The 56,762-nt window shown below is 66.9% G+C and carries 54 protein-coding genes and 5 pseudogenes (2 of these 59 cut by a window edge); 46 read left to right on the forward strand and 13 right to left on the reverse strand.

From position 1 onward, the window contains the following. The 3 genes in view from ACOOGH_RS14260 to ACOOGH_RS14270 are tightly spaced (each overlapping or abutting the next) and all read left to right on the forward strand, a layout consistent with a single transcriptional unit that may run on beyond the window. Window positions 1-1,354 carry the 3' portion of an amidohydrolase family protein gene (locus tag ACOOGH_RS14260; protein ID WP_420449551.1) on the forward strand. Its footprint begins 776 nt before the window's first position, so only the last 1,354 of its 2,130 coding nucleotides appear in the window; its start codon lies beyond the left edge, outside the window; the stop codon is at window positions 1,352-1,354. Beyond that, window positions 1,351-2,130: a cytochrome c biogenesis protein CcdA gene (locus ACOOGH_RS14265; RefSeq protein WP_420449552.1), complete on the forward strand. Its 780-nt coding sequence runs from the start codon at window positions 1,351-1,353 to the stop codon at window positions 2,128-2,130. Before ACOOGH_RS14260 ends, ACOOGH_RS14265 begins: the two co-directional genes overlap by 4 nt. Further along, entirely contained in the window at window positions 2,127-2,699 is a 573-nt protein-coding gene (locus tag ACOOGH_RS14270) for a TlpA family protein disulfide reductase (protein ID WP_420449553.1), read from the forward strand. The genes ACOOGH_RS14265 and ACOOGH_RS14270 overlap by 4 nt, the downstream gene beginning before the upstream one ends. 3 nt (window positions 2,700-2,702) lie before the next feature. On the opposite strand, the gene ACOOGH_RS14275 is transcribed toward ACOOGH_RS14270, so the two are convergent. Beyond that, the gene (locus ACOOGH_RS14275; protein ID WP_420449554.1) at window positions 2,703-3,047 is read right to left on the reverse strand and encodes a peroxiredoxin family protein; all 345 of its coding nucleotides are present in this window, start codon (window positions 3,045-3,047) and stop codon (window positions 2,703-2,705) included. Between the two features lie 9 nt (window positions 3,048-3,056). Further along, on the reverse strand, window positions 3,057-3,299 hold the full coding sequence (locus ACOOGH_RS14280; RefSeq protein ID WP_420449555.1) for a hypothetical protein: 243 nt from the start codon (window positions 3,297-3,299) through the stop codon (window positions 3,057-3,059). 115 nt (window positions 3,300-3,414) lie between these two features. Here ACOOGH_RS14280 and ACOOGH_RS14285 point away from each other — a divergent pair, with 115 nt between their 5' ends. The 3 genes from ACOOGH_RS14285 to ACOOGH_RS14295 are packed head-to-tail and all read left to right on the forward strand — an operon-like array spanning window position 3,415 to window position 6,704. Beyond that, window positions 3,415-4,890 (forward strand): serine hydrolase domain-containing protein, encoded by a 1,476-nt coding sequence (locus ACOOGH_RS14285; protein ID WP_420449556.1) that lies wholly within the window; start codon window positions 3,415-3,417, stop codon window positions 4,888-4,890. A gap of 18 nt (window positions 4,891-4,908) precedes the next feature. Then, window positions 4,909-6,156: a pyridoxal phosphate-dependent aminotransferase gene (locus tag ACOOGH_RS14290; RefSeq protein WP_420449557.1), complete on the forward strand. Its 1,248-nt coding sequence runs from the start codon at window positions 4,909-4,911 to the stop codon at window positions 6,154-6,156. Between the two features lie 23 nt (window positions 6,157-6,179). Then, on the forward strand, window positions 6,180-6,704 hold the full coding sequence (locus ACOOGH_RS14295; protein ID WP_420449558.1) for a rhodanese-like domain-containing protein: 525 nt from the start codon (window positions 6,180-6,182) through the stop codon (window positions 6,702-6,704). 36 nt (window positions 6,705-6,740) lie between these two features. Here the strand turns inward: ACOOGH_RS14295 and ACOOGH_RS14300 are convergent, their stop codons facing one another. Both ACOOGH_RS14300 and ACOOGH_RS14305 read right to left on the reverse strand, forming a co-directional pair. Then, complete coding sequence (locus ACOOGH_RS14300; protein ID WP_420449559.1) at window positions 6,741-8,276, reverse strand: S10 family peptidase; 1,536 nt, start codon at window positions 8,274-8,276, stop codon at window positions 6,741-6,743. A 49-nt stretch (window positions 8,277-8,325) separates the two neighbouring features. Continuing rightward, a complete protein-coding gene (locus ACOOGH_RS14305) occupies window positions 8,326-9,054 on the reverse strand; it encodes an aldolase/citrate lyase family protein (RefSeq protein WP_420449560.1) in 729 nt (242 codons plus the stop codon). Window positions 9,055-9,284: 230 nt separating this feature from the next. On the opposite strand from ACOOGH_RS14305, the gene ACOOGH_RS14310 reads away from it, so the two are divergent. Then, window positions 9,285-9,878, forward strand: a complete 594-nt coding sequence (locus ACOOGH_RS14310; RefSeq protein ID WP_420449561.1) for a hypothetical protein — start codon at window positions 9,285-9,287, stop codon at window positions 9,876-9,878. Window positions 9,879-9,942: 64 nt separating this feature from the next. Here ACOOGH_RS14310 and ACOOGH_RS14315 read toward each other — a convergent pair whose 3' ends face one another. Then, window positions 9,943-11,106, reverse strand: a complete 1,164-nt coding sequence (locus ACOOGH_RS14315) for a tyrosine-type recombinase/integrase (RefSeq protein WP_420449562.1) — start codon at window positions 11,104-11,106, stop codon at window positions 9,943-9,945. Window positions 11,107-11,402: 296 nt separating this feature from the next. On the opposite strand from ACOOGH_RS14315, the gene ACOOGH_RS14320 reads away from it, so the two are divergent. The 7 genes and pseudogenes from ACOOGH_RS14320 (at window position 11,403) to ACOOGH_RS14350 (ending at window position 16,249) form a co-directional block, all read left to right on the forward strand. Beyond that, window positions 11,403-11,696 carry a plasmid mobilization protein gene (locus ACOOGH_RS14320; RefSeq protein WP_420449563.1) on the forward strand — a complete coding sequence of 98 codons (294 nt, stop codon included), beginning with the start codon at window positions 11,403-11,405 and terminating at the stop codon, window positions 11,694-11,696. Beyond that, window positions 11,693-12,172, forward strand: a complete 480-nt coding sequence (locus ACOOGH_RS14325) for a relaxase/mobilization nuclease domain-containing protein (RefSeq protein ID WP_420449564.1) — start codon at window positions 11,693-11,695, stop codon at window positions 12,170-12,172. The genes ACOOGH_RS14320 and ACOOGH_RS14325 overlap by 4 nt, the downstream gene beginning before the upstream one ends. Before the next feature lie 267 nt (window positions 12,173-12,439). Then, window positions 12,440-13,555 carry an AAA family ATPase gene (locus tag ACOOGH_RS14330; RefSeq protein ID WP_420450138.1) on the forward strand — a complete coding sequence of 372 codons (1,116 nt, stop codon included), beginning with the start codon at window positions 12,440-12,442 and terminating at the stop codon, window positions 13,553-13,555. Window position 13,556: 1 nt separating this feature from the next. Then, window positions 13,557-14,195 (forward strand): DUF3226 domain-containing protein, encoded by a 639-nt coding sequence (locus tag ACOOGH_RS14335; RefSeq protein WP_420449565.1) that lies wholly within the window; start codon window positions 13,557-13,559, stop codon window positions 14,193-14,195. Between the two features lie 241 nt (window positions 14,196-14,436). Continuing rightward, complete coding sequence (locus ACOOGH_RS14340) at window positions 14,437-15,426, forward strand: trypsin-like peptidase domain-containing protein (protein ID WP_420449566.1); 990 nt, start codon at window positions 14,437-14,439, stop codon at window positions 15,424-15,426. A gap of 392 nt (window positions 15,427-15,818) precedes the next feature. Next, window positions 15,819-15,947 (forward strand): annotated as a pseudogene (locus tag ACOOGH_RS14345) (transposase); the annotation flags it as partial. A 122-nt stretch (window positions 15,948-16,069) separates the two neighbouring features. After that, entirely contained in the window at window positions 16,070-16,249 is a 180-nt protein-coding gene (locus tag ACOOGH_RS14350) for a transposase (RefSeq protein WP_420449567.1), read from the forward strand. Between the two features lie 1,168 nt (window positions 16,250-17,417). Here ACOOGH_RS14350 and ACOOGH_RS14355 read toward each other — a convergent pair. Both ACOOGH_RS14355 and ACOOGH_RS14360 read right to left on the reverse strand, forming a co-directional pair. After that, window positions 17,418-18,041: a hypothetical protein gene (locus ACOOGH_RS14355; protein ID WP_420449568.1), complete on the reverse strand. Its 624-nt coding sequence runs from the start codon at window positions 18,039-18,041 to the stop codon at window positions 17,418-17,420. Between the two features lie 762 nt (window positions 18,042-18,803). Then, window positions 18,804-19,328: a hypothetical protein gene (locus ACOOGH_RS14360; RefSeq protein WP_420449569.1), complete on the reverse strand. Its 525-nt coding sequence runs from the start codon at window positions 19,326-19,328 to the stop codon at window positions 18,804-18,806. Between the two features lie 284 nt (window positions 19,329-19,612). Between ACOOGH_RS14360 and ACOOGH_RS14365 the strand changes: the two are divergent. The 8 genes and pseudogenes from ACOOGH_RS14365 to ACOOGH_RS14400 form a co-directional block, all read left to right on the forward strand. Then, window positions 19,613-20,364 (forward strand): annotated as a pseudogene (locus ACOOGH_RS14365) (IS256 family transposase); the annotation flags it as partial. A gap of 644 nt (window positions 20,365-21,008) precedes the next feature. Further along, window positions 21,009-22,064, forward strand: coding sequence for an AAA family ATPase (locus ACOOGH_RS14370; protein ID WP_420450139.1), 1,056 nt, complete (start codon window positions 21,009-21,011; stop codon window positions 22,062-22,064). A gap of 324 nt (window positions 22,065-22,388) precedes the next feature. After that, window positions 22,389-22,628 carry a hypothetical protein gene (locus ACOOGH_RS14375; protein WP_420449570.1) on the forward strand — a complete coding sequence of 80 codons (240 nt, stop codon included), beginning with the start codon at window positions 22,389-22,391 and terminating at the stop codon, window positions 22,626-22,628. Between the two features lie 470 nt (window positions 22,629-23,098). Next, a complete protein-coding gene (locus ACOOGH_RS14380; RefSeq protein ID WP_420449571.1) occupies window positions 23,099-23,602 on the forward strand; it encodes a hypothetical protein in 504 nt (167 codons plus the stop codon). Window positions 23,603-23,621: 19 nt separating this feature from the next. Next, complete coding sequence (locus ACOOGH_RS14385) at window positions 23,622-23,777, forward strand: hypothetical protein (RefSeq protein WP_420449572.1); 156 nt, start codon at window positions 23,622-23,624, stop codon at window positions 23,775-23,777. Beyond that, on the forward strand, window positions 23,770-24,141 hold the full coding sequence (locus ACOOGH_RS14390; protein ID WP_420449573.1) for a hypothetical protein: 372 nt from the start codon (window positions 23,770-23,772) through the stop codon (window positions 24,139-24,141). Before ACOOGH_RS14385 ends, ACOOGH_RS14390 begins: the two co-directional genes overlap by 8 nt. A 103-nt stretch (window positions 24,142-24,244) precedes the next feature. Further along, a pseudogene (locus tag ACOOGH_RS14395) lies at window positions 24,245-24,451 on the forward strand (transposase); the annotation flags it as partial. A 120-nt stretch (window positions 24,452-24,571) separates the two neighbouring features. Beyond that, window positions 24,572-25,803, forward strand: a pseudogene (locus ACOOGH_RS14400) (IS256 family transposase). Window positions 25,804-25,840: 37 nt separating this feature from the next. Here the strand turns inward: ACOOGH_RS14400 and ACOOGH_RS14405 are convergent. After that, window positions 25,841-26,905: an IS481 family transposase gene (locus tag ACOOGH_RS14405; RefSeq protein WP_420449574.1), complete on the reverse strand. Its 1,065-nt coding sequence runs from the start codon at window positions 26,903-26,905 to the stop codon at window positions 25,841-25,843. A 153-nt stretch (window positions 26,906-27,058) separates the two neighbouring features. Between ACOOGH_RS14405 and ACOOGH_RS14410 the strand changes: the two genes are divergently transcribed. Both ACOOGH_RS14410 and ACOOGH_RS14415 read left to right on the forward strand, forming a co-directional pair. Further along, window positions 27,059-27,364 (forward strand): hypothetical protein, encoded by a 306-nt coding sequence (locus ACOOGH_RS14410; protein WP_420449575.1) that lies wholly within the window; start codon window positions 27,059-27,061, stop codon window positions 27,362-27,364. A gap of 330 nt (window positions 27,365-27,694) precedes the next feature. Further along, window positions 27,695-28,216: pseudogene (locus ACOOGH_RS14415) on the forward strand (histone deacetylase); the annotation flags it as partial. 21 nt (window positions 28,217-28,237) lie between these two features. On the opposite strand, the gene ACOOGH_RS14420 reads toward ACOOGH_RS14415, so the two are convergent. Further along, window positions 28,238-29,278 (reverse strand): DUF933 domain-containing protein, encoded by a 1,041-nt coding sequence (locus ACOOGH_RS14420; RefSeq protein ID WP_420449576.1) that lies wholly within the window; start codon window positions 29,276-29,278, stop codon window positions 28,238-28,240. A gap of 29 nt (window positions 29,279-29,307) precedes the next feature. Here ACOOGH_RS14420 and ACOOGH_RS14425 point away from each other — a divergent pair, with 29 nt between their 5' ends. Beyond that, window positions 29,308-29,727 carry a DUF6165 family protein gene (locus ACOOGH_RS14425; RefSeq protein WP_420449577.1) on the forward strand — a complete coding sequence of 140 codons (420 nt, stop codon included), beginning with the start codon at window positions 29,308-29,310 and terminating at the stop codon, window positions 29,725-29,727. Window positions 29,728-29,778: 51 nt separating this feature from the next. On the opposite strand, the gene ACOOGH_RS14430 is transcribed toward ACOOGH_RS14425, so the two are convergent. Then, a complete protein-coding gene (locus ACOOGH_RS14430) occupies window positions 29,779-31,554 on the reverse strand; it encodes a serine hydrolase (protein ID WP_420449578.1) in 1,776 nt (591 codons plus the stop codon). 86 nt (window positions 31,555-31,640) lie between these two features. Here ACOOGH_RS14430 and ACOOGH_RS14435 point away from each other — a divergent pair, with 86 nt between their 5' ends. From ACOOGH_RS14435 to ACOOGH_RS14515, 17 genes are all read left to right on the forward strand, one after another. Next, on the forward strand, window positions 31,641-32,921 hold the full coding sequence (locus tag ACOOGH_RS14435) for a branched-chain amino acid ABC transporter substrate-binding protein (RefSeq protein ID WP_420449579.1): 1,281 nt from the start codon (window positions 31,641-31,643) through the stop codon (window positions 32,919-32,921). 62 nt (window positions 32,922-32,983) lie between these two features. Then, window positions 32,984-34,162 carry a cytochrome P450 gene (locus tag ACOOGH_RS14440; protein WP_420449580.1) on the forward strand — a complete coding sequence of 393 codons (1,179 nt, stop codon included), beginning with the start codon at window positions 32,984-32,986 and terminating at the stop codon, window positions 34,160-34,162. 21 nt (window positions 34,163-34,183) lie between these two features. After that, window positions 34,184-34,420, forward strand: coding sequence for a ferredoxin (locus ACOOGH_RS14445; RefSeq protein WP_420449581.1), 237 nt, complete (start codon window positions 34,184-34,186; stop codon window positions 34,418-34,420). Window positions 34,421-34,435: 15 nt separating this feature from the next. Then, window positions 34,436-35,302, forward strand: a complete 867-nt coding sequence (gene panB / locus ACOOGH_RS14450; protein ID WP_420449582.1) for a 3-methyl-2-oxobutanoate hydroxymethyltransferase — start codon at window positions 34,436-34,438, stop codon at window positions 35,300-35,302. 5 nt (window positions 35,303-35,307) lie between these two features. Further along, entirely contained in the window at window positions 35,308-36,117 is an 810-nt protein-coding gene (locus tag ACOOGH_RS14455; RefSeq protein ID WP_420449583.1) for an SDR family oxidoreductase, read from the forward strand. Window positions 36,118-36,133: 16 nt separating this feature from the next. After that, window positions 36,134-37,117 carry an NADPH:quinone reductase gene (locus ACOOGH_RS14460; RefSeq protein ID WP_420449584.1) on the forward strand — a complete coding sequence of 328 codons (984 nt, stop codon included), beginning with the start codon at window positions 36,134-36,136 and terminating at the stop codon, window positions 37,115-37,117. A 49-nt stretch (window positions 37,118-37,166) separates the two neighbouring features. Next, window positions 37,167-38,399 (forward strand): hypothetical protein, encoded by a 1,233-nt coding sequence (locus ACOOGH_RS14465; protein WP_420449585.1) that lies wholly within the window; start codon window positions 37,167-37,169, stop codon window positions 38,397-38,399. Between the two features lie 149 nt (window positions 38,400-38,548). Further along, window positions 38,549-38,890 (forward strand): PadR family transcriptional regulator, encoded by a 342-nt coding sequence (locus ACOOGH_RS14470; RefSeq protein WP_420449586.1) that lies wholly within the window; start codon window positions 38,549-38,551, stop codon window positions 38,888-38,890. Continuing rightward, window positions 38,883-39,521, forward strand: a complete 639-nt coding sequence (locus ACOOGH_RS14475) for a hypothetical protein (RefSeq protein ID WP_420449587.1) — start codon at window positions 38,883-38,885, stop codon at window positions 39,519-39,521. Before ACOOGH_RS14470 ends, ACOOGH_RS14475 begins: the two co-directional genes overlap by 8 nt. A gap of 33 nt (window positions 39,522-39,554) precedes the next feature. Continuing rightward, window positions 39,555-40,253, forward strand: coding sequence for a hypothetical protein (locus ACOOGH_RS14480; RefSeq protein ID WP_420449588.1), 699 nt, complete (start codon window positions 39,555-39,557; stop codon window positions 40,251-40,253). 114 nt (window positions 40,254-40,367) lie between these two features. Beyond that, entirely contained in the window at window positions 40,368-42,872 is a 2,505-nt protein-coding gene (locus tag ACOOGH_RS14485; protein WP_420449589.1) for a DUF1592 domain-containing protein, read from the forward strand. After that, window positions 42,872-44,263, forward strand: coding sequence for a DUF1552 domain-containing protein (locus ACOOGH_RS14490; protein WP_420449590.1), 1,392 nt, complete (start codon window positions 42,872-42,874; stop codon window positions 44,261-44,263). Before ACOOGH_RS14485 ends, ACOOGH_RS14490 begins: the two co-directional genes overlap by 1 nt. Further along, window positions 44,263-46,044: an ankyrin repeat domain-containing protein gene (locus ACOOGH_RS14495; RefSeq protein ID WP_420449591.1), complete on the forward strand. Its 1,782-nt coding sequence runs from the start codon at window positions 44,263-44,265 to the stop codon at window positions 46,042-46,044. The genes ACOOGH_RS14490 and ACOOGH_RS14495 overlap by 1 nt, the downstream gene beginning before the upstream one ends. 72 nt (window positions 46,045-46,116) lie before the next feature. Then, window positions 46,117-47,670, forward strand: a complete 1,554-nt coding sequence (locus ACOOGH_RS14500; RefSeq protein WP_420449592.1) for an acyl--CoA ligase — start codon at window positions 46,117-46,119, stop codon at window positions 47,668-47,670. Between the two features lie 16 nt (window positions 47,671-47,686). Beyond that, window positions 47,687-48,667, forward strand: a complete 981-nt coding sequence (locus tag ACOOGH_RS14505; protein WP_420450140.1) for a 2-dehydropantoate 2-reductase — start codon at window positions 47,687-47,689, stop codon at window positions 48,665-48,667. Window positions 48,668-48,705: 38 nt separating this feature from the next. Then, window positions 48,706-49,140 carry a VOC family protein gene (locus ACOOGH_RS14510; RefSeq protein WP_420449593.1) on the forward strand — a complete coding sequence of 145 codons (435 nt, stop codon included), beginning with the start codon at window positions 48,706-48,708 and terminating at the stop codon, window positions 49,138-49,140. A gap of 237 nt (window positions 49,141-49,377) precedes the next feature. Further along, window positions 49,378-50,409, forward strand: a complete 1,032-nt coding sequence (locus ACOOGH_RS14515) for a hypothetical protein (protein WP_420449594.1) — start codon at window positions 49,378-49,380, stop codon at window positions 50,407-50,409. A gap of 90 nt (window positions 50,410-50,499) precedes the next feature. On the opposite strand, the gene ACOOGH_RS14520 is transcribed toward ACOOGH_RS14515, so the two are convergent. Further along, window positions 50,500-51,999, reverse strand: coding sequence for an Nramp family divalent metal transporter (locus ACOOGH_RS14520; protein ID WP_420449595.1), 1,500 nt, complete (start codon window positions 51,997-51,999; stop codon window positions 50,500-50,502). A 255-nt stretch (window positions 52,000-52,254) separates the two neighbouring features. Here ACOOGH_RS14520 and ACOOGH_RS14525 point away from each other — a divergent pair, with 255 nt between their 5' ends. The 4 genes from ACOOGH_RS14525 (at window position 52,255) to ACOOGH_RS14540 (ending at window position 55,363) form a co-directional block, all read left to right on the forward strand. Continuing rightward, window positions 52,255-52,782: a lipocalin-like domain-containing protein gene (locus ACOOGH_RS14525; protein ID WP_420449596.1), complete on the forward strand. Its 528-nt coding sequence runs from the start codon at window positions 52,255-52,257 to the stop codon at window positions 52,780-52,782. A 192-nt stretch (window positions 52,783-52,974) separates the two neighbouring features. Next, the gene (locus ACOOGH_RS14530; RefSeq protein ID WP_420449597.1) at window positions 52,975-54,606 is read left to right on the forward strand and encodes an amidohydrolase; all 1,632 of its coding nucleotides are present in this window, start codon (window positions 52,975-52,977) and stop codon (window positions 54,604-54,606) included. A 118-nt stretch (window positions 54,607-54,724) separates the two neighbouring features. Next, window positions 54,725-54,934 carry a type II toxin-antitoxin system VapB family antitoxin gene (locus ACOOGH_RS14535; protein WP_420449598.1) on the forward strand — a complete coding sequence of 70 codons (210 nt, stop codon included), beginning with the start codon at window positions 54,725-54,727 and terminating at the stop codon, window positions 54,932-54,934. Between the two features lie 21 nt (window positions 54,935-54,955). Beyond that, the gene (locus ACOOGH_RS14540) at window positions 54,956-55,363 is read left to right on the forward strand and encodes a PIN domain-containing protein (protein WP_420449599.1); all 408 of its coding nucleotides are present in this window, start codon (window positions 54,956-54,958) and stop codon (window positions 55,361-55,363) included. 45 nt (window positions 55,364-55,408) lie between these two features. On the opposite strand, the gene ACOOGH_RS14545 is transcribed toward ACOOGH_RS14540, so the two are convergent. Further along, entirely contained in the window at window positions 55,409-55,855 is a 447-nt protein-coding gene (locus ACOOGH_RS14545; RefSeq protein WP_420449600.1) for a thiol-disulfide oxidoreductase DCC family protein, read from the reverse strand. Next, on the reverse strand, window positions 55,852-56,762 hold the end of the coding sequence (locus tag ACOOGH_RS14550; RefSeq protein WP_420449601.1) for a choice-of-anchor B family protein. Its footprint extends 1,438 nt past the window's final position; only the last 911 of its 2,349 coding nucleotides appear in the window; the start codon falls outside the window, past its right edge — the gene reads right to left on this strand; its stop codon occupies window positions 55,852-55,854. The genes ACOOGH_RS14545 and ACOOGH_RS14550 overlap by 4 nt, the downstream gene beginning before the upstream one ends.

The raw sequence follows: 56,762 nt of genomic DNA on the forward strand, positions 1-56,762 counted from the left end.
CGACCAGAAGCAACTCGCGTTCCACCCCTCCGGCGAGTGGCTGCTCGTTCTCGGCGGCCGGCGGATGCAGCGGCTGGATCTGGAAAGCTGGGAGTTCACGGCGATCCCCTTCGAGGCTCGCTTCGAGATCGCCGAGGACCCCGCCAACGATCTGCTGATCACGAATGTTCGCCTGTTCGACGGCACGGGGGACGGGGCGGTCCCCGCGGCGGCGGTGCTGGTCCGGGACGGGAGGATCGCCGAGGTACGGACCGGGGAAGACGCGGGGGTTCCCGATGTCGGGGCCGGAACGCCGGTCATCGACGGGGGCGGTCGCATGCTGCTCCCGGGCCTGATGGACAACCACTACCACTACTGGCAGCCCCTCGCCGGCGCCGACCTCCTGGCCGCCGGCGTCACCGCGATCCGCGACCCCGGCTCGGCGATCCAGGACGCCATGGACTTCAAGGACGCGGTGCGGTTGGGCGTGCTGGCCGGCCCCGATGTGTACACGGCCGGTCCGCTGATCGATGGCTCCGCCGGCTACCACCCCATGGTCGACGTGAGCATCGACGATCCCGCCGCCGCCCCGGCGCTCGTCCGCGCGCTCAAGGAACAGGGCGTCGACCTGCTCAAGGCGTACTTCCTCCTCGACCCCGACGTCCTTGCCGCCGTTGTGGCGGAGGCGCGCGTGCAGGGGCTCCCGGTCACGGGCCACATCGGCGTCCGCACGAGCTGGCGGCAGGCGATCGAGGCCGGGACCAGCGGGTTCAACCACATCAGGGTGTGGCGCGACTTCCTGCCGCCCGAGATCCAGGCCGACGGCCGCGACATGTCGCTCGACGGCGGGCGGAACCCCGTCGGACGCATGCAGGCCGACTGGCGGGAGATCGATCCGGCGAGTCCCGAGGTCATGTCGCTCCTCGAACTCATGGCCGAGACGGAGACGGCACTCGATCCGACCCTCTTCATCCAGGAGATCGATGACGGCGACCGCACGCGCTTCTCGCTCGAGGAGTTCCACAACGGACAGCAGGCGTACGAGCGCATGGGCGAGTTCGTCCGGCGAGCGGTGGAGGTCGGCGTTCCGCTCCTCGCGGGCACGGACAACGTCGGGCTGTTCAACGAACTCGAGGCGTACGCGAAGGCTGGTGTGCCGAACGCCGCCATCCTGCGGGCCGCGACCGCGAACGGCGCGCGCTGGCTCGGGAAGGAGGACGACTTCGGGACCGTGCAGCCGGGCCGCCGCGCGCACCTGATCCTCGTGGACGGCGACCCGCTCGAAGACATCGCCGATCTGCGCAACATCGATCTGGTGGTGAAGGACGGCGTGGTTGTCTTCGGCGGTCCCCCGGCTGAGCCGCTGGTCCCGTGATCACCTCGCTCGTGGCGGGCGCCTTTGGGACGGGCGCCGTCGAAACCGTCGTCCTCGCGGCGGCGCAGGTGGAGCCTGCGGGCGGGCTCCTGCCGGCGCTCTCCGACAACCCGTTACTGGCTCTCGGCGCCCTCTTCGGAGCGGGCGTCCTCACGAGCACGAACCCCTGCATCTGGCCGATGATCCCCATCACGTTCTCGGTCATCTCGGGCACGGCGGGCGAGGATCAGCCGCGAAAGCGCACCATCGGCCTCACGCTTACGTACGCGCTGGGTCTCGCGCTCCTCTACTCGCTACTGGGCGTCATCGCCGGCCTCAGCGGCACCGTGCTCGGCTCGATCGGGGCCAGCTTCTGGGCGCTGTTCGCGACCGGGAACCTGCTGCTCTTCTTCTCGCTGTTCATGCTCGACGTGTTTCCCGTCCCGGTGCCGAAGCGGCTCCTGGCGTGGGCGAGCAGCCGCGGCGGCGGGTCCTACCGGGCCGTGTTCGTCCTCGGCGCGACGTCCGGCATCGTGGCCGCGCCGTGTGGCGCCCCCGCCTTCGCCGTCGTCCTCACCTGGGTCGTCGCCGAACAGGCCGGGCTCATGGGGTTCGTGTACCTGTTCGCCTTCTCGATCGGCATGACCGCGGTGCTCATCGCGGTGGGTCTCTTCTCGGGGACGGTCGCGGTTCTGCCGAAGTCGGGGACGTGGATGATCTGGATGAAGCGGGCCGCGGCTGTCATCATGATCGGGATGGCACAGTTCTACCTCATCCGGGCGGGATACTTCCTGTGAGCGCGAAGAACCTGAAGCAGTCGTACATGGCGCGTGGAACGAGGCGCACCGTCGTGACCCTCGCGGGGCTGGCGTGGCTCGTCGCCGCGGATCCGCTGCGCGCCCAGTCAGGGGAGGGGCAGGTCAGCCTCCCCACGGGAACGCAGGCGCCGGATGCCGCGCTCCAGGATCTGGACGGCAACGATGTCCAGCTCCTCGACTACGCCGCCGGCAAGCCCACGCTCATCGAGTTCTGGGCCTCGTGGTGCGAGCAGTGCGAGGCGCTGCAGCCCGAGATCGACGAAGTGGTGGCGGACTACGGGGAGCAGGTGAACGTCGTCGCCGTTGCCGTCGCGGTGGCACAGTCGCTGCGGCGGGTGAGGCGGCACGCGGAGGCACACGGGGCGGGGTACCCCTATCTGTGGGATGCCGAGGGCGAAGCGGTGCGCGCCTACTCGGCGACCACGACCTCGATCGTCGTGATTCTCGACGCGGACGGGAAGGTGGCGTACACCGGCGTCGGCCCCGACCAGGACCTCGTCGGGGCCGTCACCGGAATCCTCTCAGCTCAGCAAGCGGGAGAGGACTAGCGCCTACGGGTCGGCGGGTTCCGGCGTCACCTCGTCGATGATGGCGGCGAGTTCGTCGTAAGCGGCGGGATCGACCTGATTGAAGCTCGGGATCACGCCGGCCACGCGGCCGTCCGGGCCGACGACGATCACCGCGCGGCTGTCCACCGCGTTGCTGTCTCTCAACCCTCCGCCGAAGGCGACGTAGGTCGTCCCGTCGTTATGCAGGTCGCTCGCGAACAGGAAGGGGAAGTCCTCGTCCTTCAGCCATGACGCGAGTTCGTCGACCGGGTCGTTCGAGATGCCGACGAGGACCACGTTGCGGCCCTCGTTGAAAACGCTTGCGTACTGATCACGGTACGCTCTCATCTGAACCGTTCAGCCACGCGTTCTGACTCTGAAGAAGAAGGCCAGAACGACCGTCTCCCCCCGGTAGTCGCTGAGCCGGATCGGGTTTTCCAGCGCGCCGTACCGAGTCGCGCCGGGGAGCGCGAAGTCGGGCGCCATCTCGCCCACGGCGAGGAGTTGGGCCTCCTGCGCGCTCACCGGATCCGCATCTCCGATAGCGAGCATGCCGGCGACGCCCAGCGCGAGGGCGGCGGCCAGGACGAATCTCCGCATGTCTCGGTCCTTTCATGCAGGTGGAAGACAGGTGGAAGAACCATGCCGAAGGGTGGCGCACCCCCCGCGTTCGCGCCAGAGTTGAGCGATGTCCCCGTTCCCCAGGAGGCGCCCCATGATCCGTTCGCCCCGACGCCGTCCGTGGCGTCCTGTCGTCGCCCTCGTCTGCACCATCCTGCTCGCGGTCCCCGCGTCGGGGTGCGCCCAGGGGAACGGCGATCCCGTGAACGATCCCCGCTTCGAGCAGGCGGTGGCGCTGTTCGAGGCGTGGCTCGACGCGAAGATGGCGTACGAGAAGATTCCCGGCGTGTCGGCGGCGCTCGTGCACGACCAGGATCTCGTGTGGGCGCAGGGCTACGGGTACGCGCACCGCGAGACCGGGGTCCCGGCCACTCCGTCGACCATGTATTCGGGGTGCTCGATCTCGAAGCTCTTCACCTCGATCGGGGTGATGCAGCAGCGGGACGAGGGCAAGCTCCATCTCGACGACCCCGTCTCCGACCACCTCCCGTGGTACAACCTCGAACAGGTGTACGCCGACGGTCCGAGCGTGAATGTGGAGGGGATCCTCACCCACTCCTCGGGACTGCCGCGCGAATCGGCGCACCCGTACTGGACGGGTCCCGACCATCCCTTCCCCACGGCGGACGAGATCATCGAAGGGCTCGCGGAGCAGGAGACGCTCTATCCCGGACGCCGCTACTTCCAGTACTCGAACCTGGGGATGGCGCTGGCGGGGCAGTTGATCGAGCAGGCTTCGGGGATGGGGTACGACGAATACATCCGGAGCCGGATCCTGGAGCCGCTGGGGATGTCGGACACGTACCCCGACATCCCGGTCGAGCACAGAGGCGGCCGCTACGCCACGGGGTACTCGCGGCTCGAACGGGACGGCACACGGGCCGAGGCCCCCTTCTTCCAGGCGCTGGGGATGGCCTCCGCGGCGGGGTTCGCCTCCACCGTCGAGGATTTGGCGCGCCTCGCCTCGTGGCAGTTCCGGCTGCTGGAGAACGGGGGGACGGAGATCCTCGACGTGAACTCGCTGAGGGAGATGCACCGCGTGCACTGGGTGGACCCCGACTTCGACACGATGTGGGGCCTGGGCTTCGCGGTCGCCCGGCGCGACGGGGAGCGCACGGTGGGCCACGGAGGGAGTTGCCCGGGCTTCCGCTCGACCTTCCAGCTGATTCCGGCGAAGAAGCAGGCGGGCGCGGTGATGATGAACGCCCTCGCCAATCCCACCGATGTGTGGACGAAGATGATGGCGACCCTCGGCGCGGCCCTCGAGGAAATTCAAGGCGACCCGGGGGGCGGGACCGCGCGCCCCGCTTCGCTCGCCGAATACGAGGGCCTGTATCAGTCCACGTGGGGTGAGACGGTCATCCTCCGCTGGGACGATGGTCTCGCGGCGCTCGGCGTTCCCTCGAACGATCCGCTCGAAGGGATGACGAAGCTGCGGCACGAGGGCGGAGATACCTTCCGGCGCGTGCGGGATGACGGCGAACCGGGAGAGGCGTACATCTTCCACCGGGAGGACGGTGCCATCGCCCGGTACAGCGTCCATGGAAACTTCTCGAACAAGGTCCGGTAGCGGACGATGACGACGGCGATGACCACTCTTTCCGGTTCTTCCAGCAGTCTCATTCCGGAGGCGGCGACACGAGAGGGGAACGACCCGATCTTCGCCCTGCACGGGGAGGCGGTGCGGCGGGCGGCGGCGGGCGAGTCGATCCTCAACTCGACGCTCGGCGCGTTGATGAACGACGACGGGAGCCTCGCGGTGATGCCGGCGGCCGCCGAGGCGCTGGAGCGCGTGCCGCACGCGCGTGCCGCCGGCTATGCGCCGATCTCGGGCGACCCTCCGTACCTGGCCGCGGTGATCGCGGACCTGTGCGGGGAGGGCGCCCTGGCCGAGCAGGCGGTCGCCGTCGCCACGCCGGGGAGCACCGGCGCGATCCACCACGCGATCCTCAACTTCCTCGAGCCAAGGCAGGCGGCGCTTACGCCCAGCTACTACTGGGGCCCGTACCATACGATCTCGACCCATTCGGGACGCGCGGTCGAGACGTTCAACATGTTCGACGCCGGGATCCGCCTCGACCTCGAGGCCTTCCGCAGGGGACTCGAGGGTCAGATCGCACGGCAGGGGCGCTCGCTCGTTCTCTTCAACTTCCCGTGCAACAACCCGACCGGGTATTCGCTCGACGAGGCGGAGTGGGAGGCCGTGGCGGAGATCGTCCGGGATGTGGGACAACGGGGGCCCATCGCATTCCTCCTCGACCACGCGTACGCGAAGTTCGGGGACGAGGCGTCCAACCGCTGGATCAACTACATCCCGCGTATGCTGGAGTCGGCGACGGTTCTCGTGGGCTGGACCGTGTCGAAGTCGTTCGCCCTCTACGGCGCGCGGGTGGGGGCGCTCGTGGCGCTCCACCGGGAGGCGGCGGAGCGGGAGCGGATCTCGAACGCGCTCGGGTTCTCGTGCCGGGCCACGTGGTCGAACTGCAACCACCTCGGGCTGCTCGGCGCCACCGAACTCCTCACCGATCCGGAGTTGCGCCGGCGTACCGAGCAGGAGCGCGCGGGGATGATTCGCCTGCTCAACGAGCGCGTCGCGGTCTTCAACGAACTTGCGGGGGGTGCAGGGCTGACCTACCCCCGCTACGAGGGCGGCTTCTTCGTATCCGTGTTCACACCGGACGGAGAGGTGACGGCCGCAACCATGCGCGAGGCCGGGGTGTATGTCATCCCGATGGAGGGCGCGGTGCGGATCGCGCTGTGCGCCACCCCGGCGCACTCGATTCCCCGGCTCGTCGATGCGCTGGCCGAGGGCATCGCGACCGCCCGCGCCGCCTGAACGGACCGTCCGGGAGAACGACGATGGAACGACACAAGACAGCTCTGATTCTCGCTCCGACGCTCGCGCTCTTCGCGGCCACCGGTTGCGCCGGCCAGGCCCGGCTGACCGACGCCGAGAAGCTCGCGCGCGTGGAAGAGATGGTGGAGGAGGTCGAACGGCGCTTTCCGGAGGTGGAAGCCGTCACCGTCGAAGAGGTGGGGCGGCTGCTCGAGTCCGGAGGCGTGGTGCTCGTCGACGCCCGGGCGGAGCGCGAGCGGGAGATCTCCTGGATCCCGGGCTCCATTACTTCCGAGGAGTACGAAGAGGATCCGGATCGGTACGCGGACCGGACCGTCGTCGCGTACTGCACGATCGGGCACCGGAGTTCGGAGTACGCGAAGCGGCAGAAGGAGGAGGGCCGACCCGTCCTCAACCTGCGCGGCAGCCTCCTGTCATGGGCCCACGCGGGCGCGCCGCTCGTAGGCCCCGATGGGCCGACGAACCGCCTTCACGTGTACGGAAAGACCTGGGACCTCGCCCCCGAACGCTACGAAACGATCTGGTGAGGACGGCGAAGGCCGCCGCCGGTCCGCGCGGTCCCGCTACGGGACCAGGTTGCCGCCTGCCGTCCGCGTGATGAACCCCGCCAGCGTCTCCCGCCACTGCGGGAGCAGGCTCTCCTCTACGTACATCATGTGTCCCGCCGCGAAGTCCGCGCGGGTGATGTTGTCGCGCAGGTCCGGCGGCAGGCCCAGTTGCTCCAGCGACCACACGATGGGGAAGTACGGCGTCGCGAAGTCGTAGATCCCGTTGATGAGCAGGACCTCGAGGCGCGGGTTGCGTTCGATCGCGTGCGCGAGGTCGGGTCCGACGTTGAGCGCCGAGCCCCCGAACGGTCCGCGCCGGCCCCCCTGCCGCTCCCAGTTCCACGGGCGCGCCATCCCGCTGGGCCAGTACTCGCGGTCGCCGTCGTAGCCGAGTTCGTCCCTCACGTAGGTGTTGAAGAGGGAGGTGTAGGCCGAACTGATGGCCGAGGATTGCGCGTCGTGGTCGGGGGTCAGGTCGAGCACGTCTCCCGTCGGCCCGGTGAAGCGCGTGTCGAGACGCGCCAGCGTGAGCCGCCGGTCCCGCAGCAACTCCTTCTCGAACTCCGGTGCGGAAACGCGCAGGTCGGCCTTGTCGAGGTACTCCATGCTCAGCCCCGTGTACTCGTGCATCTGCCGCAGCACCCGGGCGCGCTGCTCGGGATCCACGGCGGTGCCGGCGAGCAGCGTCTGCGCGTAGTCGGTCAGCGCCCACGCCTCGACCTCCTTCATGAACGTCTCGAGGTCGTCCGGGCGTCCTCCCGGCAGCATGTCGTGGTACTCGGCCGCGACCGCGAAGGACGGCACATTCGTGATGAAGCCGATGTGAGATCCATCCGGAAACTGGAGCGTGTTGAAGTCGATGACGGCGGAGACGAGCACGACCCCGTTGAGGTCGATGTTCGCGTTCTGCAGGTGACGGGCCAGCAGTACGGAGCGCGTCGTGCCGTAGCTCTCGCCGAGTATGTAGCGGGGCGAGTTCCAGCGCTGGTTCTCGCTCAGGAAACGGCGGATGAACTGCGTGAGGGAAGAGGCGTCCTCGTCCATCCCCCAGAAAAGGGTTCCGTCGGCGTCGCCGGCGGGGCGGCTGAATCCGGTCCCGATCGGGTCCACCATCACGACGTCTGCGATGTCGAGCACCGTGTACCCGTTGTCGACCAGCGGGTACGGGGGCGGCGCCTGCTGGCCCACGTTGGGCGTCATCACGCGGCGCGGCCCCATGATCCCCATGTGGAGCCAGAACGAGGCCGATCCGGGTCCCCCGTTGTAGGCGAAGATGATGGGTCGCGTGGAGGGGTCTCCGCCGTTCGTCCGGAAGTATCCCGTGTAGAAGAGTTCTCCCGTCGCGTACTCCTCGTCGTCGCGGAGGATGACGCTGCCGACGACCGCCTGGTATTCGACGGTCTCACCGTTCACGACGATGGAGTGGTTCGACTCCCAGCGCGAAGGTGCGACCTCGTCTCGGCCTCCGTCGCCAGAGCCTTCCTGCGCGAGCGCGACCGCGGGCATGAGGCCGAGTGTGACGATCGGTGTGATCAGGCTGAGGGACTTCATCTTTCCTCCTGCGCGAACTCCTGCGCGAACAAGCCGGCTGGTATCGTGACTAGCGGCCGGCGGCGGCCATTCCGAGAGCGACGGCTTCCGGCTGCGTGACGATGATTACGCGGAACCCCTGCTCGATCCGCATGGCGATGTCGTCCACACCCGCCGTGACCCCGCACGGCACGTCGAACTCGAGACAGGCGGCGAGCACGATCTGGATCGCCTCCTCCACCTTCTCCATGTCTCCGTCGTAGACGCGCCGGAGATCGCCAGGCCCCGGGGAGACGGCGCTCACGCCGGGGGTGGAGACGATCTCGCGCACGTTGTCGATCCCGAGCTGGTCCTCGATGAGGAGGAAGCTGATCAAGTGGCCGTCGGGATTGCCGGGCCAGGCGCCGTCACCGAGCGCATCGACGGCGAGAGCCGCTTCTTCGGCGGTCTCGACGTGGGGGTAGACGATGCCGGAGACGCCGGCCGCCAGTCCCTGCGCGGCGCGGTCGCGCGCTTCGTCGTGCCCGTCCCGAATCGGCGGGATGCGGAGCAGCATCGGATGCGGGTCCTCGCCGCGGTACATCGAAGCCCCGGCCATCCCGCCCGCATATCCCTGAAGGGCGGGGATGTCGAAGGGGCCGGACTCCAGCGAGTAGAACACGAAATCGAGCGGACGGTTGGCGGCCATGGCGGCGCCCGCCTCGGGCGTGTGGTCGCCGGAGAAGAGTCCGAAGATCGCGTCCCCGGCGGCGAGTTGATCCACGATCCGGGTGTCGGCGGCCTCCTCGGGTTCTGCCATCGCGTCGGTGTCCTCCTCTCCCGGGGCTCCGCCGCAACCATGGAGCAAGACGATGCCTCCGGCGACGCTCCCCAGCAGGAGGAGGGTACGGAGAGAAGGGTTCCTGCGCGTGTTTCCGGCGGCCATGGGATACCTCGGGGTTGGGGCAGGCCGGTGCGAACCCTGGCGACAGACTCTCGCGACCCGCGTCGGGCTTCGATTAGTCTACTTTCCGGAAAGGGGGTCCCGCCATGCGCACGCCGAGAGATTTCGCCCGCACACGCGCCCGCACGCGCAGGGAGTTCGTCGAGGAGGCCGCGCTGGGGGTCGCGGGACTCGGCCTGCTGCCCGCTACCGCCTGGTCCTGCGGGGGAACTCCCGACTCGGGGGAATCCGAGGCCGCGTCGGGCGACCCGCCCGCTTCCCCCGCCACGGGGACCGGACTCCTCCAGGATCCGCGCTACCTGGACCACGTCCTGATCCGGCCGGATGGGGGGCGTCCGCCGGAGATCCCGGATCGCCTCGTGCGCATTCGGGAGGAACTCGTGGCCCGCGGGCTGGACGAAGCCACGGTGCCGCTCGCGCCGGCCGCCGCGGCCATGCCGCACATCGAGGCGCACCACACGCCGGAACACGTGGCGTCGATCCGCGAAATCGAAGTGTCCGGCCCGGTTGCGGAACTCGCCGTGTCCGGCGCGCTGACGGCGATCGATGCGGTCGTCTCGGGGGAGGTACGAAACGCGTTCTGCGCGATCAGGCCACCGGGTCACCACGCGAACAACACCGGCGCCGAGGAAGGTTTCTGCTACTACAGCGGAAGCCATCGGATTCACATTCTATTGTGATCGTTGATCTTACGGGACTCGAACACCGTGTTCCCGCTTTTCGACTCCCGCCAATCGACTTGGGTCAGGCGCGAACTCTCGGACGGCTTTCCAAGGCCTTCCTGAGTTGTCCAGCGTCGGCCTGCTGGTAACAGCGCAGCACCGTCTGGGCCTCCTTCCAACCACCGAGCTCGCAGAGCACCTTCAGCGGAAGGGCCATAAGGTCGGAAGCGAACTTCCGCCTCAGCGAGTGCCAGCCCCTTCCGCGCTTGGGTTCGAGTCGTGCGAGTTGTTGGGCTCTGTTCCACCAATTCCGGACCAGCGATCGGCCCGCGCACTTCGAGGTGTCCCCGGGGGCGGGCAACACCGGAGCGTTCCCGGTTTCTGGATCCCCACGTTGCGCCGCCTCCTCCAACACCGCGACCGCCTCGTCGGTCATCGGTGTGACATGCTCGTAGCCCGTCTTCTCGTGCTCCGCACGCCACACGAAGGTCCTGTCCTCGAAGTCGATGTCCACCCACCGAAGCTGGCGGATCGCACCGATTCGGTGTCCGGTCTCGTGAGCGAGCACGAGGGCGACGCGGAACCGCCAATCGACCTGCCGGGATACCCCAAGCAACGCCGCGTACTCCTCGTCGGAGAGGATGACCCGGGTGGGGTTCTTCTCCTTGGGCGTCTTCAGGCCCCTCAGCGGGTTCGAGTCAAGAAGAAGCCTCCCCTTCTCGTCCCTGGACTTCGCCGCCCAGTTGAGGACCGCGATCAGGAACCGCAGATCGTACTCGACGGCCCGGTCGGACACGGGTTTGCCGCTAGGTCCGACGCGACCCAACCTCCGTGCCCGGATGAAGCAGTCCCAGTCCCTCTGTGACAGCGTGGCCGGGTCGCGGTCCCTCCCGAAGAACCCGAGGAACATCCTTATCGCAGTCCGGTCATATCGCCGCGATTTGTCCGCTTTGGTGGGCGTCACCTCCTCACCGTAGATTTCAAAGAGCGTCTCCAGCGTGAGCGGCTCGGGCTCGGCTTCTGCCTCGCCGTTCAGGTCCGGGCTTGCGAACCCGGCGGCGAACTCGTCGGCCTGCCGTTTCGCTCTCGCCCAATCGCGGTGTCCGAGCGACCGGGTGAGCCTACGCCCGTTCTCGCGCCATTCCACCTGGAACAGGCCGGTTTTCGGGTCTGGGAACACCCGGACCCTGTTCCGGCCCCACTCGCCGGCGCCGTAGCTCCGGCGGCTTCGTTTCGTGCGTGCCATCGTTCGATACCTCCCGAATGATGGACTGCACGATCTGCACGTTAGAAACCTCGCGACGCTCGGGCGCGTCGTCCAGAGTTGGCGCCCCGGTGCGCTTTCGCGCGGGTGCGCCACGGGGGCGTTGGTTTCTGCGGTTTGCGGAGGAGCCAGATGTGTTTTCGCTTTACGAAAACCTCTGGCCGGAGGGGCGCCCCCCGGACCCCCGAACGACATTCCGTGCGCCACCGAAGGAGGCCGCCCGACATGGCTCGTCCCCGGAAGCCCGACGCCGAGCGCAGGACCCCCGCACGATCGGCGTGCGCGTCACAACCGCGGAGGCCGCCGAGATCGCTGAGCGGGCCGGGGCGGCCCGCATGACGAAGGGCGGCTACATGCGCCGCAGAGCGCTGGGGCAGCCGGTTCGCGAGGCGGCCGTTCACCGTCTCGGCGCCTGGGAGCGGGTCGAACTCCACCGGATCGGCGTCAATCTAAACCAGATCGCCCGCGCCCTGAACTCCGGGGCGTCGGCGCCGGACGGGACGCCAGAGGCGGTCGAGCGGGTGGGCGAGCTTGCGGCTGGTCTTCTGAGCGGCGAGGCGCTGGACAGATGATCCCGAAGATCAACAGTCTGGGGCGCTCGTTCGCCGGTGCCGCGGCGTACTGCCTGCACGATTCCCCGACGCCGGACGACCGGAGTCCGGAGACTTCGGAGCGGGTCGCGTGGGCCGACACCCGCAACCTCGCGACGTTTCGGCCGGAGCGGGCCGCGCGGCTGATGGCGGCGACCGCGAAGGCGGCCCCCGACCTCAAGCGGCTGGCGGGGGCTGCGCGAGGGGGGCGGAAGCTGGCGAAGCCGGTGCTGCACTACTCGCTCAGTTGGGCGAGGGACGAGACGCCCGACCGGCAAGAGATGAGCCAGGCGGTGGACGGGAGCCTGGAGGCGCTGGGGCTGGAGGGCCACGAGGCGCTGATCGTCGCGCACGATGACACCCGGCACCCCCATGTCCATGTGGTCGCCAACAGGGTCGATCCGGAGACCGGGAAGGCGGCGAAGCTGGGCAACAGCAAGCTCCGGCTGTCGCGCTGAGCCGAGGGCTAGGCGTGAACAGGGCCGGATCCGGGGGAGAGCCGCCGGAGCGTGGGAGCGGTGCGCGGCATGCAACCGAACCCTCTCCGGTAACCCTCGGTGGCTTGAGGAGTGCGTGCCTGGCCGTGTGGCATTGCGCTTGCGGCGCCCCCTGTTCGGCTCGATACTGTTGCGCATACTGCCCCGTCCTCGTTGAAGCCAAGTGCCATGGTGACGATGAGAGGTGCGTGCGATATCTGCGGGGCATGAGACTTCTTGGGGACTCTGTTGTATTCGTCGATACGGATTCAAGGCTACCGCGGACTCGACACCTTCCGGCTGGAGGGGCTCGGCCGCCTCAACCTGCTCGTGGGACCGAACAACAGCGGCAAGACGTCGATTCTGGAATGCATCGAACTGCTCCGGTCGGCAGGGGAATCGCACGTGCTGTGGTCCATCGCGGGGCGTCGGGGGGAGTGGGGCCTGGCGAATGAAGAACACGATCGCGTGCCGCCCGGACCTCGTCGAGAAATCCTTGATGTCTCCCACCTCTTCGCGAACCGCGAGCTGAATGGCACGATAGAGATCGAAGCAGACCTCGGCACCGACGATCACCCTGCCGGTTGGAACGACAAGGTGACGATGTGGGTCGAAGCCACGTCCAGCTCTCCGAACGATGAATCGGAGGCTGAAGACAGCGGTGAGAATTTCGTCCTGCGGGTCGAGTGGTCGGAGGGTGCTGACGTTAAGGCTTTCGTCACGGAGAACAGATTCACGGAGGACGGATTCTTGTTCGGCCCGCCACGGCCAGCTCGCACGCGGAACGGTTCCAGCCGAGGAGTGCAGTTCGTCAGGACTAGCCGCATGACTCCAAGGGACGTCGTGCGAGCGTTCAGCAAGTTCGTCCTGACGCCTAGGCACGAGATCATCAGGCAGGCCCTTCGGATCGTCGAGCCAAAGGTCGAAGACCTCGCTCCCATCGCGGATTACCGCACGCGTTTCAGTCGCGAAGCTCCCGGGGGGGTAGTGCTCAGACTCAGTGGGGTTGAAGATCGTGTGCCGATTGGGAGCATGGGCGACGGCATGTGGCACATGCTTGGGCTCGCGTTGTCCATTGCGGACGCGGATGGCGGAGTGCTGCTCATCGACGAGATCGACACGGGCCTTCATTACTCGGTAATGGAAGCGATGTGGCGCATGCTCAGCAAAGCCGCTTCCGCTAGGTCCATCCAAGTATTCGCGACGACGCACAGCCGCGACTGCTACGAGAGTCTCGCAGCGGTCGCGCAAGGTGATGGTGTCGACGTTACTATTCAGAGGATAGATTCGAGCCGCGGCGAAGCGGTCACGTTCAGCCGCGAGGCCATCGTCGCTGCCGCCGAGCGAAACATCGAGGTGAGGTGAGTTGCGTCACGCCAACAAGCTGCTGGTGGAGGGCGAGACGGACAAGCGTGTGATCCCCTATCTCATAGAACACAACGGTGTCCCTTGGCCGGAGAAGGAACCCCCCGTGTTCATCAAACCCTTCAGTGGCGTTGACGAAATCATGAGGCCGGGGGTTGTCGAGGCCGAATTGAAGGAGTCAAGACTGGAGGCCTTGGGGATAGTGGTCGATGCTGACGGGGATGCGTCTGCACGGTGGAATGAACTCAAGAGATCCTTGGGCAGCGAATTTGTTGGTTTGCCGGATCAGATACCCACCGAGGGCCTTACGGTGGTCCACTGCCAGAGGCCGCGCCTCGGTGTTTGGATCATGCCTGACAATCGCTGCAAGGGGATGCTGGAAGACCTGCTAGTCCAACTGATTCCGAATGACTCCACCGCTTTGTACGGACTGGCACGGAATTGCGTTGGCGAGGCACGACGCAACAGCGCCCCATTCCGTAATGTACACGAGAGAAAGGCAGAAGTTTACACATGGCTGGCCTGGCAGGATCCGCCGGGACTTCGATTACATGAGGCCGTGAACCACATGGTTCTCGACCCGAGGCGACCCGAATCCTTGGGTTTTGTCACATGGTTCAGGAATCTCTATCGCCTCTAGAACCGCGCGTCCCCGAGACCATCGCAGGGCGCGAGACACGACACCACCGAGGGTTGGCGCTTGGCCAACACGAAGAGCGGATTGTCGAACGGTTCGAACGCGAACTGGATCGTCACCATTGAACATGCGCGCGCGCTGGTGCCCGGGGGGACTGGGACTTGACCGCAAGAGCCTGCGTCAGGTAGCGTCAAGGTCGCCGTGCGTTTCCTACCCTCTGGGACTCATCGACGCGGAGCGGCTCATGCGAATATTCGCTTTCGTCGGCGTGTTTGCGTCAGTCGTCTCGCTGATCGGCTGTGCAACGGGCCTCACTCGCGCGGGTTCGATGATACGCGAATCCACGGATCTCTCCGTCCGCAACCGCTGCGAGTTCATCGGCACGATCGATGAGTCCGAGAGGATGGGAGCGGGCCAAGGCGATAACCGCCGTGGGGCGTTGAACCGAGTTAGAAACCGGGTGGCGGAGCTCGGTGGCGACACTTTCCTCATCGTCAGCTTGGACACCGATAACTCGGGTGCATATGTGCAGGCGGAGGTTTACGGTTGCGGTACAGTTGGCAGCTCGGCAAGCCACGCGCCCGCTACTCCTGCACCCTCCGGCCGAGAAGGCTCCATGACCACGGGATCGGGATTCTACGTAAGTCGCTCTGGACACGTACTCACGAATGCGCATGTGGTGGAGCAGTGCCGAGAGGTGCGCATCCCGCCGACTGGTACTGCCGAGATCGTGGCTCGCGACGACGCGAGCGATCTTGCCCTCCTAAAGAACGACATCGCGAACCAGCCGATCCCTGCCATTTTCCGGGGAGGCAGGGGAGTACAACCGGGGGCGGGCGTGGTAGTGATCGGGTTCCCCCTTCAGGGAATCATCTCTTCCGGGCCCAGCGTAACCACTGGGATCATCAGCAGCCTTGCGGGACCTTCTAACGACCGTCGATTGTTTCAGATGACGGCACCGATCCATCCTGGTAGTAGCGGTGGACCTGTATTAGACGACGCCGGCAATGTAGTTGGGGTTGCAACGGCGAAACTCGATCCCTTTGTCGTGGCTCGCGAGACGGGCGACATCCCGCAGAACATCAGCTTCGCGGTCAGCGCTGGAATTGCGCGCGCATTCCTCGACGCCGAGGGGGTGCGGTACGAGATCCTTCCGTCCGACCCCGCCCTCCCGACTGAGAACATCGCAACCAGAGCACGGCAGTTTACGCTGAGGATCGAATGCCGGGAGTGACAGAGCACGAGCACCTTGCCGAGGAATCCCGCTACCGACGCCGAGGTGACCTTAGCGATAAGCATAAGGGGGGTAGGTCGTTCGGGTCCCACGCATAAGGCCTGTGATAAGGGCGATGCCTCCCATCGTCGGTGAGCGTCGGATGGGTGAGGATTTTTCTTAGGTGAGGCCGAGCCGGCCCACGAGGGACGTTTCACAACGGGTAGGGATTTCCGCTAAACAGTCTGGTCTTGCCCGCTCTAGCGGGGCGATGACTTCGATGACGTCGCGCGGCAGCTCAATAGCCGCCTCGAAACCGTGCGAAATCTTCGCCGGGGACCGTTGCGTTGATCAGTTGAGACTGCCGGCCGCAGCAGCGAGTGAAGACGGACACGTCGGAGTTCGAGATCGAGGTGCCTCGGGACCGTGATTCGACGTTCGACCCGCAGTTCGTCAGGAAGGGCCAGCGTCGGTTGGGCGGGTTCGACGAGAACGTGACCGCGCTGTACGCGTGGGGCATGACGACGCGGGGGAGTCAGGGTCACCCGAAGGAGCTGTACAAGGTGGAGATCTCACCGTCGCTGATCTCGTCCGTCATCGACCCGCGGTTCTGGAGGACGTCAAGGCGTGGCAGGGTCGGCCGTTGGATACGGCGTACCCGATCGTGTATCTGGACGCGATCCACGCGAAGGTGCGGTCCCGGGGCCACGTCAGGACGCACGCAGTCTACCTTGCCTTGGCCCTCACGCCCGAAGGCAACAAGGAGCTGTTGGGGCTGTGGGTAGGCGAGAGGAGGCGAAGTTCTGGCTCTCGGTCCTCACCGAACTCAAGAACAGCTAGCTAGGAGGTTGTAGGATGAAATGGCTTCAAGTGATTGAATCAATTGCTACGATGGGTATTTTCTTGTACGCCGTCCTAATCGGAGTTCGCGACAGGCCCGCAACGGTGAACGTGGTCAAAGATAAGGACGGAAAGCACAAACTCATCATCTTGACAAAAAAAGGGAAGATTTTCAGTCAACACGGTGGGCCACATCTACCGGCCGATTTGGACGCAGACGAATACAGGGACAATTATATTATCGGACAGTGGGATTTGATGCATTCACTTCACACGTAAGAAGGGGTTTTGGGCTCGTGTGTTCGGTGAGTTTGTCGGAGGATAGAACTGTTTCCGTTCATTGGCTTGGTCGGCCACTTCAGTTCCGATGACGCGGACCCACCAGGTCAGGAATGACAACAGAGGACCTAGCACCACCATGCCCGCCATGACGATGGCGGGGAAGACCCAAAGTGGATCCCCCGGCGAGCAACCCAGCGATTTCCGCCACACCCGCCAGCCGAACTTCGGTTGACCGTCGACCATTCTACACAATTGAGGGGGTCCCCGTTCGTTTTGTCAACGGCGGGCGAAAAAGTGACACATGCGGCGGGTGAACAAGTGACACCCGGCCGGAGGGGACGAGCCTCAGGGTGACGTCTCGGCCTCCGTGGTCTAAGGATTGTTGCGGAGGGTGTTGAAGACATCGGCGTGCTTCAGGTGAGCGTGCCCGGGCAGGTATGGAGATCCGCCGTTCACACCGTCCCCTTGCCGTTGCGGTAAGGCATCGCCCGCCGAGGGATGAATGCGGGCGCACCTCGTTGTAGAAGTCGACCCACGAGCCGATGATCCGTCCGGCGTTCATCCCCCCGCGGTGTGTTACGCGGCCGTCAATGCCGCCGGCGCGCTTGCGGCTGCGTCACGGCTGGCGGAGCGCCGATACCGATCTGCGCGCCTTGGACGTGGCTGGGGAGAGACCCCCCATTTCGGCATGCCTCCAATCGGCACCGGTGGGGCTGGGGCCGGACAGCCCTTCCCCACCGCCGCTACGGGGTCTCTCCCAGCCAGCAGTCCCCTTGCGCGGGAAGCGTTGGGCAGCCGTCGTCCGCGCCCGCCTCAGATGTCTCGAAGCCACCAAGGCGTTTGGCCGGCCGGTCAGGGGCGCGTGGTGCTCTCGACCCGTCTCGTTGTGCTCAGCCGCGCGCCGCCTCCATGATCTGGGCCACATAGTCATCCAACTGGGCCATTACCTCGATCACTTCCGCCTTGCTTTCCGCGTTCGCGAGCTCCTTGGCCAGATCGAGCAACAGGCGGCGAACCGCAGACGGGTCGCCCGCCTCCATCGGCGGCGCATCCGCAGTGTTGGGCTCCTCAGCCGTTGGGACCTCCGGCGCCGGCGGCGTCTCGGGCCTGGGCGCGGCGGCCCTTGCCAGCCGCGCCTTCACTTGGAGGGGATACTTCGCGTGGAACTGCCGGGCTGAGAGTTCCGCTACGGAGGGGTCTATCTCGCGGGCACCGGCGAACGGGTCCGCGTTCGAGACATCGGGGTCCACTTCGAGCGTCCGCTCCACGAACTCCTTGACGGCGGCACCAGCGCCGGATGCCGCGGGCGCGGGGTCGGGCTCCGGGTTCGCCTTCGGTTGCCGTGCGGGCCGCTCTTGCGGCGCGATCCGCCGGGTCGCCGGCAGCCGATACTTGGCATGAAACTGTTGCAGCGTGAGTTCCTCTACCGACTTTTCGATCTCGCGGGCACCGGCGAACAAGGCGGCGTTTTTCACGCCCGAGTCCGCCTTCAGTTCGCGCTCCACGTACTGCATGACGGCATCATGCAAGCTGCCCATGTCCGTTACCCCTTCCTGTGGCAAGTCCGCGCCCGACGGAGGCGGACGAGCCGGGAGTCGCTCAATTGTGCTCGGTTTGGGAATACTCGACGCGTGGCCGGGCGGGGTCAATGTTCGCTGGCGTTTGCGAGGTGCTCCGCCCGTCACCTGAATAGCGCTGGTGATCGACTACGTACACCTGCCCGCCATCCGGGGGTTGCCGACTTCAGCCACGAAGAGCGCCGCACGCGCCAGAGGCACGGTGGCGCTCATGCCAGCCTTCCTGCAAGGATTATTTCGAGGGGAGCGACCCCGGGAAGGGGCGGGGACGAGCGTGTGAAAACGCGCACGGCCCCGCGCCCGAACCGGGCACCTGTGCCCTTGGGGTCGCTCCCCTCCACGCCCCAAGCGGCTCCTGCGCCACGGCCGACCGCGCGGCGAAGCCGCAAGACGTTGCCGCGCCACCGGATATGCAGGCCGGTCGGTGCGCATCACGGGAGCGCCAAAATGTGCATTGACCCCCATTGTCTCTTGCACACCTCCGGTACGGCCCCGGACATCAGGTCTCCCAGTAGAATCGAGCCCACGCCAGCCGATCCGTCATCCATGTATCGACGCGTTCCGTCAGCCCCCCCGTACCGCACGCCTGCGCGCGTCCTTCTCAAGGGCGATGGCGCGCTTCAAGGCGGCCTGCAAGCCGCCGTATTCGTCGAGGTTCGTCATGCGGATGACGCGGGAGGTGCCGGCACAGTCACATTCTTACCGCGACACTTCAATCAGGACGCGGCAATGGTCGCTGGCGCCCCACCCGGCTGGATCGTTCAACGCCCGGACCGCGATCGCATTGGAGAAGCCACGCGACGCGAACACATGATCCAGCTGGTTGGTCGGGTTCTCGGGCAATGTCCGTATAGTATGATAGGTCGGGCCGTCGTGCGGCCCCAGGTAGTCGAAGCCCAACGCCTCCATGCGCGTCCAGACGGTCCGTTCCCGCGCATCCCATAGCGGGTCTTGTCCGTCCTTCAACCAGAAGCTGGGGTCCATGTTCAGATCTCCCCGCCACGATGATCCGATGCGTCGACGGATCCGTGCCGCCGATGAAGGCCGACACAGGTCCGAGATCGCGCGGTGCGCCGATCCGTCGGGGAAGCCGACGCGCCAATTGCTCCGCGTCGTGGGATGGGGCCGCATCCAGCGGGCGTACGTGGACACGGCGATGAACGGATCCCCGCCTTCGGGTATGACGCGGGCGACCGCGTTGATGCCGATGCCACTGACCGGCATCTGGTCGGACTCCGCCACGCTAATGGGATCGATCTGCGTGAAGTGCTCGACGCGCACGCGGTCGGAGAGGCGAACGACCTGGCACCAGCGGTCAAACTGGTGCTTGAGCCAAGGTTCCCCTACGATCTCAACGTCCGACGCGACGTCGGGCGGCGGGTTCCGGGCCTCTTGAAGCAGCGCAACATCCGCACCCCTCTCCCGAAGTTGTCGCCACGGCTCGTGTCGGCCGGCGATGTTCTAACTCACGACTCGCATCATCAGCACCTCCTTGGTTGGCCCAAGTCCCGATCGTGTATCTGGACGCGATCCACGTGAAGGTGCGGTCTCGGGGCCACGTCCGGACGCACGCGGTCTACCTTGCCCTGGCCCTGACGCTCGAGGGCAACAAGGAGCTGTTGGGGCTGTGGGTGGGCGAGGCGGAGGGGGCGAAGTTCTGGCTCTCGGTCCTCACCGAACTCAAGAACCGGGGGGTCGAGGATATCCTGATCGCCGCGGTCGACGGCCTCAAGGGCTTTCCCGAGGCGATCGAGTCGATGTTCCGGAAGACCCAGGTCCAGCTCTGCATCGTGCATCTGGTGCGCGGCTCGCTCCGGTTCGTCGCCTGGAAAGAGCGCAAGGCCGTCGCCAGGGACTTGCGGGCCATCTACCGGGCTCCGAGCCTGGAGGCGGCCGAGACGGCGCTTGAGAGCTTTTCAGAGCGCTGGGACGAGCGCTTCTCCATGATCAGCCGGAAGTGGCGGGCGAACTGGGCGAACCTGACCCCGTTCTTCGATTATCCGCCCGAGATCCGGAAGGTCATTTACACGACGAACGCGATCAAGGCCCTGAACGCGCAGCTCACGAAGGTGACGAGGAAGCGCGGCGCGTTCCCAACCCCGGAGGCGGTCAGGAAAGTGCTGTCCTTGCGATCGAGAGGACGTCACAGCGCTGGACCCGGCCCGTTCAGGACTGGACCGGCACCCTGAACCACCTGTCGATCGTGTTCGAGGGCCGAGTGCCCGTACGAGTGCGAGGGCCATTTACACAGAAAATCTGACAGTCCCGACGCGAACCCGCGCGCCAGTTCGGGCACGCCACGAAGGTGCGCGACCAGATCGTAGGCCCATTCCGCGCTCGTTCGCCGAGTGGGCGCGATCTCGGTCGTTCATATCCGCTCCATGGCTCGGCGCTCAATCTAACGGATCGCCGACTTCGAGCCCCGATCTCGGGTATCCGAGCAGACACGGCACGACACGAATGGCACGCAGATGGCGCTGCTCGGACAACCCGGATTCCGAATCGCTTCGTACGATTCCCTCCCCACCTTGCGAGAGTTGTCGCCGCGATCTACGGCCTTCGTCCCCCGCATGAGAACGTCCTACGTCCCGCGCTCGAATCCAACCCGCCTTGCCACCGGGTTTTTCTTGGCCGAAGAAACCTCCCCGCCGCCTAGGTTGGTGCCTACCGTCGTTCTCGATTCCACGAGCGCGGCCCCGGTCCCGATACAGCATCCAATTTGCTATCGGGACGAAAACGCGTTACCATACCCATGTGATTCATACATTTTCAGTATCCAACTACGGCTCGATACGGGAGACCGTGACCTTGGATCTTCGGATCCCGGGAACCGCGCCGGATTTGGCTTGCTTCAGACGAAGTGTTGCCAAACCCGATGTTCGACTCCCTGCGGTCGCTGTGCTCATGGGACCCAACGGCTCGGGCAAGTCAACGCTACTCCGGGCACTCGTGGATATGGGACGGGCTGCGTCGTCTCCCATGGAGACCGTACACGTTCCGCCGTTTCTGTCGGATCAGACGAGATGGGAGCCGACGGCTTTCTCTCTCGAGGGCGAAGCCGACTTCCTAGATCCGGGCGAGGCGCCGCAAAGGTTCCGATACGAATTGACGATCGAACGTCAACAGAGGGATGACGGAACCGCGGCCCCTCTTCTTGTGAACCATGAAGCATTGGTGCACTTTCCAAGAGGACGCCGCCGCAGGTTGTTTGAGCGAGGAGCCCTTGGAACGTCCGTCTATGTGTCACGCGAATTCGGCCTCACGGCCCGGGACGATAGACTGAAGGGGATTGAGCCCAATCGGTCAGCAATCGCGACGCTCGGACTTGTCAACGTGCCGGTCGCAACACGCTTCGCGGCCTTCTTAAGAGATTCGCTGGTTAGCGCGAGCAACATCGCAGGGAATGACACGTTTACTCCCGATACATCCACCGTCATCAATTGGCTGGCGGCCAGTGCGGACGCTAAACGATGGGTCGAGGCTCAAATCCAACGGAGCGACCTAGGGATCGAAGACATGGAGATCGCTGACGGCTTCGGCGGACGGCATCTCCGGTTCAACCACAGCGGGCTAGATGCGCCGGTGGTCCTCGGTTACGAGTCCAAAGGGACTCGATGTCTGGTTCATCTCCTTCCGCTTATCAAGCTTGCTCTGGACGAGTCTGGGCTGGCGATTCTAGACGAGGTCGACGGTGATCTGCATGTCGATATGCTCTGGGAGATCCTCCACCGGTTCCGATCCCGCGAGAACAATTCTCGGCGTGCTCAGCTGTTGGTGTCCTCGCATCACGTCGGCTTGCTGGATGACTTGGAGAAGGAAGAAGTCTTCATTGTCGAGAAAGACGATAGCGGAGCCACTCGGGTCTACGGCGCTCAAGATGTACAAGGCTTGCGCCGTGACGTCCGTCTGTATCCGAAGTACCGGGCGGGTGTGCTGGGCGGACTTCCCAAGCTCGGCTGAGGCGCGATGCGGCGGCGGGGAGGGGTCCAGCGAAGGAGAGTTGTGTTCATAGGGGTGGAGGGGAAGAGTGATCGAGCTTTCGTGAGGTTTCTCGGGGGCGTATGCGAAGCCGCCGATCTCCATCTCCATTTGGAAGTGAGGCCGGCCAGCGGGGGCGATTCAGCCACAGTCGTTGAAGAAGCCGGACGACGCCTCAAGAGGCATCCTGCACCCCGGAGCATCAGCAAGCGGTTGGTTCTATTGGACTCGGATCGCATGGAGGCAGATAAGGCGGCGGGTCGGGATGCTCGTGTCTTGGCGAGAGAACGGGGTTTCGAAGTCGTGTTGATGACTCCGAATCTGGAAGGTCTGCTGGTTCGACTGCACGAGGGACGGGAAACGCATGTGATCGCACCACGCGACGCCGAGCGGCAGCTCAGAGCCCACTGGCCGGAATACCACAAGGGGTCGTTGCGCACCGACCATTTGCAACGGCGTTTCACGGTAACTGATCTCCGCAGAACGGCCGGGTCCGACGCGGAACTGCGGAAGTTGCTCGGGATACTGGGGCTTATGGAGATGTGAGGAGCTGCCCTAACGTTGCCGATTCGCATCCTGAGTTGCCTTGCGGGCGGTTTCCACACAGTACCGAGTGGAACAACGGCGGCACCAACCAGCTCCAAGGCCTACTGCGGCGTGTCGAGTGGCAGACGAGTGGGTGTAGATGTCCCGGTCTCTTGAACAGAGGGATGAGCCACCAAGCCGCCCGGCGGGTGACTTCTCGCGGGCACGGGCCGGGGTCAGATACCCGTGCCGCTGGAGGAGCCAGCCCCGGTTGTAGCGCTCGATGAAGGCCCCGATCACCTCCCGGGGGAGTGTGTTGATTTCCGTGTAAATGGCCATTGGACTTACCCCGTTTCAGTGGACAGGTGGAAGGGGTGGTTTCCGTGTTTCCCGGACGTTCAATCGATTCCCGCATCCTTACCCACTTACCCCTTGCGTGACCGAGACGGTCGAGGGTGTCCTTCACCCGCTCGATCCCCGGAGGCTGACGAATGAACTGGACCGGATGCAGAGCCGCCCTGTCGGCGCTGGCGGTGGGGTTGGCGGTCCTGTCGGCGACGAAATCGGCCATCGGACAGGAACTTCCGCCCGCCATGCAGTTGGACCGCTACACGCTGCAGGCGGATCGCCACATCCGGTCGGAGGATTCGGCCGAAGCGCTAGTAGCCCTCGACCGAATCCTCGCATTGCAAGCGAAGCATGGGGTCGAGGTTCCCGGTGATTTCTGGTTCAAGCACGCACAGGCGGCGCTGAGACCCGGGGCGCCTGGTGATGCCATTGCATCTGTGCTTCGATACCTGGAGTTGGCGGGGCAGGAGGGAGAACACTACCTGCCGGCTCTGGAGTTGCTCGACGCGGCGGAAGCGTGGCTGGCGTACAATGACCGGGCGGGGGAGGTGTTCAGCGACTGCTCGGCGTGCCCGCGGATGGGGGTTGTGCCGGTCGGGGTCGTTCATGATGGGCTCTCGCGCGTCGGAGGAAGGCCGGTACGGTGATGAGGGTCCACAGCACTCCGTGACGACCCCGGCGCGGAAGACCTCGGACCGGGCGCGGGAGACTGGGGCCGCGCTCGAAGGCCACTACCGATTCATCCTGTGGCTGGTGCCGACGCTGGAGAAGTTCCCCCGCTCCCAGCGCTTCCTGCCCGAAGACCGTATTAGTCTTGGTTGATAATTTGGCGTGGGTCGTCGTGTGGGCGGTCATGCTGCTGTTTGTCGTTGCCCTGATCGACGAGTTCGTCTGGCACCCGCTGAAAGACTGGCAGGCCCGGAGACGACGGTCCCTGAAACGATTCGACCGCTATGCGGACTTCATGGTGTATTACAGAAAGAGGGTGAAGCAACTCGAAGCCGATGGAAAACTCGACAAGTTGGCAAGGCTCGAAAAGAAGCGTGACCGCCTATACCGCAAGGCCGTGGGGAAAAACAATGCCACAAGACAAGCAGCCAGAAGACAAGACGCGACCGAAGCAGGTCCATCGGCTCGTGAAGAACAAGACTCCGGAGGACGTGGTGCGGCAGATGATGCAGACTAAGCCTGGTGGGGAAGGTCAATCCATCAAGAGCCGAGAGGGAGGGTGCTAATTTCTGAACAAATGGCCATGGAGTAGACTCTGGGAGTACCGGGTTCGGCGGAGGACGATCATGGACGCGACGATCAGCGCGGCGCCGTCGTCGACGAGGAACCGGGGGGGGGGGACGTGGGGTCCAGAGATGCACCAGACGAAGAAGGGCAACGAGTGGCACTGCGGGATGAAGGCCCACATCGGAGTGGACGCGGAGACGGGTCTGACGAACAGCGTGCGGACGACGCCGGCGGACACGCACGACCTCAGGGAGGCGGGCTGTACAAGTACAGTAATCACCTGACACCCGGCCTCGCCGAGGTCAGCGCTTTCAGGCTGGGGAGTGTGCTGATTTCTGTGTAAATGGCCATGGAGTAGACTCCGGAAGCGGGAGGAGACCATGGCGAGGAAGAAGGATGCGACGGAGCGGGAGGTGAACGAGCTTCTCGACAGCCTGCTGGAGGGCCGCAGCCCGGAAGAGATCATGGGCGGAGGCGGTCTTCTGGAGGCGCTGACGAAGCGGGTGGTGGAGCGGGCGCTGGAGGGCGAGCTCACCGACCACCTGGGCTACGAGAAGCACGCGAGGGAGGGCCACAACAAGGGCAACTCGCGCAACGGCCGTACGCGGAAGCGAGTGAAGACGGACACGTCCGAGCTCGAGATCAAGGTGCCTCGGGACCGTGATTCGACGTTCGACCCGCAGTTCGTCAGGAAGGGCCAGCGTCGGCTGGGCGGGTTCGACGAGAAGGTGATCGCGCTGTACGCGCGGGGCATGACGACGCGGGAGATCCAGGGTCACCTGAAGGAGCTGTACAAGGTCGAGGTCTCACCGTCGCTGATCTCGTCCGTGACCGACGCGGTCCTGGAGGACGTCAAGGCGTGGCAGGGCCGGCCGTTGGATACGGTGTACCCGATCGTGTATCTGGACGCGATCCACGTGAAGGTGCGTTCCGGGGCCACGTCCGGACGCACGCGGTCTACCTTGCCTTGGCCCTGACGCTCGAGGGCAACAAGGAGCTGTTGGGGCTGTGGGTGGGCGAGGCGGAGGGGGCGAAGTTCTGGCTCTCGGTCCTAACCGAACTCAAGAACCGGGGGGTCGAGGACATCCTGATCGCCGCGATCGACGGACTCAAGGGCTTTCCCGAGGCGATCGAGTCGGTGTTCCCGAAGACGCAGGTCCAGCTCTGCATCGTGCATCTGGTGCGCGGCTCGCTCCGGTTCGTCGCCTGGAAGGAGCGCAAGGCGGTCGCCAGGGACTTGCGGGCCATCTACAGGGCTCCGAGCCTGGAGGCGGCCGAGACGGCGCTGGAGGCCTTTTTTCAGCGCTGGGACGAGCGCTTCCCCATGATCAGCCGGAAGTGGCGGGCGAACTGGGCGAACCTGACCCCGTTCTTCGATTATCCGCCCGAGATCCGCAAGGTCATGTACACGACGAACGCGATCGAGGCCCTGAACGCGCAGCTCACGAAGGTGACGAGGAAGCGCGGCGCGTTCCCAACCCCGGAGGCGGTCAGGAAAGTGCTGTACCTCGCGATCGAAAGGGCGTCACAGCGCTGGACCCGGCCCGTTCAGGACTGGACCGGCGCCCTGAACCACCTGTCGATCGTGTTCGAGGGCCGAGTGCCCGTATGAGTGCGAGGGCCATTTACACAGAAAATCTGACAGTCCCTCAGGCTGCGGTCTTCACCTCCTTTTTGGTTGACTTCTTCCGGGTCCGGGGCTTCCGGATCCCCTTCTTGAACACCTGATAGGGCGTCCGCCCCTCCATGCCGCGGCCGCGGTGGGGTCGGTTCCGGTTGTAGGTCTCTATGTAGGCGTCGAGATCCTCCTGCATCTCGCTGACCGACTCGTACCAGGTGGTCCGTCCCTTCACCCTCAGGTGCTCGTCCAGGAGCGTGCGGTGGAAGCGTTCGATGTACCCGTTCGACTGCGGCCGGCCCACCTGCGTCCGGCGGTGCTCGATCTCCTCGAGCTGGAGGAACAGCTCGTAGGGGTGCCGGTCCTCGCGGCCGCAGAACTCGCGCCCGTTGTCGCTCAACACCGTCTGAACCTTCACCCCGTGTTCCTCGAAGAAGGGCAGCACATGGTTGTTCAGGATCTGGACGGCGGTCACCGGCATCTTCGAGGTGTAGAGCCGGGCCCACACGTAGCGGCTGAAGCAGTCCAGCACCGTCTGGATGTAGACCTTGCCCACCCCCTTCAGCGTCCCCGCGAAGAAGGTGTCCACGGCCACAAGTTCGCCGGTGGCCTTCACTTCGATATGACGCTCTCGGTACTCCGGATCGAAGCGCTCCAGCGCCAGGATCTGTTCCTCGGTCAGCTCGAAGTCGCTTTCACGGACCGTCTTCTCGAGCCGCAGGAGCCGCTCGTGACGCCTCTTCAGACCGTTGCGGATCCACACCCCGCGTACACCTCCCGAGCTCACCTGTACACCCCTCAACATGAGTTCGTCGGCCACCCGCTGCGCCCCGTGTGTCGGGTGCGCCAAGGCGTGGGCCAGGATCGCCTCCTCCACCTCCGAGGCCACTCGGTTCGGGTGCGGCCCTCGAGCCCCGGGCATGCGGTCCAGCAGCCCCTCGGCCCCGTACACCTGGAAGTTCCTTCGGATCTCGTAGAACTGCTGCCGGCTGTAACCCGCGATCCGGCAAGCCTTCGACACGTTGCCGAGTTCCTGTGCGAGTTCTAGCAGCGACAGCTTCCGCCGAGCTATCTTCTCGGCCTGGACGGTGGTCATTCTTCTCTCCTCCCGTGGTTGTTGAGTCGTTTGAGCACTTCTCAACTAACCTCGTTGGAGGCCGGGTGGCCACCGTCCCTTTTTTCAGGGGCAGCTGTCAGGTGATTACCGTATCAGAACAGGCGGGCGCTGCTGCACGGCGGTGAGGAGGAGGTGTGGGCCGACTCGGGCTACCGTGGGATCGAGCGCTGGGTGGATACGGCCGGCCGGGACGTGAAGTGGACGGTGGCGATGGCTCCGGGGCGGTGGCGGCTTCTGGATCCGGAGGATGTGAAGTGGCAACGGGAGCGCGCGAAATCCTCGGTGGGTGCCAAGGGGGAGCACCCGTTCCTGTACCTGAAGCGCCACTTCGGCTACCGGAAGGGTTCGCTACCGGGGGCGAAGAACACCGAGCGCATCGCGCTGTTGCTCGGCTTCTCGAACCTTGTTGATTGCGGGTCGTTATGCGACGGTGCGTAGGGAGCCGCGGCGGGAGACATCCGTCCCGGCGGGCCCGCCCCGGAGACCTCTCCCATCGGCACGGAGCATGTCTCGAGCATTGGACGGGTGCCGTTCACCTCGGGAAAGCGACGAGGGAGTCGTCCGCGTCGCGAACGTCCCGAATCCTTCGGCTTCGTGTCGGCCGAGCTCCCTCGATTTCCCGCTAAACCATTCCGGTTTTCCGGTCATTTCGGTACGGCCCAGCAAGGTCCAGCCCAACGGCAAGGTTGGCAGATCGTGCAGTCCTGATTGGACTTACGTGATGTCTTGCCGTGATCTTGCGCTACTGTACTCCGTTACTACAGCAACGCCGGCGTAGCGGCGAAGTACGCGCAGCAGGTACACGGGTTCGAGCGCGTACTCGTCATCGACTGGGACTACCACCACGGGAACGCGACGCAGAACAACTTCTACGATGATCCGTCGGTCCTCTTCTTCTCCGCCCACGACTGGGCCGCCTACCCGCAAACGGGCGACCCGGCTCTCACCGGTGAAGGCGATGGGACCGGATTCAACATCAACGTCCACCTCGACTGCGGCGCCACCGACGCGGACATGCTGGGCCGCTGGGACGACACGCTCTCGCCGGCCGTCGCCGCCTTTGATCCCGATTTCGTGATCCTCTCGGCGGGCTTCGACAGCCGGGTCGACGACCTCTTGGGCTGCTTCGCGCTCACGGACGACGCCTTCCGCCGCATGACCCGGACGGCGATGGACTACGCGGACAGCTGCTACGAAGGGCGCGTCGTCTCGCTGCTGGAGGGCGGCTACAACCTCGACGGCACGGCGCTCGCCACGGCCGCGCACATCGAGACGCTGCTGGAAGGGTAGGCGGCGGGGCGGGACGCCAGGTCAGACGTTGAAGCGGATGTGGAGGATGTCGCCGTCCGCGACCACGTAGTCCTTGCCCTCGACCTGCATCAGGCCCGCTTCCTTCACGGCCTGCTCCGAGCCGTACTCCGCGTACACCTCGTAGGGGATGACCTCCGCGCGGATGAAGCCTCGCTCCATGTCGGAGTGGACCCGGCCCGCCGCCCGCCTGGCCCGTGTACCGCGCCGGATCGTCCAGGCGCGGACTTCGACGGGGGCAGCCGTGAAGAACGAGATGAGATCGAGGAGTCCGTAGGCCGCGCGGATGAAGCGGGCGAGGGCCGGTTCGCGCAGGCCGAGCGCCTCCACGAAGGCCGCCTGGTCTTCCGGGTCGAGGTCGGCGATCTCCGCCTCGACGGGAGCGGACAGCGCCAGGCCGCCGGCCCCCATGGCGGCGAGTCGCTCGGCGAGCGCCGGGGGCAGAGCCTCCCCGGCCCGGTCCTCGCTGCGGTTCAGCACGGCGAGCAGAGGGCGGTCCGTGAGGAGGCCGTAGCCGCGGAACGGCGCCCGATCCAGTTCCGCCCGGGGCACGGTCCGTAGCGGCTGCTCGCGTTCAAGCGTCTCAAGCGCCCGTTCGAAAGCGGCGATCTCGACCGCGTCCGCCCCCTCGCGACGCGCCCGGTCCAGCCGGCGCTCGACGAGATCGAGATCGGAGAGCAAGCATTCGGTGGCGAAGGCCTCGAGTTCGCCCTCCGCGTCCGGCGGTTCCGCGAGAGAGGGGTTGTCGAAGTCCCTCAGGACGAGGCAGAGCGCCTCCTGGTCGCGAATCTGCTGGAGCCCGCGCGGCGACAGGCCCTTGCTCGCCGCGCCGTATTCCCCGGGAATGTCGCAGAACCGCATCTCCGCGTACGTCGTCCGGCGGGGGGAAAGGAGGGTGCGGAGCGCATCGATGCGCTCATCCGGGACCCGCACCGTACCCAGCCGCAGCTCGCCGCCGAACCCGACCGGGACGCCGAGCCCCGTCATCGCGTTGAACACCGTCGTCTTCCCCGAACCCGCGAACCCCACGAGTCCTATCTTCACCGCGTCCCCTCCCCGCTTATCTTCGGTGCGTGAATATCGAAATCCCCGTCTCCGCGGGCGAACTCATCGACCGGATCACCATCCTGCGGCTGAAACAGGCCCGGATCCGCGATCGCCGGAAGCTCGCGAATGTGAACTCCGAGCTGGCGAACGTCGAGGCCGTGTGCGAGCGGACGATCGGAAGGATCGATGCCGCGCCCTCCCGGGTGAGGGAGCGCGTCGCCGCCCTGGCGAAGGTGAACCGGGGGATCTGGGACGTCGAGGACGAGCTGCGTCGCCTGGAACGCGCGCACGACTTCGGTCCCCGCTTCACCGAGGCCGCGCGTCAGGTGTATCGCCTCAACGACGAACGCCACCGCCTCAAGCGCGCCCTCAGCGAGGTCTACGGCTCGCCGATCATCGAGGAGAAATCACACGCGACCGCGGACCCGGAGACCAGCCCGGGATAGTCGCCGGCTGCGGTCGTCGGGGGCTTCGGGGAACTCGCGGGCTCGCGATGCTCAGGGACAGAACGGGTCCAAGCGGTCGGCCACCGCGGCCAGTCCGTCCACGGGAGAGCCTTCGCGCCCCGTCACCTTCGAGATCCGGATCGCGACGATTCCGTTGGGGAAGAGGACGACCCGGTGTCCGCCCCAGCCCGACATGCGCGTGAGATCCACGACGCACCCCCCCTCGCCGACGTAGTTCTGGTGCCAGGTCGCCAGGTAGTAGCTAGGCTGCCCCGTCTCGACCGGCGGGCCGAACGTGATCCCGCGCACGTCCGTCCTATACATCACCTCCGCCGTCAACTCCGGGTGCAGCAGTTGCTCGCCCTCGTGCGCGCCGCCGTTCTGCAGGAGGCGCGCGATCTTCGCGAGGTCGTCCACGGTCGGGTAGTAGCCCTGTGACATCTGCGGCAGCGTGAGCGAGCCGTCGGCCTCGACGAGTCGGTTCGTCGGCGCGTGCGGCACGCCGATGGGCCGATAGACCTCCTCCTCCAGCATCTGCCACAGGTCCGCCGCCTCCCCCGCTTGGTGCTTCAGGTAGGCGTCCATCGCCGCGCCGATGAGGAACGCGTCCTGGTCGCGGTAGCGGACGACCTCCCCCGGCCCCCAGGGGTGGTTCGAGGCGCGGAACACCTGGCGAATCCGCTCGTCCTTCGAGATCGCCGTGTACCAGTCGTCGTAGCCGATCAGGTAGCCGTCGCTCGTGTTGTTGGGTTCGATCCGCGTCGACCCCTCACCCACGCCGGTGGCCATGTTGAGGACATCGCGAAAGCGGACGTCGTCCCAGCCGTCGTGATCGGCCGTCACGTCGAGGTGGTCGGCAACCCGCTCGTCGAGGACCTCCCGCCCGTAGCGCTGCGCGAGACGAAGGGCGGCCACCGTGTTGCCCGTGGACTTGGTCACGGACCAGATCCCGAAGCGCTGCTCCCGGCAGAAAGGAAGCTCCCCGAACGGCGTGGGGCAGTCGGCGGCGTAGAGGGTGTCGCGCACGAGAAGGGCCGCGGTGACCATGTTCTCCGTGTTCATCTCCCCGTGCATGGCGTCGAACACCGCGTCTCCCACCCGCGGGCGCAACTCGGAGATCGGGCGCAGGGGCAGGCGCTGTGCCTTCTCGGCCGCGAAGGCCTCGATCACCTCCGCCGGCGCCGGGCCCGGCGTGAACTCGGCCCCGAGCTGGCCCCACATCAGGCGCCGCTGCACGAGGAAGTAGGGCCGTCCCTGGGTCACGGTCTGGAAGCGGACGCCCGACACGTCCCCTTCGGTGAAGGCGAAGGTCGCGACGCCGTTATACGTCTCGTTCTCCACGGAACTCGCGAGCTGCAGCGGAAACGCCGCCCGCGACCACTCCTCGCCCGGCTCCGACCACACCGTTCCGGGGCCGACGAGCACGTCCCAGTAACTCCCGCCTTCGGTGCGCGTGCCGGCGACGATGAGATCGCGATCGAGCGGGATCAGATCGCGTCCGTCCGTTACGAATCCCAGCGAGACATCGGGGAAGCGCTTCGTGTCCCGGCCCATGAAACGGCGCGGGTCGAGGCCTGCGGGATCTGTCTGCATCTCCGCACCAGTCAACCTGATGGTGCCGGAGAAGGCATGTCGGGCGGCCTCCGCTTCCGACGACGGGAGAAAGCGGCCATTCGGGAGCATGGCGGGCGGTGCCCACGCTCCGCGCGCCAGTTCCTCCAGCGGGATCCGTTCCCCGGTGCCCGATTCCGCTCCGCCACAAGCACCCGAAAGGAGACCCGCGGAGAGGCCCGCGACGAGGCAGAGCAGCCGATTCAGCGCCATCATGGAGACCTCTTCGATGTCTTGGAGGCGTCGTTGCCCCCGCGTAGCTTGGGGCGAAACTACTCGACCTGTCACGAGGAAGGTGTGAAATGGGTCAGCGAATCGGGATTGCGCCGCGCAAGCTGTCTCCCGCGCTTGCGGTGACACTCGCGGCGGTGCTCACGGGTGCGTGCGACGGGGGTACCGGCCCGTCGAGTTTCGAACCGGGGCCGCTCGGCACGGTCACGGTGCTGCGCGGTGATGCCGTACAGATCCGATCGCTCCTCGCGATGACCGAGGTTTCGTCGCTGGGCGAACCGGCCCGGCGCGGAGTCGAACTCGCCGTTCGCCATGCGTCGACGGTCCGCGGGCGCCCGATTCATCTCGGGGATCCCGTCGACTCGGCGTGCTCACCCGAGGGCGGCGGCGCAGGCGCCCGGGACATCGTGTCGGACCCACAGGTGGTCGGTGTCATCGGTACGTCCTGCTCGGCTGCGGCCGTGGCCGCCTCGCCGGTGATCAGCCGGGCGGGTTTCGCGATGATCGCTCCGAGCACCACGTCGCCGGTGCTGACCTCGGATCTCGCCGGCAACGCGAATTCCGCGTATCACCACGGCTACTACCGCGTCGCGAACAACGACCTCTATCAGGCGCGCGCTCTCGCAGACTTCGCGCACAATGAACTGGGTCTGCGGCGGATCGTGACGCTCCACGACGGCGACCCCTACACCACGGCTCTCGTGGAGGCCTTCGGCGCCGCGTTCCAGGCACTCGGCGGTGAGGTCCCCGCCGCCAGCGGAATCGGCAAGGGGGAGACGGACATGTCGACCGTGCTCGCGGAGTTCGCAGCGGCCGGTCCGGACGGGATCTTCTTCCCCCTGTTCCCGGCGGAAGGCCTGCCCTTCGCGGCGCAGGCGAAGGCCTTTGACGGCCTGGAAGAGGCCACGCTCATCTCCGGCGCGGCGCTCCTCGTCTCGGAGTTTCTCGCGACGCCGCAGTCCGAGGGGATCTACTTCGCGGGACCGGAATCGGACTACGGCGGCAACGTGAACGATGTGACCGGGACGAGCGCGGACGATGCCATCGCCGAATACGAAGCCACGTACGGCGAACGGCCCCAGTCTCCGTACTGGGCGCTCGCATACGATGCCACGACGCTCCTGCTCAGCGCCATCGAGTCCGCCGCGGTGGAAGAAGGCGGACGGCTGTACATCGACCGGTCCGCGCTGCGCACCCGGATCGAGGCCACCCGTTTCAACGGTCTCGTCGGGCCCATCTCCTGCGACACCTACGGGGACTGCGGCACCGGACGGCAGATCATCTACCATCACACGGACTCGAGCGTCACGGACGTCGCTCGACTGCCGGTCGTCTACCGGTTCACGCCCTGATCCACGCCTCGGATCGCGGCGCCGTCGCCGCGCCCGAACTCGACGATCTCTTCGCGGAGGAAGTGATCGCGCGCCCGTACGCCCATTTCGCGCGGCTGCGGGAGCGGGATCCCGTGCATTGGAACGAGAAGTTCGGCCTCTGGGTCGTGACAGGATACGATCCCGTCGTCTGGATCCTGCGGCACCACGAACTCTTCTCCTCGGCCGTGATCCGGGGCGTGGAGGGGGCGCCGTACCCGCCGGTGCTCCCCGAGGACGCGCCCCTGTTCGAGGAGGTCAAGGTGTTCCGCTCCGACCAGTTGGTGGAGCAGGACCGGCCCGAGCACCTCGCGCAGCGGAAGACGGTTCACTCCTTTTTCACGCCGACGGCGATGGAGGCATGGCGCCCCTTCGTGCGCCGGGCCGTGGATGAACTCCTGGACGAGTTGTGGCCCCGGGGACGGATGAATGTCGTCACCGACCTCGCGGCGCCGCTCCCGGTGCGGATCATCGCGCGGCTGATGGGCGTCCCCCGCGAGGACATGGACACGCTCCGGGGCCTCGCGGACAGCATCCTCCACCTCAATCGTGGCGAGCCCGACCGGCTGCGGCCCCTGACGGAGGGGATCCGCGGGATCATGGAGTATGCGCGGCCGTTCGTGGAGGAGCGGATCGAGCATCCGGGCGATGACCTGATTTCGGCTCTGGCGCAGGGGGAGACCGGCGGCGTCTTCACGCGGCACCAGGTGCTCGTGAACACAGGACTCATGCTGTTCGCGGGACACGAGACGACGATGAACCTGATCTGTAACGGTCTGCGCGCCTTCATCGAGCATCCGGCGCAATGGGACCGCCTCCGGGCCGATCCCGACCGCTTCGCGCGCACGGCGACCGAGGAGTGTCTGCGCTTCGACCCGCCGGTGAAATCGACCCAGCGCATTGTTGCTCAGGAAACCGAACTGTGCGGAAAGACGCTCTCGCCCGGCGAGCGCATCCGCTGGATCATGGCGGCGGCGAACCGGGACCCGTCCGTGTTCGAGGACCCGGACCAGTTCGACATCGGGCGCCAGCCGAACCCTCACCTGTCGTTCGGGTCGGGGATTCACTACTGCCTCGGCGTCTCGCTCGCGCGCATGGAGGGGCAGGAGGTCTTCCGCGGGCTGGCGCGCCGCTTCGAGCGCTTTGAACTGGGGACGGATGAATTGCGCTACCAGCCGAGCATCCAGTTCCGCTCCATCGAATCCATGCCCGTCACATGGTGAGGGCGGCGACGTGAGCGAGACATGGTGAGGATCGAGGTCGATCACGGACTCTGCGTCGGCAACGCGATGTGTGTGGCCACAGCGCCGGGTGTATTCGCTCACAACGAGGACCGCCAGTCGACGGTCGTCGATGCGGGGGGCGACCCGGAGTCGCTCGTCCTCGAGGCGGCGGCCAACTGTCCTGTGAGCGCGATCCGGGTGGTGGACGCCGGGACGGGCCGGACGCTGTTTCCGCCCGGACCGATGGCCGAAGGCTGACCACGGGATGCTCCTGTGACGCGAACCATGAGCGTGCCGGGCGGAGGCTCCGGCGCACGGAAGGTGACGACGTTCGACCTCGTCGAGATGAAGGCGCGCGGCGAGAAGATCGTCGCGATCACCGCCTACGACGCGCTCTTCGCGTCGCTCGTGGACGCGGCGGGCGTGGACCTGATCCTCGTGGGCGACTCCCTGGCGAGCGTCCTGTGCGGCGAGGAGACGACGCTCTCCGCCACCGTGGAGCAGATGACGTACCACGGCCGGATCGTGGTGCGAGGCGCCTCAAGGGCGTTCGTCGTCGTCGACATGCCCTTCCTCAGCTATCAGGTCTCCGTCACGGAGGCGGTGCGGAACGCGGGGAACATCCTCAAGGGGACCGGCGCCGGCGCCGTGAAGCTCGAGGGCGGGTTCGAGGTCGTCGATGCGGTGAAGGCGATCGTCCGGGCGGGGATTCCCGTGATGGGCCACCTCGGGTTCACTCCGCAGTCCGTGCACGCGCTCGGAGGACACCGAATCCAGGGGAAGGGCGACGAGGCCGCGGCACGTTTGGTGGAGGAAGCCCTCGCTCTGGAGGCGGCGGGCGTCTTTTCCATCGTCCTCGAGTTGATGCCGACAGTCGCGGCCCGACGGGTGACCGAAGCCGCCTCGGTGCCGACGGTGGGGATCGGCGCCGGACCGGACTGCGATGGACAGGTGCTCGTGCTGCACGACATGCTGGGCCTGAACGAGGGGTTCGCCCCGCGCTTCCTGAAGCGGTACGCCGAACTCGGGAAGGCCGCGCGAGAAGCGGTCGAGCGCTACGCCGGCGAGGTCCGCGCAGGAGCCTACCCCGCGGCGGAACACGGCTACGAATCGGCCGGGCCCGAAGGGGACGGAGACTGACGGCTGTGCCCGCGCACGCAGGCCGGAGGGTCGTCATCACGGGCGCCGGGGCGGGGATCGGCCGGGCGATCGCACTGGCCTACCTTGGCGAAGGGGCGCGGGTGCACGTCTGCGATCGGGACCCCGACGCGCTCGAAGACCTCCTGTGTGCGGCGGAGGGTGACCTCGCCGGGACCGTCGCGGACATCAGCGTGGAGGCGGACGTGGAGCAGCTGTTCGCGGAGGCGCTCGACGGGCTGGGAGGTCTCGATGTGCTCGTCAACAACGCCGGGACCCCCGGCCCGACCGGGCCCGTCGAGTCGCTCGATCTCGACGACTGGCGGGAGACGCTGGCGGTCAATCTCGACGGCATGTTCCTGTGCGCCCGGGCCGCCGTCCCGGCACTGCGGAGCGCGGGGGGCGGGTCGATCGTGAACCTCTCCTCGACCGCGGGGCTGCACGGCTATCCGCTGCGGAGTCCCTACGCCACGGCCAAGTGGGGCGTCATCGGCTTCACCCGCACCCTGGCCATGGAGCTGGGTCCGGCCGGAATCCGCGTGAACGCAATCTGCCCCGGCAGCGTGAGCGGGGACCGCATCGACCGCGTGATCGCCGCCCAGGCCGCCGCCCGGGGCGTGTCCGAGAAAGCGATCCGACAGGGCTGGATGCGGCAGATCTCGCTGCGCACGTTCGTCGACGCCGAGGACGTGGCGGCGCTCGTGCTCTTCCTCACGTCCGGCGCGGGTGCGAAGATATCCGGGCAGGCGCTCCCGGTGGACGGACACACAGAAGGCCTGAGTTCCGGCGGCGGCACGACCGGCGCGAGCGCCGACTAGCCACGAGAGGAGTCACATGCGAGCGGCTTGGTACACGAAGCTGGGGTCGGCGCAGGACGTACTGGAAGTCGGCGAACGGGAGGTGCCTTCGCCCGGGCCCGGCGAGGTGCGCGTGCGACTTCGGGCCTCGGGGGTAAACCCGGTCGATGTGAAGCGCCGCGCCGGCGGCCGCGGAAGTATGGGATCGGAACTCGTCGTGCCCCACTTCGATGGCGCCGGAGTCATCGACGAGGTCGGGGACGGCGTCGATTCCGGTCGGCTCGGCAACCGCGTCTGGGTCTACGAAGCCCAGTGGGGGAGCAACTTCGGCACCGCCGCCGAGTTCGCCACCGTCCCCGCGTCGCGGGCGGTCGCGCTGCCCGCGAATGCGTCTTTCCCCGAGGGCGCGTGTCTCGGCATCCCCGCGCTTACCGCGCATCGCTGCGTGTACGCCGACGGCCCCGTCGACGGACACACGGTGCTCGTGACGGGCGGCGCCGGTGCGGTGGGCGCCTACGCGATCCAGTGCGCCCGGCTGGGGGGCGCGCGGGTCCTGGCCACCGTGAGCGGGGACGTAAAGGGCAGGACTGCACGCGCGGCGGGCGCGGACACCGTCATCAACTATCGCGAGGAGGATGTCACGGCCCGCGTCATGGAACTGACCGAGGGAGAGGGACTCGACCGCATCGTCGAGGTGGAGATGGGCGGGAACCTCGACGCCTCGATCGCGATGCTGAAAGCGAACGGGGTGATCTCCGCCTATGCCTCGGAGGGCGAACCGCAGCCCGCAGTTCCGTTCTACACCCTCCTCTACAAGAACCTCACGCTGCGCTTCGAACTCGTCTTTCTGATGCCCGAGGAAGCGAAGCAGCAAGCCGTGAAGGACCTCACGAAGTGGCTGACCGCCGGGGAGCTGCGCCATACGATCGCGGATAAGTTCTCGCTCGAGGACATCGCGGCCGCTCACGAGGCCGTGGAGTCAGGTCCCCTCGGCAAGGTGCTGCTCGACCTCGGTCGCTGACGAACCCCCGGGGGTACCGGCGGGGATTTCAACGGGGGAATGAGGAACCGTGAGAACCGTCGAACTCTCGACCTCGTGGCGCGCCGCGGCGGTCCTGTCAGGCGCGGTGTTCCTCGCGTGTGATGGTGTCTCGGGCGGAGACGATCCCGGCACGCCGCTCGATTTGGGGACTGCGACTGTCGAGATCCTGGGCACCTCCGACTCCCTCGCGGTGGTCCGGGACCTCGAGGTCCTGGCCGACGGCTCCGTCTGGGTACTGAATTCGCAGGAACCGTACTTCATGGGATTCGGGCGGGAGGGCGAGTCCCTCGGCGCCCACGGATCGCCCGGAGGAGGACCGGACGAATTCCGGATGCCCGCGGCTTTCGTCACGGGAGGATGGGAGGGTGAGGCGTGGGTCCTGGACCTCATGCGGCACGCGCTGATCCGGATCTCCCGACCCGATGCCGACTGGGAGCAGTTCTCCCTCGCGTCGACGTCCGTCCCCCCGGGCAGCGTGCGGAGCGGCAGGAGCATGCTGGATGCCTCGGTGCGGACGGCCAGGCTCGGTCGCGAGATCCTCGTGCCGCACTCGACCGTGACGATGCAGGAGGGGGTGCTGCAGTTTCGCTACGGACTCCTGGGAGCCGACCTCATCGCCGTGGATCCGGAGACGGGCGGGGCACGGACCCTCGTAGCGCTCGGCGCAGTCCTGGACGATCCATCCGGAGACTTCATCCCGAGCGACGGCGGTTTTCCCCTGTGGTATCGGCTGTGGGCTTCCTGCGGCGACGATCTCGTGCGCGTCCACGATCGGGTGAGGAATCAGCTGCGCGGCTTCGACGGATCCGGCGCCGAGGTGGACCCCATCGACCTTCCGCCCGTTCCCTTCACGGAGGTCAGCCCACGACAGTTTGCCGCAGCCGTGTTCGCGCTGAGGCAGGCCGAAGTCACGGGCGATGTGGCGCCCCGTCTCACCGAAGCGGACAGCCTGCGGCTCCTGAATCAGATGGCCGGGATGGTGCAGGGGGCGCCGCACGAACTTGCGAGCTACCTGCCCCGGTACGTCGACTTCCGCTGCGGGGAAGACGGGACGATGTGGCTGCAGCCCCTCGATCTTGACGCGGGCGGATTGAGCGGCAGTTCACTGTGGCTGCGAATCGCGCCCGATGGCGCCACGCGCGACGTCCGACTGCCGGAGCGGTTCGACGCGCTTCGCTTCACACCCTCCCGGATCTGGGGCGTGTACCGGGATCCGTTCGATCGCCCCAGCGTCGCTTCGATTCCACTTCCAGCGCGCTGACGGCACCCGGCGGGCTGTCCGGCGGGAACGCCGGACAACCATTCCTTGCGTGAGGCCATCTACACTTTTACCATGTACTGCAATGTACATTGTGTTTCATGGTATCCGATTCGTCGGCAGGGAGCGTCTCGTCGGCAGGGAGCGTCTCGATGAAGAAACCGGTCTACAAGGAACTCGTGGCTGCCTCGTCGCGCCCGATGGTGCTCTCCATCCTGGCCGGCGGAGAGACGTACGGTTACGAGATCCTCAAGCACGTGAAGCTGCTCTCCGGCGGTGACCTCGAGTGGTCCGACGGGATGCTCTACCCCGTCCTCCACCGGCTGGAGCGGGACGGACTCATCGCCGGCCGCTGGCACCTCACCGACGCGGGGCGTCGTCGCAAGTACTACCGGCTGACCGCCCGCGGAAAGCGCCAGCTGGCGACCGACCGCGAGAGTTGGCAGGCCGTGTACGGGGCCCTTCAGGTGTCCTGGGGAGGTAGCCATGCCTGAATTCGAGAGGGAAGTCGGAAGTTGGCGCGCGGAGGTGGAACGCAGGTCGTCCCTCGCGCCTCGCGAGCTGGATGAACTCGAAGATCACCTGCGCGCCCTGGTGGATCTGGAAATGGAACTGGACGCCAGCCTCGCGCGGCCCCAGGCGTTCGCGATCGCCCGGCATGCGCTCGGCGAGCCGAGGGCACTCTCCAGGGAGTTTGCCAGGGCCGGCCGGCCCCGATGGAAGCTGCTGCTTGCCGGTGCCTCGGCGCTGTACGCGACATCGCTGCTGCTGCCGGTGTTTCACATACCTCCGTTCCTGCCGGGCCTCGACTCCGGCTGGACGCCCCGAGGGTACGAACTGCTCGCTGACGTCGAGTTGCTACCGCTCAATCTGCCGATGCTCCTGATTCTTCCTCTCATTTGGCGCCGTCGTCGGCTAAAGGGCACGTGGCTCGCCGGGATCCTCGGAGCCATCGCCCTCCCGGCCCTGGCACTCGGCGTGGCCGGTGCGGTGTCGACGGGGGGGTTGCTTCTCGGCTACTGGGCGTGGTCCGCCTCGTTCGCGCTCGGCTCCATCGCCCTATGGCTCCGCCGCCGAGGCTGGGCATCCGCCCGCCCGAAGAAAGGTCTCGCCACGGGCTCCTAGGCCGGCCGACCGACAGATTCCCGGGAGCAAGCCGTGTTTGAACTGGACAGAGAAGTTCGGAACTGGCGAGAGGGACTGGAGCGAACGTCGTCACTCTCGATCCGTGAACTGGACGAACTCGAGGACCATCTGAGGGCCCGAGTCGGTCTGGAACTGGAGTTGAACCGTGTATTGGCACCGGTCGAGGCGTTCGCCATGGCACGGGAGACTCTCGGGGCGCCTTCCGCGATCTCAAGGGAGTTCGCCAAGTCGGGACGGCCCCGGTGGCGGCGCTTCCTCCTGGCCGGATGGGTGATGTACGCTGCGTCGTTGTTCCTGCCCCTGGTTCAAACCGAATGGATGGGGACGGCGCGCCCCGAACTCGCAATGTCTGCTACCGGATACGAATTCCTGTGGTCCATGTCGATGATCAGCGGGGGATTCCTTGCCGTGCTGGTCCTCAATCTTCCCATGCTCTTGACGGTGTCAGCGCTGTGGCACGCTCGGCTGTGGCAGTGGCGGTGGTTGGGACGAATCTCCGGGGCCGTTGGCATCTTGGCTCTCGGAAACGGATTGAGCAATCTGTTTAGCCCCCCGCCCATTCTGAATGGAATCGGCGGCGATGTCCTGGCACTGGAGTATCCGGGTGCCGGCTATTGGCTGTGGTCCGCAGCGTACGTCTTGGTGGCCCTGGCCCTCTGGTTCCGCAGCAACCAAGGGATCCCTGATCGGCCAGAGAAGCAGCCAGTCTAACGGTGTAGCGAGGCGCCCGGCTGGCCGGGCGATCCGCGTCGATGGTACATTTTCAAGTTGATGTATCCTTGCGCCCCGCGGGGCGCGGCGCGGTTGCTGGAAGAGGCCTCGGCCATGCGAACATCGCTTCTGCTGCTGGTTACAGCGGGCGTTCTCCCGAGTCCCGTCGTCGGTCAGGAGGCTGACGGCGCGCGGGGGCCCGAGCATCCTCCGGCTACCTGGCCGCAGGCGATCACGCGGCTGACCGCCCCGACATCGACGCCCGCGGTCGACACCCTCTCCGCCGAAGTCGCACAGGCCGTCGTTGCGGGTACGTGCATGCGCTGCCACAACCCCCGGCGCGTCAGCGGGGGCATGTCGCTCGAGACCTTCGAGGTGACCTCGGCCTCCGACAACGCCGTGATCGCGGAACGGATGGTGCGGAAATTGCGGGCCGGGATGATGCCGCCCGTCGGCGTGCGGCGGCCGACGCCCGACAGCCTGCGGACGCTCGCGGCCGTCCTCGAATCCCGGCTCGACGCCGCGTGGAACGCCAACCCGAACCCGGGGCGGCGGACCTTCCAGCGGCTGAACCGGGCCGAGTATTCGCGCTCCATCTACGATCTCCTCGACCTCGACATCGACGCCGGTGACTACCTGCCGCTCGACACGAAGAGCGCGAACTTCGACAACATCGCCGATGTGCAATTGCTCTCCCCGACGCTCATGGATGGGTACCTGCGCGCGGCGAGCGAGATCAGCCGGCTCGCGGTCGGTGACCCGGAGGTCACCCCCAGCGAGGCTACGTTCCGGGTGTCGCGCTGGACCTCCCAGGCGGAGCACGTCGAAGGGACGCCGTACGGGAGCCGTGGGGGCGTCGCCGTGGACCACACCTTCCCGGCCGACGGAGAGTACGCCTTCCGCGTCTCCTTCCATCACGAAACGACGGGGGCCCTGTTCGGGAACGGGAAGGGCGCTCTTCACACGACCGACGAGCCCGAGCGAATCGAGATTTCGATCGACGGCGAGCGCGTCGCGCTCCTCGACATCGACCGCTGGATGCACGTCTCCGACCCGGACGGCGTGGACCTGCGGACCGAGCCCGTCTTCATCGAGGCGGGCCCGCACCGGGTGGCGGCCGCATTCATCCGCACCTTCGAGGGTCCGTCGCAGGATCTGATGTCGCCGCACGACTGGTCGATCGCGAGCACGAGCATCACCGACGCGTACGGGTTCACGACGCTGCCGCACCTGAGGGACCTCGCGGTGACGGGTCCCTTCGACCCGGCGGGGATGTCCGACACGCCGAGCCGCGAGCGCGTGTTCTCGTGCCGCCCCTCCGCGCCGGAGGACGAGGCGCAGTGCGCGGAGGCGATCCTTTCGCGGCTGGGGACGAGGGCCTACCGCCGGCCGCTGACGGACGACAACCTCGCCGCGCTCATGAGTCTGTACCGCGCCGGGACCGCGGCGGGCGGTTTCGAGGAGGGGATTCGGCTCGCGCTGGAGGGGATTCTCGCCAGCCCGCACTTCGTCTTCCGGTTCGAGGAACGCCCGGCGCGTGAAGTCGATGGCGTGTACGCGCTGGACGACTACGATCTCGCCTCGCGGCTCTCCTTCTTCCTCTGGGCCACGGGTCCCGACGACGAACTGCTGGAGGTCGCCGCGGAGGGTCGGCTTTCCGACGCTGCGGTGCTTGACGCGCAGGTGCGCCGCATGCTGGCCGACCCGCGCGCGGAAGCCTTGGCCACGCGTTTCGCGGGACAGTGGTTCCGGCTGCAGGACCTCGAGGGTATGAATCCCGACGTCCGCCTCTATCCGGATTTCGACCAGCAGTTGAAGGAGGCGATGCACCGCGAGACGGAACTCCTCTTCCACACGCTGGTGCAGGAAGACCGGAGCCTGCTCGAACTGCTGACGGCCGACTACACGTTCGTGAACGAGCGTCTGGCGCGGCACTACGGCATCCCCGGTGTGACCGGAACCGATTTCCGAAGGGTCGAGATCCTCGAGCCCGAGCGGCGCGGCGTGCTGGGGCACGGCAGCATCCTCACCCTCACCTCCCACGCGAGCCGGACGTCTCCCGTCCTCCGCGGAAAGTGGGTCATGGAAGTGCTGCTGGGGACGCCTCCGCCTCCGCCCCCGCCGGACGTCTCCGATCTGGAGGCGACGCCGGAGGCCGAGGAGGGCCGTCTGCTCACGGTGCGGGAGCGGTTGGAGATGCACCGGGCGAGTCCGGCCTGCCGCTCGTGCCACCGCGTCATCGACCCCATCGGTCTGGCGCTGGAGTACTTCGACGGCACCGGGGGGCGGCGCATCAAGGACAGCGGGATGCCAATCGACGCCCAGGGCGAACTCTACGACGGCACGCCGGTGACGAGCGCGGCCGATCTGCGCGCGGCGCTCCTCGCGCGGCCGGTGCCGCTCGTGCGCGCGTTCACCGAGAACCTGCTCGCCTACGCGCTTGGCCGGCGGGTCGAGTACTACGACATGCCGACCGTGCGGACCATCGTGCGGCAGGCCGCCGAACAGGACCACCGCCTGTCCGCGTTCATCCTCGGCGTGGTCAACAGCCCGGCGTTCCGATTGAAGGGGACCGAGGCCGTGGTCGACGACATGCAAGCGGGATCCCAGGAGGACTGATGGAGTTCATCACAGGAAAACACCTCTCTCGCCGGACATTCCTCAGAGGTGCGGGGGCGACCGTCGCTCTGCCGCTCCTCGACGCGATGGTGCCGGCGGGCCGGCTGTGGGCGCGGGAGGTCGCGGATCCGACGCGGCTCGTCTGCATCGAGATGGTGCACGGCGCGGCGGGGAGCAGCGGGTTCGGGGCGGCGCAGAACTACTGGTCGCCCGCGGCCACGGGCCGGGGCTTCGACCTGTCGCCGACCGCGTTGAGTTCGCTCGAACCGTACCGGGACTACCTCACGATCATCAGCGACACGGATGTCGAAACGGCGGAGGCGACGAAGCCGAAGGAGATCGGGGGAGACCACTTCCGGTCGAGCGCGACGTTCCTCACGCAGTCGCATCCGAAGCAGACCGAGAGTTCGGACGTCCTCGTGGGGACCTCGCTGGACCAGCTCTACGCGCACCGCTACGGGCAGGATACGCCGATCCCCTCCATGCAGCTCTGCATCGAGAACGTCGACCAGGCGGGAGGCTGCGCGTACGGCTACGCGTGCGTGTACACGGACACGATCAGCTGGTCCTCGCCGACGCAGCCGCTGCCCATGATCCGGGATCCGCGCGTCGCGTTCGACCAGCTCTTCGGGGCGGGCGGGACGCCGGAGGCACGCGCGGCCCGCCAGAGGTCGAGCGCCAGCATCCTCGACTTCCTCACCGGTGAGGTGGCGAGCCTCAAGGGGCGGCTCGATCCTTCCGACAGGCAGCGCATGGACCGGTACCTGGAGAACGTGCGGGAGATCGAGCGCCGCATTCAGCGCGTGGTGGCGCGGAACGAGTCGGGCGAGGACCGGGATCTGCCGGAGGCGCCGGCAGGGGTGCCGGATTCGTTCGACGAGCACGTGAAGCTGATGTTCGACCTGCAGGCGCTCGCCTTCCAGGCGGACATGACGAGGGTGTTCTCGTTCAAGATGGGACGGGACGCGTCGGGGCGGGTCTACCCGGAGAGCGGGATCGACAAGGGGTTCCACCCGGCGTCGCACCACGGCGACAACGAGAACAACATCACGGACTTCGCACAGATCAACCGCTATCATGTGGGGCTCCTTCCGTATTTCCTCGACCGGCTGAAGGAGTCGATGGAGGGGGACACGCACCTGCTCGACAAGACGATGATCGTCTACGGGTCGCCGATGGGGGATCCGAACGTGCACAACCACAAGCGGTGTCCCCTGTTCGTGGTGGGGGGCGCGCAGGGGAGGATGGAAGGCAACCTGCATCTGCGGGCCGCGCCGGGGACGCCGATGGCGAACGTGATGCTGAGCCTCATGCACCGACTCGGGCTGGACGACATGACGAGCTTCGGGAACAGCACCGGGGCGTTCTCCTTCGCGGAGACGGCGGACTGATGCGGCGCGCGCGATCGATCGCGTTTGCGGCGGCGGCGCTGCTCGCGCTCGGGGCCGCCGCCCCGGCTGGTTCGCCGGTGGGGCCGGCCGGGCCGGATGCTCCGGTGGCCGACGCGGCCATGCGCGGCGATCTGGACGCCGTGCGGACGCTGCTTGCCGCGGGCGAGGACGTGAACGCCGCCCGGGGCGACGGCATGACGGCACTCCACTGGGCCGCGGCGAAGGGGCGGCTCGACGTGGCCGAGGTGCTCATCGCCGCGGGCGCGGAGCTCGAGGCGGGCACGCGGCTGGGCGGACACACGCCGCTCCACGTGGCGAGCCGGGCGGCACAGGCGCCGCTGGTGGAAGCGCTGCTGAAAGCGGGCGCTGACGCGGGAGCCGCGACGTCGACGGGTGCGACAGCGCTGCACTTCGCGGCGACGGCCGGGGCCCCGGGTGCGATCGAGGCGCTGCTGCGCCACGGCGCCGATCCCGATATCCGGGAGCCCGAGTGGGGTCAAACCCCGCTCATGTTCGCCGCGGCGGCGGGTCGGGCCGGCTCGGTGAGTGCCCTCATCGACGCGGGGGCCGACGCTTCGCTCACCGCGTACGTCCTCGACATCGTGGCCCGCGACGCGTGGGACCAGCTGGACCGCCGCGAGCGCAATGCCCACATCGCGGCGCTCCGGGCAGGCCGCACGCCGCCGGTCCCGACCCGGCGCGAAGCGGCCCCCATGCCGACCGCCGGTCCCGGCTCCGGCCCCAAGCCCGTGCGGCTGGCCGACCCCGAGGAGCCGGCCTGCTCCGGCTGCCTGGGCAACTACGCGGATCTCGTCGGCACGCATGGCGGGTTGACCGCGTTGCTGCTGGCGGCCCGCGAAGGCCACCGGGAAGCGGCGCTCGCCCTGCTCGACGCAGGCGCCGACATCAACCAGCGGAGCGCCGCGGACGGCACGCCGGCCCTGCTCATCGCGATGATCAACGGTCACTTCGACCTCGCGATGGACTTCTTCGCGCGCGGAGCCGACCCCCACCTCGCGAGCGACGCCGGCGCCACCCCGCTCTACGCGGCGCTCAACATGCACTGGGCCCCGAAGGCTCGGCATCCGCAGCCCACGGACGTGCACCAGCAGGAGTGGTCGTACCTCGACGTCATGCGCACGCTGCTCGACGCGGGCGTGGACCCGAACCCGCGGCTCGGGAAGTCCCTCTGGTTCACGACCTACAACCGGGACCTGCTGGGCGTCGACCGCGCCGGCGCCACGCCATTCTGGCGCGCCGCCCACGCCCTCGACATCGAGGCCATGAAGCTGCTTCTCGAATACGGGGCCGACCCGACGGTGCCGACGGCGAAGGTGCCTCAGCGGCGCTACGGCCGTGGTGGCGACGACATCGACCACTCCGGCCTCGACCCGATCCCCGTGGGCGGACCGGCGGTCCATCCCATCCACGCGGCGGCCGGCGTCGGCTACGGGCAGGGCTTCGCCGGCAACTCGCACCGCCATGTCCCGGACGGCTGGCTCCCGACGATGAAGTTCCTTGTCGAGGAACTCGGCGCCGACGTGAACGCGCGCGACCACAACGGCTACACGCCAGCTCACCACGCCGCCTCGCGCGGCGATAACGAGATGATCCTCTATCTCGTCGAGCAGGGCGCGGACGTGACGCTCGTGGCCCGCAACGGACAGACGACCGTGGACCTGGCCAACGGACCTGTGCAGCGAGTACAGCCGTTCCCGGAGACGATCGCCCTCCTCGAGAGCCTCGGGGCGAAGAACAACCACCGCTGCGTCTCCTGCTGACCGTGAGCGTCGACTGACCGTGAAGAGAACCCATAGACAAGTCCGGCGACCTCGGGCAGGCCTGACCTGACCATGCCGGATGCCGTTACTGTCTGGGAACTGCTCGCGGGCGGTTCGGGGGGGAGTCCCGCCATCGCCGCCCCCTCACGCGAACCGCTGAGCTACGACGGCCTCCGCCGCCAGGTCCAGGCGACCGTCCGCACCCTCAACGGCTTCGGCATCGGGCGGAACGATCGTGTGGCGATCGTCCTCCCGAACGGACCCGAGATGGCAACCGCCTTCGTCTCGGTGGCATGCGCGGCCACGGCCGCACCGTTGAATCCGGCCTACCGGCAGCCCGAGTTCGAGTTCTATCTCGAGGACCTCAGCGCGAAGGCCCTCATCCTCGAATCGGGAAGCGACTCGCCGGCGCGAGCCGCGGCCGTAGAACTGGGGATCCCGATTCTCGAGTCAGGTGCCGACCCAGAGGCCCCGGCCGGGACGTTCGACCTCGCGCGGGAGGGATCCGGCGGGAACGGAACCAACGGCGCGAACTCGACAGGGGAGGGCCTCCGGGACGGCTTGGCGGAAGCGGATGACATCGCGCTCATCCTCCATACCTCGGGGACCACGTCTCGCCCCAAGATGGTGCCGCTCACGCACCGGAACGTGTGCGCCTCCGCAGTCAATGTTCAGCATACGCTGCGGCTCACCGCGGAGGACTGCTGTCTGAACGTGATGCCGCTGTTCCACATCCACGGACTGATCGCGGCGGTCCTCGCACCGCTCGGCACCGGGGGCTCAATCTTCTGTACCCCCGGCTTCAATGCGCTCCGTTTCTTCGCGTGGCTCGACGAGTCGCGGCCCACCTTCTATACGGCCGTTCCCACCATGCACCAGGCGATCCTGGCGCGGGCCCCGAGGAACCGCGACGTGATCGAACGAAACCCGTTGCGCTTCATCCGCTCGGCCTCCGCCCCCCTTTTGCGGCAGGTGATGGCGGAACTCGAGGATGCGTTCGGCGCCCCCGTGGTGGAGGCGTACGCGATGACCGAGGCGGCGCATCAGATGACGTGCAATCCGCTCCCGCCCGCGGTGCGCAAGCCGGGAACCGTGGGGATCGCGGCCGGCCCCGAGGTCTCGGTGATGGACGAGGCGGGGGCGCACCTGGCGGTGGGCGAGGTGGGGGAGATCGTCATCCGCGGTGAGAACGTGAGCCCGGGATACGAAAACAACCCGACCGCGAACGCCGAGGCCTACACCAACGGGTGGTTCCGGACGGGGGACCAGGGGGTGATGGACGACGAGGGCTACCTTAGGATCACCGGACGCCTGAAGGAGATCATCAACCGCGGGGGAGAGAAGGTCTCGCCGCGCGAGATCGACGAGGCGATCCTCGACCACCCGGCCGTGCGCCAGGTCGTGGCGTTCGCGGTGCCGCACCCGAAGCTGGGCGAGGAAATCGCGGCGGCCGCGGTGCTGCGCGAGGGGATGGAGGCGACGCCGGGCGAGCTTCAGGCGTTTGCGGCGGAGCGCCTCGCCGACTTCAAGGTCCCCCGGAAGATCCTTCTCATGGACGACATCCCCAAGGGCCCCACGGGCAAGCTCCAGCGTATCGGCATGGCCGAGAAGCTCGGCCTGACCTGAGCCGAGGCAGGCGTTGATGCGGATCTGCATCTACGGGGCGGGCGCGATCGGGGGGTATCTCGGCGCGCAGTTGTCGCTCGCGGGACAGGACGTCACGCTCATCGCGCGGGGCCCCCACCTGAAGGCCATGCAGGCACGCGGCGTCCAACTGCTCATCGACGGCGAGGAGCGTGTCGCCCACCCCGTCTGCACGGACGACCCGTCGGAGGTGGGGTTTCAGGACTACGTGATCGTCACGCTCAAGGCGCATTCCGTCCCGTACATCGTGGAGCCGATGCAGCCCCTGCTCGGGCCCGACACGGCGGTCGTCACGGCGACGAACGGCCTCCCCTGGTGGTACTTCTACCAACTCGAAGGCCCGTGGCGGGACCGGCGCCTCGAGAGCCTCGACCCCGGCGGCGTGCAGTGGGACGGGATCGGCCCGGACCGCGTGATCGGCTGCGTCGTCTACGCCGCGACCGAGGTGTCGGAACCCGGCGTGATCCGGCACCTGAAGTACAACCGGTTCACGCTCGGCGAACCCAGCGGCGAGAAGACGGAGCGCGTGCGGCGGCTGGCGAGGGCGATGATCGAAGCCGGCTTCCGGGCCCCGGTGCGAGGCATCCGGAACGAGATGTGGGTGAAACTGTGGGGGAACGTCGCCTTCAATCCGATCAGCGCCCTCACGCTGGGGACCCTCGGCACCATTGCCGGCGACCCCGATACGCGTGCGGTCGCGAAGACGATGATGCTCGAGGGGCAGGCGGTCGCCGAGGCGCTGGGCGCCCGTTTCTCGATCGACATCGAGCGCCGAATCAATGGGATCGAGGCGGTAGGCGAGCACCGGACGTCGATGCTGCAGGATCTCGACAAGGGCCGTCCCATGGAGATCGACGCACTGGTCACGGCCGTCCAGGAGATGGGGCGCATGGTCGACGTCCCCACACCCACGATCGACGTGGTTCTCGCCCTGGTCCGGCAGCGCGCCCGCGTCGCCGGCGCCTATCCCTCCGCCTGAACCCGACCCGGGATCCGACGGTCCCACTGGAGAACCACATGAAGAACCCACCGGACGGCTGGCCGAGAATCACCCCCGCGGTGTTCTACAATGACGCGGGGGCCGCGATCGACTGGCTGGCGAGCGCTTTCGGATTCGAAGTGCGGGAGAGGATCGAGAACGAGCAGGGACAGGTCGTGCATTCACAGCTCGCCTTCGACGGCGGCCTCATCATGGTCGGTCAGGCGGGGCTCACGCCGGGCCGAACGTATCCGCGATCGCCGCAGGGAGCCGGTGGCGCGAACACGCAATCGCTCATGGTCTACGTGGACGACGCGGACGCCCACTGCGAGGCGGCACGGTCGGCCGGCGCCGCGATCACCACCGAACCGGCCACCCAGGACTACGGCGAGGACTACTGGTCCGACCGGAGCTACGAAGTCCGCGACCTCGAAGGTCACTACTGGTGGTTCGTGCAGCGCCTCCGGGGTTAGCCCCGGCCCGCTTCGCGACGCCCGACTTCATCATCAACGACCCGAACGTTGCGCCGGGGTTCATCGACGTACACAGCCACTCCAACGATGCCGCGCCCACCTCCCTCGATGCCGTGGTGTCCCAACGCTATCATTCCGAACGTTCTACTATGTCCATAGTTATTGAGGGCTTGAGTCTCACAAGGAGGGTGGGCCATCGTCCCGCACCGCACGGGGGTTCGAAGGATCTCGCGCTTGATGTGCGTCTCGATCTGCAGCGTCTTCTCCGTGCTCTCGTCGCCCCCCTCTCACCTTCGGGGGCAACAAGTCCAGTTCGATCCGGGGTTTCCGCTGATCCTGGAAGAGGTTTCGGTTGTGGGGGCCGAGCAGGAGCTCGGCATCATCCTGGACTCCGCCCTCGGCCCTGAGGGATCCGTATACCTCGCCGAGGCGTACAGCAACCGGATCATCGCACTTGACGCGGAAGGAAATCTCGCGTGGCAATCGGGGCGCTCCGGCGAGGGTCCCGGCGAGTTTCGCTCGCTCTACAGGATTGCCATCGGGTCAGATGGCACGCTATACGCGTTTGACGCATACGGGGGTGCCATCTCCCGCTTCTCCCCGGACGGATCTTTCGTAGACCGGCGGCAGCTCGAACTACGGTTCTCGAAGATGGACGGCCTGGTGGCCACTGCGGATGGCAGGATCGCGATCGCCGGAATCACGGCCTACCAGCCCGCCGGCGACGCCGCCGTGCACGTATTCGACCCGGAGTCCAGGTACGTGCGTTCGTTTGCGCCGCCGCCAACGTCACTGAACCCCATGTCGCTGTCCTATTCGGGGGCCGGCACCGTAGCGCTAACCCGGGGCGGGGAGGTGCTGTTTGTGCGTCGCATACCATATGAAATCTATCACTACTCACTCGACGGGGTACTACTCAACAACGTCATCGAAGCGCCCTTCGAGTACGGCTTCACCGCGGATGACGCTGTCACGATCACCGAGAGAGGGCGTCGAATCGAGATCAGCCGGCCCGAAACCGAACTCCCTTTCTTCTCCGCACCGGTGCCTTTGACCGACTCGACCTTCCTGGTGCCGCGGCGTGAAGGAGAGTCTCGGTACTGGGACATCTTCACGCTTACGGGGCGCCCCGTGGCAACGACCTCCATACCAGGCGATTGGGGCGTGGCGCTGGGTTACGACGCGGAAAGAAGCGTCTTGTGGGCCAAGGGCGAGTACCAACTGGAACCGGTTCTCCGAAGGATCAGCGTCCGCCTGACGAGCCCCTGAGGCCGCAGCCGAGGAAGAAAACACGAAGGACCGCCCACGGGATCGGCCACGCGTCCAAGTTGGCTTCCCCGTGTGGTCCGGCGAAAAGACTCAGGCGCCGAAGAGGGGGATTCGGAACACGCGCGCGAAGATCAGGATGCCACACAGGCCCGTGAAGACGAACAGGCTGAACGCCCCGAAGCAGCGTGCGAACCAGGACGGGTAGAAGAGTTTGTCCTCCTTCGGGATCACTTTCAGGCAGAAATAGAGGTTGAAGAAGTAGATCACGGGCGCGACGAAGAAGGCGAGCGCCGAAGCGACGAGCACGAGGAACACCGGGCGCGGGTCGAAGGTGATGTAGAGGACCGACGCGATGAGCGAGTAGAACATCGTCATCCGGTAGATGTTGTACTCGGAGTTCCACGTCCGCCGGCGTTCGGGATCGGCCCGATCCTCAGGCGAGATCCCGCGCAGGCGCGCCGTCGTGCGGAAGAGGTTCCGGCAACAGGCGCCGACGATGCGGGGCCAGCCGTCGAAGTAGTTGAAGGCGGTGGAATAGGTGGCCGCGAGCGCCCCGAGGATGAAGATCATCATCATCCACGGTCCCACGCTGAGCGTGAAGATGCCCGCGATCTCTCCCATGACGGCGCGTCCCTCGATCGGACTCGGATGGAGCCACACCGCGGCGAGAAGGACGAAGATCGCCGCGAGCACGAAGGAGATGACGTGGCCGGTGCGGAAGTCCCACAGCCCGATCCGGAACCAGCGCCGGCAGTACTCGCGCGCATGCGGGGAGAGCCGCGAGGTATCGACCGCGAGGTCGGAGGCGGGCGAGGTGAAGGGATCGAAGCGCGGTACGACGCCGGTCGCCTCGAGGTGGGGCCGGACCTTGCTCATGCCCGCGCGCTTCGCCTTCCCCCACTCCGACGCCTGCAGCGAGACGTCGATGCCGGTCGGCAGCAGGCCGAGGAAGCCCGCGATCACGAGCCACGACCCGTCGGGGATTTCGAAGAGGAAGAAGTTCCCCATTTCGGCAAGCGGGGCCGGCTGGACGATGTAGACCGCGACCGATGAGAGGACCAGGACGCCGGCGAGGGCCTTCGTCGTGTTCTCAACAGCCTTGTAACTGCCCCGGAGGATGATGGCCACGGAGACCACGCCGAGCACAGCCGCGTACGCTTCAAGTGGAACGGCAAGGCCCAGGTATTCGCTGAACAGGTAGTAGAGGACGGCGGCCGCCGCGATCAGACGCCCCGCCTGGCCGATGGCGCACTGGATGAGTGTCGTGACCATCACGTACCACAGCGGCCACTTCCAGCGCGCGGTAGCATAGGCCTCGAGGAGACTCTTCCCGGTGGCGTTGGTGAACCGGAAGGCCATCTCGAAGCCGTAGTATTTGAAGATGTAGGCGACGGGCAGGCACCAGAGAAGGGCGTAGGCGAAGCGGCCGCCGGCGGTGGGCGCGGTGACGACGTGGCTCGTTCCGATCCCCGTCATCATGAGGATCAGCCCGGGGCCGAAGTGAGCGAGGAGATCGCGCGGCCTGAGCGATGGGAGGGTGAAGTCCTCCGGATTCAATCCGTCGTCGGCCTTCGATTCGCGATCGGACAAGCCAGGACTCCCCTTCAGGGACCACTGCTTTTTCACGCCGGTGCCTTTCAGGCCGGGGACCCGGAAGGTACACCGGATATCGCTCCCTGCCGAGAGGGGAAGGCGATCCGCGCGCGGCCGAAGACTCTGACGCTCCCGCGCGAGCGTGGCCGTAAAACGTTGCGGCAAAACGCCGCGGTGGAAAGACGCCGGGGTTGGACCTATCGTTCCGGGTCCCCTGAAGCCCACGCGCGGCCCAGCGAAGCGGAGGTGCGAATGTCTGCGATGAACCCCTCGATGCGAGGCGTTTGCTACGCCTTGTCCCTGGCTCTCGCCGCAGGATGTGCCCCGGGCCCCGAGGCCGAAGCGGACAGCCCCTTCGTCGGGGCCTGGTCGCTCGCCTCGTGGGAGAGCCGCTCCGCGGACGGCGAAGTGACGCTTCCCTACGACGGGAACCCCGCCGGCCAGATCACCTATACGGCCGACGGCCGCATGTCGGCTCAACTGATGCAGGTGGAGCGGGCGTTCCCCGAGGCCGCGGAGGCCAGCGGCCAGGAGATGCGCGACGCGATCCTGGGCGGTTTCTTCTCGTACTACGGAGACTACAGCGTCGACACGGAGGCGGGTGTCGTCACGCACCACGTGGAGGGGGCGCTTCTGCCGAGTTGGGTCGGCTCGGATCGCCCGCGGTCGTTCACTCTCGACGGACCCGACCGGCTGATCCTCAGTACCGAGCCGGATCCTGCGCGCGGAGGCGGGGCCGTGGGGACACTCGTCTGGGAACGCGTTCGAGGACAACGATGAAGAAATGGCTGATTGCGGTTGTCGCCCTGACGGCGGCCTGCGGAGGGAGAGGCCCGGAAGATCCGGCGGATCTCGTGCTCATCAACGGGAACGTGTACAACGCTGGATGACGAACGTCCGGAGGCCGAGGCGATCGCGATCCGCGGCGAGCACATCGCCGTCGTCGGGTCGAACGGGGAGGCGGAGGCGCTCGTGGGCGCGGACACGCGCGTCATCGATCTGGGCGGCGCGTTCGTGTCGCCGGGGTTCAACGACGGCCACGTGCACGTCGAGAGCACCGGGGCCCTGATCGTCGGCGTGAACCTGCTCGAGGTGCACGAGCCGGAGGGCTTCCGCGAGGAGATCGCGCGCGCGGCCGAACGTCTCGCGCCCGGGAGCTGGATCACGCGCGGCGACTGGGGCGCGTACGAGCAGTGGGAGGCGGGATCGACCGGCCGCGAAGGGGAGGGCGGCGCCGCGGAGGGCGGCGATGCGAGTGCCGGCGGGCCGTTCACGCCGCACCGCGACCTCATCGACGACGTGACCCCCGAGCACCCCGTCCTCGTGAACCGCTTCGACCGTTCGATGTACCTCGCGAACAGCCTCGCGCTCGAGATGGCGGGCATCACGGATGCCACGCCCGCGCCGCCGGGCGGCACGATCGCGCAGGACCAGGACGGCCGGGTCACGGGCATCCTCACGGGCTCCGCCGTCGACCTCGTCCGGGCAGCCATCACGCCCAAGTCGTTCGAGCAGCGCCTCACCGAGGTCCGCGCCGTGCTCCGGGAGGCGCGCGAGGGCGGGGTGACGACGATCCAGGACATCACCTCCTCCGAGCAGCTCCGCGCCTACCACGAACTCCGTGAACAAGGCGAGCTGACCGCCCGCATCAACATCCGTCCCTCGCTCGACAACGTGACCCATACCGGCGGGCTCGGGATCACGCGCGGCTTCGGCGACGACTGGCTCCGCTTCATCGGCTACAAGGCCTGGATCGACGGAATCATGGGCGGCTCCAGCGCGATGTTCTACGAGGAGTACGACCACGCGCCCGGCAACTTCGGCATCGTGCGCCAGATCATGCTTCCCGAGGGCATCGACGGCCTCGCCCTCTCCCTGAACCGCGATCAGAACTACGCCGAGTTCCCGAAGGGGAACCTCCAGCGCCTCATGGAGGAAGCCGTGCCCACCGGCCTCCCGCCCCACATCCACGCGATCGGGGACAAGGGGGTGAAGATCCTGCTCGACCTGTTTGAGGCCGTGTTGAGCGAGCACGACATGATCGAGACGGATCACAGGTGGCGGATGATCCACGCGCAGGTGGTGGAGGAGGCGGACTTCCACCGTTTCGGCGACCTCAACCTCGTGGCGGAGGTGAACCCGTACCACATCTCGGACGACATGCGCTGGATGGAGGAGAGGATCGGCCCGGAACGGTCGCGCGGCGCCTATGCGTTCCGGTCGCTGAAGGACGCGGGGGCGGTGCTCGTGTTCGGAAGCGACAGCCCCGGGACGAACGCGGCGCGCTACTTCCTCCATCCGAGGTACGGGCTGTACGCGGCGGTGAGCCGGCAGACGCTGTCGGGCGAGCCGGCCGAGGGGTGGTTCCCGGAGCAGCGCCTGACCATCGAGGAGGCGATCGAGGCCTACACGCGGAACCCCGCCTGGGCCTCGTTCGAAGAGGACATCAAGGGCACGCTGACGCCCGGCAAGTTGGCGGACATCGCCGTATTCGATGTGGACCTGATCGAGGCCGGGCGGCACGATCCCGCGCGGCTGCTCGACGCCGAGGCGCTGTACACGATCGTCGGCGGCCGCGTCGTCCACGAGCGCGGCGCCCCCTAGACAGTGACGGCCGGATCGATGCCGGACTTGGTGATACGTGGAGATATCCTAACGGTCAGGAATTAGATATATTGAGCGCTATCGATTGTATGCCATCCGTAGCGGAAGAGGGTGTCCGATGAGGAAGACCAGCGTAGAAATCGACGACAGGCTCATCGAACAGGTTCGGATTCTGCTCGGAACGTCTTCGATCAAGGAGACGATCGACTCCGCCTTGCGCGAAGTCCTGCGCCGGGAAGCGCGACGCCAGGAGATCGAAGCCCTTGTGACGATGGACGGGCTCGAACTGTCGAACGAGAAGGTCATGGCTGGCGCCTGGCGGCCTTGAGCCTGTCCGGGCCGAACGCGAGTGCCGTACCTCATCGACAAGAGCGCGCTGGCCCGCATGGCACACCCACGGGTCCAGGCACGGCTCACGCCGGTCATCGAGACGGGCCAGGCGCTGACCTGCGCCATCATCGACTTGGAGGTCCTCTACTCCACCCGTAACGAGGAGGAGCACGCCCGAGCACGCGCCCGGCGTACGCTGGCGTACCGTCACGTACCACTCACCGAAGCGATCTTTCAACGGGCCATCACGGTGCAAGGAATGCTCGCCCGTCGCGCGCAGCACCGGGTCCCGATCGCTGACTTGATCATTGCCGCTGCCGCCGAGACCTCGCACCTGACCGTTCTCCACTACGATGCGGACTTCGACACAATCGCGGCGGTCACGGGACAGGAGACTGAGTGGGTCGCCCCGCGGGGTTCCCTGTAGGGACCGACGCGGGTCAGCGTGTCGAGGCGTAGTCGATCCTGCGCGTCAGGCGTCGAGAAACCGCCAGCCGTCGTCGGTCGGTGGGATTTCGCAGGCCGTCTTCCTGCCGAACCAGCGATAGCGGTTCCGGGCGACGAAGCGGTAAACGAAGTTGCGAAGCGGGGCGGGGATGACGAGGAGTGTCGCGACGAACGGCCAGGCGCGGCCGAGTCCCGCCAGGATCAGCAGCGCGGCGGTGCTGCTGCGGTAGACCTTTCCTCCCGCGAACAGAATCAGCGACCGCGGGGGCTCGCCGGGGCCCAGGGTCTCGACCCTCGCGGCCGTGAGGATCCGGCGCCCCACGTCGGACTGCAGCGCGGCGAAGCGGAACCGGCCTCTCCGGTCCCGGCGGATGATGAAGCGGACGGCGCCCGCACACAGGTTGCAGACGCCGTCGAAGAGGACGATGGCCCCCCCCGGGCGCACGTCGGCGGGCCCCGCCGCATCGTTCACGGCACGAGGCGGGGTCTCGCCATGTTCTTGAGCAGGAAGAGTCCGTCCCCGGTGCCCGTCACGGCGATCGTACCGCTCTCGAAATAGGGGTAGTTGCTCCACGACGCCCCGCCCTGGTAGGGCGAGGTGTCGAAGAAGCCGATCTCGACCGGGTTCTCGGGGTCCGAGATATCGAGCACGCGGAACCCGGCGGAGTAGTTCGACTGGTACATGAGGTCGCCGACGATGTAGAGGTTGTGGTCGGTGGCTGTCGTCTCGGCGATGTACTCGGTGACGAGAATCGGATCGTCCAGATCCGTCACGTCCCACACCAGCGTGCGCGTCCCTTCCACGAGGCCCTGGGGCTCATCCCCCTCGTCGTTCATGTAGAAGTAGCGATGGTCGTCGGTGAGCCAGCCCTGGTGCGCGTAGGCGACGTTCGGATAGTCGATCGTGGCGAGGCCGACCGGCGCGTCCTTGTCGGAGACATCGGCGATGTTGAACGCGGTCTCGTTCGAGCCGAGGCAGATCTCCTTGCCGACGTGCTCGCTGTCGGGGCCGCGGTAGGTGACGCACTGTGCGTCGTGCACGTAGCCCGTGCCCCGCCGTCCCGTCCCCTCCTGTGCGAAGCAGCCCGCGAAGACGGGTTGGGCCGGGTCCTCGAGATCGATCATGTGCAGGCCGCCGCCGCAGGTTTCGCCGCCCCCGCTGTTCCCGACGGCATAGGCGAAACCGGTCTCCTCGTTGATCACGATGTTGTGGGCCGAGTGGATCCCGTCGTAGAGGAACGTCTCCTCGAACGTCACGGGCTCGGCGCCCACGTCGCGCAGTTGCCTCAGATCGAACACCTGTACGCCGTGCTCCAGCGCGGCGTCGGCGACGATGTACGCGTGGTCGCGGTAGACTTTGATGTCGCGCCAGATCATGT

The organism is Candidatus Palauibacter sp., assembly GCF_965213655.1.
Classification (GTDB): Bacteria; Gemmatimonadota; Gemmatimonadetes; order Palauibacterales; family Palauibacteraceae; genus Palauibacter.

Bases quoted from the DNA above. Each gene is read 5' to 3' on its own strand.
- ACOOGH_RS14275 (WP_420449554.1), bottom strand. From the start codon at position 3,047: ATGAGAGCGTACCGTGATCAGTACGCAAGCGTTTTCAACGAGGGCCGC.
- ACOOGH_RS14280 (WP_420449555.1), bottom strand. From the start codon at position 3,299: ATGCGGAGATTCGTCCTGGCCGCCGCCCTCGCGCTGGGCGTCGCCGGC.
- ACOOGH_RS14285 (WP_420449556.1), top strand. From the start codon at position 3,415: ATGATCCGTTCGCCCCGACGCCGTCCGTGGCGTCCTGTCGTCGCCCTC.
- ACOOGH_RS14290 (WP_420449557.1), top strand. From the start codon at position 4,909: ATGACCACTCTTTCCGGTTCTTCCAGCAGTCTCATTCCGGAGGCGGCG.
- ACOOGH_RS14295 (WP_420449558.1), top strand. From the start codon at position 6,180: ATGGAACGACACAAGACAGCTCTGATTCTCGCTCCGACGCTCGCGCTC.
- ACOOGH_RS14300 (WP_420449559.1), bottom strand. From the start codon at position 8,276: ATGAAGTCCCTCAGCCTGATCACACCGATCGTCACACTCGGCCTCATG.
- ACOOGH_RS14305 (WP_420449560.1), bottom strand. From the start codon at position 9,054: ATGGCAGAACCCGAGGAGGCCGCCGACACCCGGATCGTGGATCAACTC.
- ACOOGH_RS14310 (WP_420449561.1), top strand. From the start codon at position 9,285: ATGCGCACGCCGAGAGATTTCGCCCGCACACGCGCCCGCACGCGCAGG.
- ACOOGH_RS14315 (WP_420449562.1), bottom strand. From the start codon at position 11,106: ATGGCACGCACGAAACGAAGCCGCCGGAGCTACGGCGCCGGCGAGTGG.
- ACOOGH_RS14325 (WP_420449564.1), top strand. From the start codon at position 11,693: ATGATCCCGAAGATCAACAGTCTGGGGCGCTCGTTCGCCGGTGCCGCG.
- ACOOGH_RS14340 (WP_420449566.1), top strand. From the start codon at position 14,437: ATGCGAATATTCGCTTTCGTCGGCGTGTTTGCGTCAGTCGTCTCGCTG.
- ACOOGH_RS14355 (WP_420449568.1), bottom strand. From the start codon at position 18,041: ATGCAGTACGTGGAGCGCGAACTGAAGGCGGACTCGGGCGTGAAAAAC.
- ACOOGH_RS14360 (WP_420449569.1), bottom strand. From the start codon at position 19,328: ATGCCGGTCAGTGGCATCGGCATCAACGCGGTCGCCCGCGTCATACCC.
- ACOOGH_RS14370 (WP_420450139.1), top strand. From the start codon at position 21,009: ATGGGACCCAACGGCTCGGGCAAGTCAACGCTACTCCGGGCACTCGTG.
- ACOOGH_RS14380 (WP_420449571.1), top strand. From the start codon at position 23,099: ATGAACTGGACCGGATGCAGAGCCGCCCTGTCGGCGCTGGCGGTGGGG.
- ACOOGH_RS14405 (WP_420449574.1), bottom strand. From the start codon at position 26,905: ATGACCACCGTCCAGGCCGAGAAGATAGCTCGGCGGAAGCTGTCGCTG.
- ACOOGH_RS14430 (WP_420449578.1), bottom strand. From the start codon at position 31,554: ATGATGGCGCTGAATCGGCTGCTCTGCCTCGTCGCGGGCCTCTCCGCG.
- ACOOGH_RS14435 (WP_420449579.1), top strand. From the start codon at position 31,641: ATGGGTCAGCGAATCGGGATTGCGCCGCGCAAGCTGTCTCCCGCGCTT.
- ACOOGH_RS14445 (WP_420449581.1), top strand. From the start codon at position 34,184: ATGGTGAGGATCGAGGTCGATCACGGACTCTGCGTCGGCAACGCGATG.
- ACOOGH_RS14460 (WP_420449584.1), top strand. From the start codon at position 36,134: ATGCGAGCGGCTTGGTACACGAAGCTGGGGTCGGCGCAGGACGTACTG.
- ACOOGH_RS14470 (WP_420449586.1), top strand. From the start codon at position 38,549: ATGAAGAAACCGGTCTACAAGGAACTCGTGGCTGCCTCGTCGCGCCCG.
- ACOOGH_RS14475 (WP_420449587.1), top strand. From the start codon at position 38,883: ATGCCTGAATTCGAGAGGGAAGTCGGAAGTTGGCGCGCGGAGGTGGAA.
- ACOOGH_RS14485 (WP_420449589.1), top strand. From the start codon at position 40,368: ATGCGAACATCGCTTCTGCTGCTGGTTACAGCGGGCGTTCTCCCGAGT.
- ACOOGH_RS14490 (WP_420449590.1), top strand. From the start codon at position 42,872: ATGGAGTTCATCACAGGAAAACACCTCTCTCGCCGGACATTCCTCAGA.
- ACOOGH_RS14495 (WP_420449591.1), top strand. From the start codon at position 44,263: ATGCGGCGCGCGCGATCGATCGCGTTTGCGGCGGCGGCGCTGCTCGCG.
- ACOOGH_RS14500 (WP_420449592.1), top strand. From the start codon at position 46,117: ATGCCGGATGCCGTTACTGTCTGGGAACTGCTCGCGGGCGGTTCGGGG.
- ACOOGH_RS14505 (WP_420450140.1), top strand. From the start codon at position 47,687: ATGCGGATCTGCATCTACGGGGCGGGCGCGATCGGGGGGTATCTCGGC.
- ACOOGH_RS14510 (WP_420449593.1), top strand. From the start codon at position 48,706: ATGAAGAACCCACCGGACGGCTGGCCGAGAATCACCCCCGCGGTGTTC.
- ACOOGH_RS14515 (WP_420449594.1), top strand. From the start codon at position 49,378: ATGTGCGTCTCGATCTGCAGCGTCTTCTCCGTGCTCTCGTCGCCCCCC.
- ACOOGH_RS14525 (WP_420449596.1), top strand. From the start codon at position 52,255: ATGTCTGCGATGAACCCCTCGATGCGAGGCGTTTGCTACGCCTTGTCC.
- ACOOGH_RS14535 (WP_420449598.1), top strand. From the start codon at position 54,725: ATGAGGAAGACCAGCGTAGAAATCGACGACAGGCTCATCGAACAGGTT.